Source organism: Pseudomonas sp. REP124 (genome assembly GCF_020164475.1).
Lineage (GTDB): Bacteria > Pseudomonadota > Gammaproteobacteria > Pseudomonadales > Pseudomonadaceae > Aquipseudomonas.
Map to the genome: position 1 here is coordinate 1 of NZ_JAIQWX010000035.1, position 48,066 is coordinate 48,066.

Here is a 48,066-nt window from a genome sequence, read left to right on the forward strand (position 1 = left end):
GAAGCGATTGAACAGACGCCGAAAAAATCAGGCCTTATTCAGAGCCTGAGCCGCAGCCAATACCGCATCGACATGCCCCGGCACCTTCACGCCGCGCCATTCCTGACGCAATACACCGTTCTTGTCGATCAGGAAGGTGCTGCGATCCACACCCATGTATTCCTTGCCGTAGAGCTTCTTCAGCTTGATCACGTCGAACTGCTGGCAGAGCGCTTCTTCCTTGTCGCTGATCAGCTCGAAGTTGAACGCCTGCTTGGCCTTGAAGTTCTCATGGGATTTCAAACCGTCACGCGATACCCCGAAGACTTCGGTGTTGGCCGCCTTGAAGGCATCCAGCTGGTCGCGAAAGCCCTGGCCCTGGGTGGTGCAGCCCGGCGTGCTGTCCTTCGGATAGAAGTAGATCACTACCTGCTTGCCCTTGAGTGCCGCCAGGCTGACGGTTTGCCCGTTGGTGGCGGGTGCTTCGAAGTCGGCGACCGGTTGGTCGATGGCAACGGCCATGAAAGCTTCCTTACATTGGGTTTTGTGGGCGCCACGGTTCGATCAGGGCATCCAGGTTCAGCGCATCGGCGAAATCCAGGAACTGATCGCGCAACCAGCTGATTTGCACGCCGGCAGGCAGGGTCACGGTAAAGGTGGCGTTGAGCATGGTGCCGCCGGTCTGCGGAGCCTGATAGGTGTCGCAGGTCAGGTTTTCCAGCTCGACGTTGTGGTCCATGAAGAACTGGCACAGCTCGTTGACGATGTCCGAGCGATAGGCCGAGCTGACATAGGCAACGTACGGCAGTGCCTGCGGGCGGTTTTCCAGCGCGGCACTGCGCACCACGTTGACGGTGAAGGCGTGACGCTTGGCCAGGATCGGCAGGCTGCCTTCCAGGCGGGCCAGGGCATCCCAGCTGCCGGAGACTTCAAGGACCAGCGCACTGCACTCGCCATGACGGGTCAGGCGCGAGGTAACCACGGCGCAGCGGTTTTCATGGCTGGCGCGGCACAGGACGTTAGTCAGCTCCATGGGGTTGGCGCCGAGGGCACTGATGACAAGGAATTGTTCGCGAACTGTGGGGGTGGACATGCAGCATTCCTAAAGCGATGAGCGGTCGGTACTTCCATCGGTCTGTTTTAGCGGAGCGAGCCTGCGAATGCGAATCGCAACGCCCCTGGCGCAGGTTGCAATGTGCTCCAGTATGGCAGGAGCAGCGCAATGGCAACGCTGGAACGGGGCTTGTGATACCGAAATTGGAGGCTCAGAGCCGACGTACGAGCCTGTCGGTACCGATCAAAGTCTGAAGGGTAGCGAAAAGCGGCGCCAAGGGGAATGGCGGCAGCGCAGTACTTCGCTTGTACAAGCATCTTGGCGCCAGTACCATTACGGCTCTCTTTTTCCGGCAGGAGCGGTTGCATGATTGCGGGCAGTATGGTGGCACTGGTCACACCCATGGATGCACAAGGTAATCTCGACTGGGACGGCCTGAGCAAACTGGTGGACTTTCACCTGCAAAACGGCACCCACGCCATCGTGGCGGTCGGCACCACAGGTGAATCCGCCACGCTCGATGTGAACGAACACATCGAAGTCATCCGTCGCGTCGTGAAGCAGGTCAATGGCCGCATTCCGGTGATCGCCGGCACGGGCGCCAACTCGACCCGCGAAGCCATCGAGCTGACCATCAACGCAAAGACCGCCGGCGCCGACGCTTGCCTGCTGGTCACGCCGTACTACAACAAGCCGACCCAGGAAGGCCTGTACCAGCACTTCAAGGCCATTGCCGAGGCCGTCGACATCCCGCAGATCCTCTATAACGTCCCGGGCCGCACCGCATGCGACATGCAGGCCGAGACCGTGATCCGCCTGTCGACCGTCAAGAACATCATCGGTATCAAGGAAGCCACCGGCGACCTCAAGCGCGCCAAGGCGATCATCGACGGTGTCAGCAGCAACTTCCTGGTGATTTCCGGTGACGACGCTACCGCGGTCGAACTGATTCTGCTGGGCGGCAAGGGCAACATCTCGGTGACTGCCAACGTCGCTCCGCGTGACATGTCCGACCTGTGCATCGCAGCCCTGAACGGCGACGCCGAAAAAGCGCGTGCCATCCATGAAAAGCTGATGCCGCTCAATAAAACCCTGTTTATCGAATCCAACCCTATCCCTGTGAAATGGGCGCTGCATGAGATGGGCCTGATGCCGGGCGGTATCCGTCTGCCGCTCACCTGGCTCAGCGCCGAATGTCACGAACCGCTGCGTCAGGCCATGCGCCAGTCCGGCGTCCTGGCTTAATTGAGGAAGTACAACGCATGAAGCGAATGGCCGGACTTTCCGCACTTGCCTTGATCATCTCCAGCACCAGTGGCTGTGGATGGATCTGGGGCCCGGAAGGTTATTTCCGTGACCGTGGTAGCGATTACCTGGAAGCGCAACAGACTGCACCAATGCAATTGCCACCGGATATCAAGGACGCCAAGCGCCTGGACCCGTTGCTGCCGATCCCGCGTAACGTGGCCGATGACACTGCCAAGGGTGAGTACGTCGTTCCTCGTCCGCTGCCGTTGTCTTCCGTGGCCGATGCCAGCGCCTACTCCCTGCAGAAGAGCGGCGACGCGCGCTGGATCCTGGCGCAGAACCCGCCTGCAGAAGCCTGGCCCGTGGCCGTGCAATTCTTCCAGGACAACGGTTTCCGCCTGGACGAACAGCGCCCGCAGACCGGCGAATTCACCACTACCTGGCAGCACTCCGACGAGTTGTCGGCGGCAATGGCCAAGCGTTTGAGCGCCGCCGGTGTCGCCTCCGACAGCGAAATCCGTGCCCGTGTACGTATCGAGCCGGGTGTGCAGCGCAATACCAGCGAAGTCTATGTGGTCACCGCCGAGCGTCCTGCCGGCAGCACCGCCGACGTCGAATTCACCAACCGTTCGGTCAACACCGGCCTGGACGCTGCGCTGGTCGACGACATGCTCGCGAGCATGAGCCGTATCTCCGAGAAGGGCGGTTCGGTTTCCATGCTGGCGTCCCGTGACTTCGACACCCCAAATCGTGTCAGCCTGAGCGAAGACGGCAGCGGCAACCCTGTGCTGAACGTCGGCTCCGACCTTGACCGTGCCTGGTCGAGCGTCGGCCGTGCGCTGGAGCAGGGCGAATGGCGCGTGGAAGACATCAACCGCAGCCTGGGCCTGTACTACATCAACCTGGCCGAAAAGGCCGAGAAGAAAGACGACAAGCCTGGCTTCTTCAGCAGCCTGTTCGGCAGCACGCCGGACAAGGAAGAGCGTGAAGCGCGCGCCGAGCGTTATCAGGTTCGCCTGAGCAAGGTGGGTGACAGCGTCCAGGTCACCGTCGAGAAAAACATCAACACCGTGGCGCCGGCTGACGTAGCGCGCAAAGTGTTGAGCGTGATTCAGGACAATCTGGGCTGATCACATGCGTTTTGCCGTTCTCGGCAGCGGTAGCCAAGGGAACGGCACGCTGGTAGCCAGTGCAGATACCTATGTGCTGGTCGATTGTGGTTTCTCCCTGCGGGAAACCGAAAAACGCCTGTTGCGCCTGGGTGTGAACCCGGCGCAACTGAGCGCGATACTCGTGACCCACGAACATGCCGACCACGTGCATGGCGTGGGTTTGCTGTCTCGGCGCTACAATTTGCCTGTCTACCTCAGCCGCGGGACTCTGCGCGGGATGCGCAAGCCCATCGAGCCCACGGGCTTTCTGGCTGATGGTGAACGACTGCAGATCGGCGACCTGAGCATTGGCGTCATTGCCGTGGCCCACGATGCGCAGGAACCGACGCAATATGTCTTCAGTGACGGTGAGCGGCGCTTCGGCCTGTTGACCGACCTGGGTTCGTACTGCAACAGGGTGCTGGAGGGCTATCGTGATCTCGATGCGCTGATGATCGAGGCCAACCATTGCCGGGACATGCTGGCTCGCGGTCACTACCCGTACTTTCTCAAGCAGCGGGTGGGCGGTGAACTGGGACATTTGAACAACCATCAGGCGGCATTCCTGGTGGCCGAGTTGGGCTGGCAAGGCCTGCAACATCTGGTCCTGGCCCATCTGAGCAGCAAGAACAACCTGCCGCAGCTGGCCCGGCAATGTTTTGTCGACACCCTCGGGTGCGACCCGGACTGGCTGCAACTGGCCGATCAAGATTCAGGGCTCGACTGGCGACACATCGCCTAGCCCATCTACTTAGCAAGCGGAGCCCATCATGGAAAAACGTGAAGAACTCTACCGCGGCAAAGCCAAGTCGGTTTACAAGACCGACGACGCTGACCGTCTGATCCTGCTGTTTCGCAACGACACTTCGGCGTTCGACGGCAAGCGCATCGAACAGCTCGATCGCAAAGGCATGGTGAACAACAAGTTCAACGCCTTCATCATGCAGAAACTCGAAGCCGCCGGCGTGCCGACCCAGTTCGACAAGCTGCTGGGCGACAACGAATGCCTGGTGAAGAAGCTGGACATGATCCCGGTCGAGTGCGTAGTGCGTAACTACGCCGCCGGCAGCCTGGTCAAGCGCCTGGGCGTCGAAGAGGGCATGAAACTCAACCCTTACACCTTCGAACTGTTCCTGAAGGACGACGCCAAGGGCGACCCGTTCATCAACGAATCCCACGTTGTGGCATTCGGCTGGGGCACCGCCGAGCAACTGGTTCGCATGAAAGAGTTGTCCCTCAAGGTCAACGAAATCCTGAGCAAGCTGTTCGACGACGCCGGCCTGCTGCTGGTGGACTTCAAGCTCGAATTCGGCGTGTTCAGCGATGGCTCCATCGTCCTGGGTGACGAGTTCAGCCCGGACGGCTGCCGTCTCTGGGACAAGGACACCAAGAAGAAGATGGACAAGGACCGCTTCCGTCAGGGTCTCGGTGACGTCATCGAAGCCTATGAAGAAGTCGCCAACCGTCTGGGCGTACCGCTTTAACCGACGCAAGCATCTGATAGCACAGAAATATTTCGCGAAAGGGGTTCGCTTCCTGCGAATGTGCTGTTATGATGCGCGCCGTTGGAGAGATGCCAGAGTGGCCGAATGGGACGGATTCGAAATCCGTTGTACCTTCACCGGTACCTAGGGTTCGAATCCCTATCTCTCCGCCATTATTGAATAAGACTAAGCCCCTGAAATGGTTGAACATTTCAGGGGCTTTTTCGTTTGCGAAAGATTTTCCTTCGCCGGATAAGTCAGATGGGCCCACCGTGCTTGAACGTATGGCAGATCGTATCCAGCTGATCCCAGGGAAGCCCGTTCCTGGCAGCCTCTCCGCAGCCAGGGTGATGCGAAAACGGAGTCGCCCGATCCGTTTCCCGCTGCTGCGCCTGGCACGCCTTGCAGGACACAATGCCTTCGGCGAGTCGCCAGTGGGTATTCCATTCAATCAGGTCATCGTTGGCTGTCATACGTCCTCCCTGAAGACGTTTCCTATCCGCATTTACAACATTATGGTTTAAATCCTATCGGACCAAAGTAGTGCCGGACATGCGGCCTTGATGGCCGGTGATCGAACGCTGTGACTTGAATTGCATTAAATGAAAAAAATGCCTGACGCATTTGTGTTGTTGCATAGACGCAGATTATTACACCTCCCTAAACTGTCGACAGTTAAAAAGGCGGGGGCAATGGATGAATCGCAACGAACTACGCAAGGCCGACATCAATCTGATGGTGGTGTTTGAAACGCTGATGCTTGAGCGCAACGTCACCAAGGTGGCAAACAAGCTGTTTCTCGGCCAGCCGACCATCAGTTCGGCGCTCAATCGCTTGCGTACGATGTTCAACGATCCGTTGTTCATTCGCGTGGGGCATCGCATGGAGCCCACGGCACGGGCCGAGGAGATTTTCCGGCATTTGTCGCCGGCGCTCGATTCGTTGTCGGTGGCGTTGAGCCTGACCCACGACTTCGACCCCGGCAACAGCACCATGACCTTCCGTATCGGCATGTCCGACGACGTCGAATACGGGCTGCTGCCGCCGCTGTTGCACGCGCTGCGCCAGGAAGCCCCGAAGGTGGTGTTCGTGGTACAGACCGTCGATCACTGGCGGATTTCCGATCTGCTGGCATCCGGCGATATCACTGTCGGTGTCACCCAGACTCGCGCCTTGCCGGCCAACGCCAAGCGCAAATTATTGCGACGCATCCAGGCCAGCGTGTTGCGCGCCGATGTCTCTGAAGCCCCGCTGACCCTCGATGAGTACTGCTCGCGTCCACACGTGCTGGTTTCGCACATCGCCAACGTCAGCGGCTATGCCGATGAGTGGCTGGCGCAAATTGGCCGCTCGCGTCAGGTGGTGCTCTCGGTGCCCCAGTACAGTTCGTTGCCGGCGTTGCTGGCCGGTACGAACCTGATTGCCAGCCTGCCGGACTACACCGCCGAGGCAATGGCGGCGTCCGGCCAATTGTTCAAGGAAGGCTTTCCGTTTCCGACGCCGGCGCTTGAGCTGTGCATGGTCTGGCTCAGCCACGTCGACAGCGATCCCGCCGAGCGCTGGCTGCGTTCACGGATTGAAACCTACATGGGTGAGCGCAATCTGATGTCGCTTTCCCAATGACCTGAACCGCAGCATGTTATATGTAGCCACTTTTCACCGAGCTTTTAAGCGAACAACAGGAGTAACGTCATGCCTCACCTGCACCTGGAATACACCGCCAACCTGCCCGAGCTGAATGCCGATGTCGCCTTGATGCGACTCAACAACACGCTGGTGGGCTCCGGGCAGTTCGGTGCCGAATTCGACATCAAGAGTCGTGCGGTGAAGGTCGAGACATTCAAGGTCGGCACGGCAATGGTGGAGCGGGCGTTCGTGCATGTGAAGCTGGCGCTGTTGAGTGGGCGTTCGCCGCAGATCAAGCAGCAGCTGTCCGAAAGCCTGCTGACGGTGGTGAAGGATCTGTGTGAGTGGCCGGCGGGCGTGGAAGTCCAGTTGTGCGTGGAAATTCTCGATATTGACCGCGAGTCGTATACCAAGACCGCCATTGGCGTCTGAGTGAACTCTTTCGCCGAATGTGTTTTTGAGAGCTGAACCAACGCTGAACAGTTCTCAAATAATTCGAAAGTTTCACTGTAATTCCCTAAGCCAACTAATCGTTGGCTTCTTTTTCACAAAAAATTGATGGTTGGCTGCCCAGAATTAGTGCTGTCGCGGTAAATGAAATTTTCACATTTACCGGCGGCACCTATTTTCAGGAACAGCCGATTGCCATGTTGAAGATTAAAGCCGTGCGCCCGGAGTGGGTGACGCTGATTGCCAGCGCCTTTTTATTGACTGCCTTCAATTTCGTGTTGTGGCAGCACCTGTTTGAAATCACTGCCGCCGACGGAAAGGGCGTGGTGATGCGCGTGGCGTTCGGCGCGATGATCCTCGCCGCCTTCAACATCGTGCTCACGTTGCTGGCATTCCGGCCTGTGATGAAGCCGGTCCTGACGCTGCTGTTCATGATCAGCGCCGGTGTGGCTTACTTCATGAGCCAGTACGGTGTATTGATCGATGCTGGCATGTTTCGCAACTTTGCCGAAACCAATGCCACGGAAGTGCGCGATTTACTGTCGTTGAAGTTGCTTGGCTATGTTTTGTTATTGGGTGTTCTGCCTTCCTGGCTGTTGTGGAAAACACCGATAAACTTTCGTCGCTGGCACCGCGAGCTGCTAAGTAAAGTTCTGGTAACCGTCGCATCGGCTGCGGTTATTGGCGGGGTCGCGTTGGTTAACTACCAGGGACTTTCTTCATTGTTTCGCAATCACCATGAATTGCGCCTGATGGTAGTGCCGAGCAATTACATTGGCGCCTCATTTGGTTACTTGAGTGAACAGGTCGCATCCGCGCAGCAGCCGTTCGTCAAAATTGGCGAAGATGCCCGGCTCAACCCTTCCGTGCAAGCGCACAGCCGCAAATCCCTGACAGTGCTTGTGGTCGGGGAGAGCGCCCGGGCCGAGAACTTTGGCATCCTCGGTTACGACCGTGACACCACGCCGAAACTGGATAAGGAGGCCGGCCTGATCGCATTCACAGATGTGCATTCCTGCGGCACGGAAACCGCCGTATCGGTGCCATGCATGTTCTCCAACATGGGGCGCAAGGACTACAACGCCAGCAAGGCAAAGAATGAAGAAGGTCTGCTGGACGTGCTCAAGCGCGCGGGTATCGATGTCATCTGGCGCGACAACCAGTCCGGTTGCAAGGGCACTTGCGATCGGGTCACTCTGCAAGATGTCAGCAACCTGAAAGACCCGACGCTGTGTGCCAACAGTGAGTGTCGCGACGAGATCCTGCTGCAAGGCCTGCAGCACTTCATCGATAACCTGGATAAGGACACCGTGCTGGTATTGCACCAGATGGGCAGCCACGGTCCTGAATACTTCAAGCGTTACCCGAAGGAATACGAACACTTCACCCCGGTCTGTGAAAGTAATGCACTGAACAATTGCAGTCGCGAAAGCATCGTCAACGGTTACGACAACACGCTCGTCTACACCGACCACGTGCTGTCGAGCCTGATCGATATCTTGCGCAGCAATCAGGACAAGGTCGACACCGCGATGCTGTATCTGTCGGACCACGGCGAATCCCTGGGCGAATACAACCTGTTCCTGCACGGCACGCCTTACATGCTGGCGCCGGAACAACAGAAACACGTGGCGATGCTGGCCTGGTTCTCCGATAGCTATCAGAAGTCGTATTCAGTGGACACCCATTGCCTGCAACTGAGCCGTGAAAAGCCGCTGAGCCAGGACAACCTGTTCCATTCGATGCTGGGTCTGCTGGAGGTCAACAGCAAGGTTTACAACCAGGATCTGGACATGTTCGCCGGATGTCGCGGGGCGGTGATCGACGGCGTGCTGGCCAAGCAATGAAATTGCAGCAGACAATCGAGGGCGGCTATGCAGCGATCGATACTGCTTTCCCGTCCACCCGGCGATGCGCGTTCCTGCGTTCTGTAAGATCACCCAACCTGGCTTTGTCAGACTATTCTTTTTGTTAAGCAGGTATTTTCGCTAATGCTCTTGTTCAGTGGATGCGCGGAAATCGCCGGGGGCGATATATACTGCGCGCCATTCTTCAAGGGAGAGCCGTGTGGCCATCGAAATTCACTGGATTCGCGACAACGATAGCCTTGGCCGGTTTTGCGCCGAATGGCAGCAACTGCCCTACGTTGCCCTCGACACCGAATTCATGCGGGTCGACACCTTCTATCCGATCGCCGGCCTGTTGCAGGTGGGCGATGGCTCGCGCGCTTACCTGATCGATCCACTGACCATCGACAACTGGCAGCCCCTGGCCGCGCTGCTGGAAAACCGCGCGGTGGTCAAAGTCCTGCACGCCTGCAGCGAAGACCTTGAAGTCCTGCTGCGCCTGACCGGCAGTCTGCCGGCGCCGCTGTTCGACACGCAACTGGCCGCCGCTTACCTGAACCTGGGTTTTTCCATGGGCTATTCGCGCCTGGTGCAGGAAGTGCTCGGCATCGAGCTGCCCAAAGGCGAAACCCGTTCCGACTGGCTGCAACGCCCGTTGTCCGAAACTCAGATCAGCTACGCCGCCGAAGATGCCCTGCACCTGGCCGAAGTTTTCGTACAGCTGCGTCCGAAGCTGTCTGACGACAAATATGCCTGGGTCCTGGAGGATGGCGCGGAGCTGGTGGCCAATCTGCGTCGCGAGACCGATCCCTACGAGGTCTATCGCGACGCCAAACTGGCCTGGAAACTGTCCCGCGCACAACTTGCCGTGTTGCGTGAGCTCTGCGCCTGGCGTGAAACCCAGGCGCGTGCCCGCGACTTGCCGCGTAACCGCATCATTCGCGAGCATTCGCTGTGGCCACTGGCTCGAACCCAGCCGGACAACTTGGGCGCCTTGGCGAAAATCGAAGACATGCACCCGCGCACCGTGCGTCAGGACGGCGAGTTTCTGCTCGATCTGATCAAGCGCTCCGGCAGTCTGCCGCCCGATCAGTGGCCGCCCGCCGTGCCGGAGCCGCTGCCAGTAGACGCCGCCGCGCTGCTCAAACAGATGAAAGCCATCGGCCAGGCCGAGGCCGAGCGCCTGGACATCGCGCCAGAGGTGATGCTGCGCAAGAAAACCCTGGAAGCCCTGCTCAAGAGCGGTTTCCCCAATGGTCCCTATCAATTGCCTGATTCGCTGCGTGGCTGGCGCCGCGAATTGATGGGCCAGGCGCTGCTCGACAGCCTGGCCACCGCCGGAGAACAGCCTTGAAACGTATTTGCTCCATCTACCGCAGTTCGAAGAAAAACGAGATGTATCTCTATGTGCTCAAGAGCGATGCACTGGAGCGCGTACCTGAACCTCTGCTCGCCGCCTTCGGCAAGGCCATTCACGCTTTCGACCTGGTGCTGACTCCGGAGCGCAAACTGTCGCGCGAGGACATTGCCGTCGTGCTGGCGAACCTTGAAAAGCAGGGCTACCACCTGCAAATGCCGCCTGCCGAAGAGGAATACATCGAGCACCTGCCAGAAGAGTTGCTGCGACGCAACGACCCTGTTTAAAGGGCCGACAGGCTCTGTTCAGAGTCTCTGTGACATTCTGGAATGATTTTGGCGATGGCCGGGACGCATGTCGGTGGCCATCTGCAGCGCTTTTTTGAAAGGTTGAAGCATGCGCGTTCTGATTGCCGAACACGACCACCCTGTCTACACCCAGCTGTTGCGTGAAGCCGCCCCCGACCTCGAAGTGCTGACCAGCGGAGATTCCGCTGAATTGTCCCGCCAGGCTGCCGAGTGTCCGGTCTGGCTCGGCCAGCCCGATCTGCTGGCCACGTTGTTGCGCCAGGGCCATCAACCGCAGTGGATGCAATCCACCTGGGCCGGCATCACGCCGCTGCTCGCCGAGGGCCTGCCGCGTGACTATCGACTGACCCGCGCGGTGGGGATCTTCGGTCAGGTCATGGCCGAATACGTGCTCACCTACATGCTCGGTCACGAACGTGAAGTGTTGGCGCGGCTGGTCAGCCAGGTCGAGCGCAAGTGGGATAGCCGTCATGGCCAGAGCTTGGCGGGGCGCAAGGTGTTGATCGTTGGCACCGGCGATATCGGGCAGACCGTGGCGCAGTTCCTGATGCCCTTCGGTGTTGAGTTGTACGGTGTCGCCAGCGAGGCCAGAGGTCAGGCTCCGTTCATCGAAGTCGGGTCTCTTGAGGATTTGCCGCGATTGGTGGGGCAAGTGGATTACGTAGTTAACCTGCTGCCAAATACGCCGAACACCCACGATATCTACGATGCAGCACTGTTCAAGCAGTTCAAGCCAACGGGGTTGTTCATCAATGCGGGGCGCGGTGTGGCGGTGGTTGACGCGGATCTGGTGGAAGCCTTGAAGGAAGGACATCTGGCGGGCGCGGTAATCGATGTCTGCCGTCAGGAGCCGCTGCCGCAGCGTCACCCGTTCTGGACGGCCTGGGGCCTGCTGCTGACCGGCCACAGCTCGGCGCCGACTTCGCCATCGTTGATGACGAAACTGTTCGTCGAGAACCTGCGGGCTTATCAGGCGGGTGAGGGGTTGCGCGGGGAAGTGGATTTCAATCGCGGTTATTGAAACGCCTCGATCAAAAAGTGGGAGCGAGCAAGCCCGCTCCCACATTGGTTTTTGCAGCGTGGCTTAGAGGGTGAAATCACCCTCGGCAGCCAGCTCGCTCAACGGACGACGCGGGCTCGGCTCTTCACGGGCTTGCAGGTACTCGGCCAGCGATGCCTTGTCCCCCAGCTTGCCGATCGCCACGGCAGCGTGCAGCGCATAACCTTCTGGAATGTTCAACGTCTTGCGGGTCAGCTCCTGGTCGAAACCAGCCATGCCGTGGGTGTGCCAGCCGCTGATGCTCGCCTGCAGCGCCAGGTGACCCCAGGCGGAACCGGTGTCGAAGGTGTGCCACAGGGCCGGGGTTTCTTCGCTGGCGCCGGGGGCGGTGAAGGTGGTTTTCGAGATCACGATCACCAGGGCCGAGGCGTGTTGCGCCCAGCTGCGGTTGAACTCGTTCAGCAGGCCCAGGTAACGCTCCCAGTTCGGCGTGTCGCGGCGAGCGTAGAGAAAGCGCCATGGCTGGGAGTTGTACGCCGACGGCGCCCAGCGCGCGGCTTCGAGAAAGCTCAGCAGGGTTTCGACCGGAATGGCTTCGCCGGTGAAGGCGCGAGGCGACCAGCGATCGGTGAACTGAGGATGGATGACGTAATCGGCAATGCGCGGGTTTGCACTCATCAAGAGATTCCTTGCTACGTTTGAAAGTGAGGGTGTCGCAAACCTGCGGGCGCAGTTGAGCTGGGCAGTGAGGTTTGTCGGGCGCCGTGGCGATTCACCGTAATGCAACGCGGTCGAGCGTTAATGGCACGCGGGCAGGGCGCCTTGCGACTGGCAAAGCTACTGGTCGGCGCAAAAACTGACAAGTCCCGATCTACCGGCAGTCGCCAGTGCTTGGCCCCGGGGACCTTGCGCACTAGACTGGCGGCCTTTTCACCACCTGATGTTGATGCTTGAGACATGGCCGCCAAAGTCGAACCGTTCTGGATACGCAAAACCCTCGATCAACTCGATCAGGAGGAATGGGAATCGCTGTGCGACGGCTGTGGTCTGTGCTGCCTGCAAAAGCTCGAAGACGAAGAAGACAACAGCGTCTATTACACGCGCATCGCCTGCAAACTGCTGGACCTGAAAACCTGCCAGTGCAGCGATTACCCGAACCGTCGCGCCTCGGTGCCTGATTGCATCCAGCTCACCCCGGGCAAGGCCGATGAGTTCAAATGGCTGCCGCCGACCTGCGGTTATCGCCTGGTCAGCGAGGGCAAGGACCTGCCGTTGTGGCATCACCTGGTGTGCGGCGACCGCGACGCCGTGCATCACGAACGTATTTCTCAGTCCGGGCGTATGCTGGCCGAAGGCAGCGTGCCGGAAGATGACTGGGAAGATCATCTGATTTTCCGCGCGGGTTGATCGCCACGGCGAGTTCGGATTTCACCAAGGAGTGTGTATGGCTGTGGGATGGCGGCGGGCGCTGGTCGTTGGGCTTCTGGCCCTGAGCTCGCCCGTGTGGGCGGCGAAGAAGGTCGATCTGGATTACCACGTGCGTCTGTTGCCGCAAAGTGACCAGGCAGAAGTGCGCCTGACCCTGGCCCAGGGCTCGGCGGTGCGCAGCCTGGATTTCGATCTGGGCGACGGCAGCCGCTACAGCGATTTCAAAGCCGACGGCCAGTGGCAGCTGACCCCGGGCGCGCAGGCCCGCGGCGTCTGGCGCCCGGCCACGGACAAGGCCAGCCTGACCTACCGCGTTCACGTCAGCCACGCCCGCAAGAACGGCAGCTTCGACACCCGAATGACGCCGAACTGGGCGCTGCTGCGCGGTGAGGATCTGGTGCCGCCGGCCCGGCTCGATCAGCAGGACGGCATCGAGTTGGTCTCACGCCTGGAATTCGAATTGCCCAACGGCTGGAAAAGCGTCGAAACCGCCTGGCCACGCATCGGCAAGAACAAATTCCGCATCGACAACGTTTCCCGATTGTTCGACCGGCCGACCGGCTGGATGCTCGCCGGTAACCTGGGCAGCCGCCGCACCCGCCTGGGGGAAACCGAAGTGACCGTGGCCTCGCCCCAGCGGCAGGGCATGCGGCGCATGGATGTGTTGACCCTTTTGACGTTCGTCTGGCCGCAGGTGCAAGCCGTATATGACCGTCATCCCTCCAAGCTGCTGATTGTCGGCGCCAACGATCCCATGTGGCGCGGCAGCCTCGCGGCCCATGAATCGATCTACTTGAACACTCATTTGCCCTTGGTCAGCGAAAGCGGCAGCAGCGCGCTGGTGCGGGAGTTGGCGCAGCTGTTCGGGCGAATCAACGACAAGCAGCGCAGCGACTGGATCAGCGAAGGTTTCGCCGAGTACTACGCCATCGAACTGGTGCGCCGCGCCGGTGGCATGAGCGACGAGCGCTATCAGAGTTTGCAGGAACGCTTGACCAAGGCTGGCCAGAAAGTCACCACTCTGCGCAGCGAACAGGTCAGCCCGGCGCAGATCGCCAAGGCCGTGGTGCTGATGCAGGAGCTGGACCGCGAGATTCGCCTGAAGACCCGCAACAAGCGTTCGCTGGATGATGTGCTGCGCGGGGCGATGCGCTTGGGGACACTGGATACCAAGGAGTTCGTTCAGCTCAGTGAGAGCGTGATCGGGGATTCTTCCAAGGTGTTGGACACCGATTTGCTGCAATAAAAAAGATCGCAGCCCGCGCAAGCTCCTGCAGGAGCTGTTGAAGGCTGCGATCTTTAGCTTTTATGCCTTGGGCGATTTCAATGAATCATTGCCGGTTACCGTCGCGGTCTTGGTCGCCGCCTCTGCATTGGCTTTCAGTTGGCTCAATTCCTCACCCGCCCGCTGAATCTTCGCCCGCACGTTGTTCATGTCCTGACGGCTTTTCTCCAGCAGGCTTTTCGCCGAGCTATGGCCAGTGATGCCGCGAGCCAGGGCGACTCCGCCGATAGCCACCTGAATCAAGCCGAAGATCCCGCCACGGCGCAGGCCCTTGCCGACCATCACCACGCCACCGGCCAGGGAGCCCAGGCGTTCCCAGCCTTGGACGTTTTGCTCGGTCGGGCTCTGGAACGGGGTGGAATCGATGCGTTCTACGCGTTTGAGTTCGCTCATGGTCTGTCTCCAGGCAGTGGGGCTTTGATAGGTCGATATTCAAGCTGACTGCCGATCTTGCCCGCTCGTTCCATCCAATGTCGCGAAAATCAGCGGAATTTCGGCCCCGAGCGGGTGTTCAGGCCCTTGGCCATGCGGTCGTAAAGCACGACGTTGACCGTGGCGGCCAGGTTCATGCAGCCGGTGGTGGGGATGTAGACCACGTCTTCGCACCAGTCGCGGATTTCCTTGTCCAGCGAGCCGTCTTCCGGGCCGAAGATGTACAGCGCGCGGTCCGGGTGGGTGTATTCGGGAAGCGGGCGGGCGCCCTCGACCAGCTCCACGGCAACCGGCACGCAATTGAGCGGGAGGATCTTTTTCAGGTCGTCGATGCCGATCAGCGGGATGTCGTAGTGGACGCGCTTGGTGTCGGTGACGAAGTCGGCGGCGCGCTCATAGCGTTTGCCGGTGTAGAACACCGACGCCACGCCATAACAGCCAGCGGCGCGCATCACGGAACCGACGTTCTCTGGTGATTTGGGGTTGTACAAACCGATGCAGCTGTAGCGTTTGTCTGCCACTTGCGGGGTGCCTTTGGGGAAAAAAGCGCGATTATACGGGGATTGGGGGAGGGGTGGTCAGTTTGAGATTGGTGGTGTTTTGAATGGCCTCTTCGCGGGCAAGCCCGCTCCCACAGTGATTGATGGTGATTTCAAAATTTGTGATCACCGCAAAACCCTGTGGGAGCGGGCTTGCCCGCGAAGAGGCCCGTCAGGCCACTGAAGATCAGTCTTCTTTCTTCATTAACCCAGCCAACGCCGCAAACGGATTGTGCGTCGCCTTGGCGATCTTCGGGGTGCTCAGCGAGCCTTCGCCAAAGTACTGCTGGTCGGTATAGCGCGAGTGTTCGTTGTCATGGCAATACAGGCACAACAGCTCCCAGTTCGAACCATCCTGCGGATTGTTGTCGTGGTTGTGATCGCGGTGGTGCACGGTCAGCTCGCTCAGGCGCTTGCCGGAGAATTCCCGGGCGCAGCGGCCGCATACGTGCGGGTACATCTTCAGGGCCTTGTCGCGATAGCCCATTTCCTTGTCGCGCTGGTTGTCGGCGAGGATGCGATCCAGCTTCGACGTGTTGGTTGGGGTTGACGAACTCATGGGTTCACCTTTGTAAAAGACTAATGACGGTTATACAGCAGAGTTTAGCTCAGCCCTTGAGCTTCTCGGCAATCCAGATGGTGTGGCGGGTGCCCCGGTTGCCGTGGGCGAAGACCTGCACTTCCTCGGCCTTGAACCCGGCTTTTTTCAGTTTGTCGGAAAAATGCCGGTCGGCGCTGGCCGACCAGACTGCCAGCACACCTTTGGGGCGCATGGCCTTGGCGCAGGCTGCCAGGCCTTCTGATGAATAGAGCCAGCTGTTGGTTTTGCGGGTCAGTCCTTCGGGGCCGTTGTCGACGTCGAGCATGATCGCGTCGAAGCCTTGCGGCTCGGCCTGCAGGACCTTGGCCACGTCTTCCATGCGGATGACGGTGCGCGGATCCAGCAAGGGTTTGCCGGCTTTCTCGCCCAGTGGGCCGCGGTTCCACTCGACCACGCCAGGTACCAGTTCGGCGACCACCACTTCGGCGCTCTTGCCCAGGTGCTTGAGCGCCGAGGCGAGGGTGAATCCCATGCCGAGACCACCTATCAACACCCGAGAATCGGGGCGTCCGGCGACCTTGCGGCAAGGAATCTCGGCCAGGGCATCCTCTGAGCCGTGCATGCGCGTATTCATCAGTTGCCCGCCGTCACCGCCCTGAATCTTGATGACGAAATCCTCGCCATATTCGAATAGGCAAAGGGCACCGCCGTTCTCGGGAATTGGGGCGGTATCGAGCAGTACGAAACGTTTCATGGGGCTCACTTGAGGAGAAAATGACGGCAGAGGGGAAGGCAAACGAACACAGTTGGGAGTAGCCTGCACATGACAACAAGGCCAACGGAGCCATTGATGAAGCGCACCATTCTAACGGTCATTGCCCTGGCCGCGCTCTCGATTACTGCAGTGCAAGCCGCACAGCCGCTGCAAGTCACGCCCGTCAGTCCAGCGCCGATGCCCGGTTCCCCTGGCACCGCTACACCCACGCCTTACCCGCAGATCACCCCGGCGGTGGTGCCAAAAGTCGGTGCCGGCAGTGGCGGCCCGCCGCTGGTGCCGATCGATATGCCCAGCCCGCCCACCAAGGATCAACCGGTGCCGGGGATCGAGCAGAATCCGCCGAAGGTCAAATCGCCCGGCGGTTAAACCTGCTGCGAGAGCAGTTGCCCGTCGACCATGCGCAAGCGCTTGGAGAGGGACACGGCGAGGGCGCGGATGATCTTGGCGGCGATCTTCGGGGCGTCGTTGAGCATCTTTTCCAGCGAATCCTTGCCCAGATTGAGCAACTGACAGTTGCTCGCCGCCACGCAGCTTGCCGAGCGGCGTTCGCCGTCGAGCACTGCCATTTCGCCGAATGAGCGGCCACTGCGCAGGGTGGCAATGGTCACCAGTTGGCCGTCGCTGGTGGTTTTTTGCACAGCCACCTGGCCGGTGTGGATGATGCACATGAAGCTGCCGGCATCCCCCTCATGGAAAATCTCTTCGCCCTGGGCAATGGTGCTGATGCTGAAATAGCCCGAAGCCGCGGCAAAGTCCGCCGGCAACAGCTGGTTGAACAGGCCGCAGTCCATCAGCCAATCGCGGATTTCGTTGTTCAGCAAGGTCGTTTCTGACATGTCGTGCGGTCTTTTTTGTTGTGTCTGTTGCGGATTCGAGCCAAACCCCATCCCCTGTAGGAGCGAGCATGCTCGCGATGGTCGTCAACGATAACGCTGGGAGCCTGACACCCCACGGCGTTTTTGAATCCATCGCGGGCAAGCCCGCTCCCACAGGTGCCGGGAAATGAGACCGACACCGTAAGCCAAGTTCCTCAGGCTATGTCCAATACCTTGAACAAAAATGCATATTCGAGCGCTACGTCACGCAATCCCTGGTACCGACCACTCATCCCACCATGCCCGGCGCCCAGTTCGGTCTTGAGCAGCAGAAGATTGTCGTCGGTCTTGGTCGCGCGCAACCTGGCCACCCACTTGGCCGCTTCCCAGTACTGGACGCGGCTGTCGTTGTAGCCGGCTATCACCAGCGTCGCAGGATACGCCTGCGCGGTGACGTTTTCGTATGGGGCGTAGGCCTTGATCCGATCGTACACGTCCGGCTCCTGCGGATTGCCCCACTCGTCGTATTCGGTGACGGTCAGCGGCAGATCCGGATCGAGCATGGTGTTGAGCGCGTCGACGAACGGCACTTCGGCAATCGCCGCACCAAACAGCTCCGGTCGTTGATTGAGCACGGCACCGATCAACAGGCCGCCGGCGCTGCCGCCGCTGATCGCCAGTTGTGGCGCAGTGGTCAATCCGGAGGCGATCAGATGCTCGGCGCAGGCAATGAAGTCGCTGAAGGTGTTGTGCTTGTGTTTCTGCTTGCCGGCGCGATACCAGGCTTCACCCAGCTCGCCGCCGCCACGCACATGAGCGATGGCAAACGCCACGCCGCGATCGAGCAGACTCAGGCGTGCGTGAGAGAACCACGGGTCGAGGCTCTGGCCATAGGCGCCGTAGCCGTAAAGATAAAGCGGCGTCGGTTTGCCGAGGGCTTCGCGCTTGACCACGAAACTGATCGGCACCTGGGTGCCATCGGGCGCCGTGGCCCACAGGCGCTGGCTGACGTAGGCATCGGCGTCAAATGGGCCTAGCACCGGGGTTTCCTTGAGGACTTTCTGCTCGCCGTTGACCAGTTCGAGCTGGCGGATCTGCGCCGGACGGTTCAACGCCTCGTAGCGCAGTCGAATCCGCGGGCTTTCAAATTCCAGGCTGTTCTGCACATGCAGGCTGTAGGCCGCGTCCGGCAGCTGTACCCGATAGCTCGGCAAGTCCTGCGGGTGGACTTCGATGATTGGCAAGCCGCCTTCGCGCAGGCTCAGGGTCAGGGCGCCGGCGTTCAGGCTCAGGCCGTCGATCATCACCCTGTCGCTATGGGGAATCAGGTTTTGCCAGGTGGATTCGACGGGGGCGACGCCGGTATCGGCGGCGGTGTACAGGGCGAAGTTGATGCCGTCGCGATTGGTGCGGATGAACCAGGTCCATTGACCGTCCAGCATACCGTGGTCGACGTCGTAATCATGGTCCTCGACCCGTGGCGCGATGCAGGTGAAGGCCTGCTGCGGCTGGTTGGCGTCCAGCACCCAGATTTCACTGGTGGTCTTGCTGCCCACCGACAGCAGCAATTGCTGCTCGGAGCTTGAGCGGTAGCAATGCATGAAGAAGCGACCGTCGGGCTCGTGGAACACCTCTTCGGCGGCCGTGCCGTCCAGTCGGTAGCGCAACAGTTTGTGCGGGCGATGGGTGTCGTCCAGTTCGCCGAAAAACAGGGTCAGGCTGTCGTTGGCCCAGGTCATGCTGCCGTCGCAGTCCTGGAACTCCAGCTCACTGACACGGCCGTCGGACAATTCCTTCACGAACAGCGTGTAGATCTCGTCGCCCGTGGAATCGATGCTGTAGGCCAGGCGCTGGTGGTCCGGGCTGATGCTGAACGCGCCCAGGGAGAAGAAACCGCCATTGGCCAGCACGTTCGGGTCCAGCAGCAACTGTTCCTGGCTTTCGTCGAGGGTCAGGCTGTCATCGGCCGGGCGCGGGCAGCGGTAGTGCCGGGCGTATTCGTCGCCGGCAGTGGTGCGGGTGTAATACAGGTACGGGCCCCAGGGGGAGGGCAGGGACAGATCGGTTTCGAGAATCCGGCCCTTGATCTCCTGGAACAAAGTCTCGCGCCGCTCGGCCTGATCGGCGGTTTGCGCTTCCTGGTAGGTGTTTTCGGCCTTGAGGTAGTCGAGCACCGCTGCGGTGTCGCGTTCCTGCAGCCAGGCATAGGGGTCAGAGCCTTCGGCCTTGTGGGCGATCGGGGGGAGTGGGGCGTTCGCTGATAAGGACATGAATGGCTCTCGGACAAGATACGGAATAGGGGTTTCGCAACCTGTGGGAGCGGGCTTGCTCGCGGAGGGGGAGTGTCAGCCGGAATCAATGTTTCTGACCCGACGCCTTCGCGAGCAAGCCCGCTCCCACAGGTTCTGTGACTGGCTCGGCAGGCATAGGTGCAGCCTGACGTGCGAAAAGCCGTTATCATAAGCGCCAATTTGCCTGCCATGCCACGGACACCATGACCGAGAACGACTATCTGATCGCCTGGGGCCTTTACGCCTTTGCCGCTTTGGGCTGCCTGTTGGTGTGGATGCGCCTGACCCGCTGGATGTGGCGATGGTTGCGCGAGCCGCTGCGGGTGCTGATGGCGGTGTTGCTGTTCAGCCCGACCATCATCGACCCGGTCAAGGAAAAGCTGGCCCCGGCGGTCGCCATTACCGCCCTGGACCTGTTGTTCAAGGTCGGCAACAACGCCTGGCGGGCGATTTCCGACCTGTTCATGTACGGCATGATCGCTTTCGCCATCTATCTGGTGTTCGTGGCGATCCGCTTCCCCATCGAGCGCGCTTCCAACGCTCGCAAGGCACAGACGGCCGCCGCCAAAGCCGCGGTCCAGGCGGATGACCGGGAAGACGATCAACCCTTCGGCGGCGCCGGTGATGATCGCTACGGTCGTCCACCGGTCCCGAGCAATCCCCAGCGTATGCGGGTCGAACCCCGCCTGTAATCCTGCCCCTGGCTTTAAGCGAGAGTCCGAGCATGTGTGAGTTATTGGGCATGAGCGCCAATGTCCCGACCGATATCGTGTTCAGCTTCACCGGGCTGATGCAGCGCGGCGGGCGCACCGGTCCGCACCGGGACGGCTGGGGCATCGCCTTCTATGAAGGCCGCGGCTTGCGCCTGTTTCAGGACCCGGCGGCGAGCAGCGAGTCGGAAGTGGCGAACCTGGTGCAGCGCTACCCGATCAAGAGCGAAGTGGTGATCGGCCACATTCGCCAGGCCAACGTCGGCAAAGTCTGCCTGTCCAACACCCATCCGTTTGTCCGCGAGTTGTGGGGCCGCAACTGGTGTTTCGCCCACAACGGCCAGCTGGCGGACTTCCAGCCAATCACCAGTTTTTACCGCCCTGTCGGGGATACCGACAGCGAGGCGGCGTTCTGCGATCTGCTCAACCGCGTGCGCGCCGCGTTCCCGGAGCCGGTGGAAGTCGAAGAGCTGCTGCCGGATCTGGTGGCCGCCTGCGCCGAATACCGCAGCAAAGGCGTGTTCAACTGCCTGCTCAGCGATGGCGACTGGCTGTTCTGCTATTGCTCGACCAAGCTGGCGCAGATCACCCGTCGTGCCCCGTTCGGCCCGGCGCGCTTGAAGGATGTCGATGTGATCGTCGATTTCCAGGCCGAAACCACGCCCAACGACGTGGTTACGGTCATCGCCACCGAGCCTCTGACCGAAAACGAAACCTGGACCCGCTACGAGCCGGGCCAATGGAGCCTGTGGCGACGCGGTGAATGCGTCAGCCAGGGTATGACCGAATAAGGACCTGTTCCCATGTTGCTCAGTTATCTACGGCTGGTGTTGTTTGCGGCGGGCCTGTTGATCGGTGTTCAGGTGCCGGGATTCATCAGCGATTACGCCAAGCGGGTCGAAGCGCATCTGATCGAAGCGCAGGCCGGGTTGAGCGGCTTCCAGAACACCGCCAACCAGTTTTTCAAGGGCGATATGCAGGCCTTGGTGGCTCATTACCGGGCGAGCGAAGATCCGATCTTTCGCAGCGATGCCGACAGCCTGAGCAATCTGCTGACCCGCCAGGTCGCGCTGGACAAGCAATTCCAGGCGATGCAGGGCCCGTGGTACATCCGCTTCCTGCAAGTGGTGCTGGCCGCCGATCCGGACATTCGCAAGGAAACCTGGAACGGCTACAGCTACCAGATCCTGCTGACGCCTGAAGCGATGATCTGGGGCATGAGCGGCGCGTTGCTGTTGTCGTTCGGCATCGAGTGCCTGTTCCGGTTGATCGACTGGGTGGTGCTGGGCGGCAAGCGCCAGCGTCAGAGCCGACCGATCGAAGAGCGGGATGCTCGCGGTCTGGAATGACCATAGGGACTAAACCTGTGGGAGCGGCGGTGCGACGATTCGACTTGCTCGCGAAGAGGGAGTGTCAGTCGAAATCAATGTATCTGACACGACGCCTTCGCGAGCAAGCCCGCTCCCACAGGATCAAGAAAGTCAGCGCGCCAGGGTGATGTAACGCTCACCCACCCTGCGCGCATACCCCTCCAGCACCTGCTGACACAACGCCACAATCTCCTCGACCCATTCCGCGCCCACCCGCCACGACACCACCACCTGCAGATCCGGCGGACGCTGGTCGATGTCCAGCAGGGTCAGTTCCCCACGCGCCAGTTCCTCGGCCACCAGCACCGGCGGCAGGGCGCCGATCCCGAAACCGTCACGCAGCAAGCGGGTGATCGCCGACACCGAATTCACACAGTTCAGCCTCGGCGCCATGACGCCGTTGGCCTGCATCAGAGCGAGCACTTCCTGGTGAGGATGGGAGTTTTTCGAGTAGGTGATGATCCGCTCACTGCCCAGATCGGCAACGCCTGCGTATTCGCGGTTGTACAGCGAATTGCTGGCGGCGATCCAGCCGATCGGATGGCTGGCCAGTTCCAGGCTGCGCACGCTTTCCTGACGCAGCAGATCGGTTTGCAGGGCCACATCGAGAAAACCTTTTTGCAGCTGATCGCAGAGATTGAGCGACGTATCCGCCACCAGCTCGATTTCGAGCAGCGGATAGTGATCGGTGATCTGCGCCACCAGCGGGCTGAGCCAGGTATGGATCACCGTGTCCATCACCCCGATCCGCACGCGCCCGGCCTTGCTCGAGCGGGTCTCGATCGACTGCTTGAGCGCCTGCATGGTGTCCATCATCTGCTCGGCGTAATCGAGCACTTTCAGGCCTTCCGGCGTCAGGCTCACGCCCCGGGAGTCGCGCACGAACAGCTTCACGCCCAGTTCGCTTTCGAGCACGGCGATGCGGCTGGAGATCGACGCCTGGGTGGTGAAGAGCTTGTCGGCGGTCAGGCGAAAACTCTTGAGACGGGCGACCCAGACGAAGGTCTCGAGAAACTTCAGGTTCATGGGATAAAAATTTCTTATGTCTAAGGCGGGTTTTTATTAGTTGGACGCGACGGGGCCGCGCGCCCAAAAATCAGGCCATCCGGTTCCCACGATAGGCGTCGTCGGGGCTCAGAACAATACCAATAAAATCAGCGCGGAGATTTGCCATGAGTGCGCCCGACACCACCGCCATCCCGAAAGCCACGGCTCGCCCCGGACCTTTCGACTGGTATCGCAACATCAATCAGCAGGAACGCCGTACCTTCTGGAGCTGCAAGATCGGCTATGGCCTGGACGGCATGGACACCCAGATGCTCAGCTTCGTGGTGCCGACCCTGATTGCCATGTGGGGCATCACCACCGGCCAGGCCGGGCTGATTCACACCAGCACCCTGATCGCCTCGGCCATCGGCGGCTGGGTGGCGGGGATTCTCTCCGACCGCATCGGCCGGGTGCGCACGCTGCAACTGACCGTGCTGTGGTTCGCCTTCTTCACCTTCCTCTGCGGTTTCGCCCAAAGCTATGAACAACTGCTGATCGCCCGGACCCTGATGGGCTTCGGTTTCGGCGGCGAGTGGACCGCTGGTGCGGTGCTGATCGGTGAAGTCATCCGCGCCAAGGATCGCGGCAAGGCCGTAGGCATGGTGCAATCCGGCTGGGCGCTGGGTTGGGGGCTGACAGCAATTCTGTATGCGCTGCTGTTCTCGGTCTTGCCACCGGAAGATGCCTGGCGAGCACTGTTCATCCTCGGCATCGTCCCAGCGGTGTTCGTGATTTTCGTTCGCCGTCTGGTGAAAGACCCGGAAATCTACCGTGAAGCCAAGGCCAAGGAAGCTCCGGCCAACCCTTCGAAGTTCTACGAGATCTTCGCCCCCGGCATGCTCTTCACCACCATTCGCGCATCCTTGCTGACCACCGGTGCGCTGGGCGGCTACTACGCGATCACTTCCTGGCTTCCGACTTTTCTGAAGAACGAGCGGGGTCTGAGCGTACTGGGTACGGGCGGTTATCTGGCGATGGTGATCATCGGTTCCTACGTCGGTTACGTCATCAGCGCCTATCTGACCGACATCCTTGGGCGGAAAAAGAACTTCATCCTGTTCGCGGTCGGCTCGTTCACCATCGTCCTGCTGTACACGCAGATGCCGGTCAGCAATGGCGTGATGCTGTGGCTGGGCTTCCCGCTGGGCTTTTTCGCCTCGGGCATTTTCAGCGGCATGGGCGCGTTCCTCACCGAGTTGTTCCCAACGCGGATTCGCGGTTCGGGCCAGGGTTTCTGCTACAACATCGGCCGGGCGCTGGCGGCCTTGTTCCCGCTGCTGATCGGCCTGCTCAGCCAGACTGTGCCGCTGAGTGTTGGTATCGGGGCCTTTGCGGCGGTGTCCTACGGTGTGGTCATCCTGGCCGCCCTTAGCCTGCCGGAAACCCGGGGCAAGCAACTCGACACGCAATGACTCGAAGTCGGTAACTGTTAATCTGCGGGCCTGTCTGACGGATATGTCCCGCAGCAAAAAAGAATAAAACCTACAGGAGTGTTCATCGTGAGCCGCCTGCTATTGAATTGCGACATTGGCGAGAGTTTCGGCAACTGGACCATGGGTCTGGACGCGGAAGTCATGCCATTCATCGATTGCGCCAACATCGCCTGCGGCTTTCACGCCGGCGATCCGAGCATCATGCGCAAGACCGTCAGCCTGGCCCTCAGCCACGGCGTGCAGATCGGCGCTCACCCGGCCTATCAGGACCTGGTGGGGTTCGGTCGCCGCTCCATGGCCTACGCCGCCCAGGAACTTCAGGACATCCTGCATTACCAGATCGGCGCCCTCGACGGCATCTGCCGCGCCCAGGGCGGGCGGGTCAGCTACGTCAAACCCCACGGAGCGATGTACAACGACATGATGGCCAACCCGGCGCAACTGCGCGCGGTGCTGCAGGCCGTGGCTTCTTACGATCGCAGCCTGCCTTTGATGCTGATGGCGACCAAAGACAACAGCGCGGCGCAGCGACTGGGTGACGAATATGGCGTGACCCTCTGGTTCGAAGCCTTCGCCGACCGCGCCTACGACAGTGCCGGCATGCTGGTTTCCCGAAGCCTGCCAGGAGCGGTGCATCACGAGTCGGAGAAAATCATCGGTCAGGCCCTGACGATTGCCCGTGGCGAGCACCTCGCCGCCAGCGACGGCAGCGCCTTGCATTTGCAGGCCAACACCCTTTGCGTGCACGGCGACAACGCCAGTTCGGTGGCGGCCGTGCAACGTATCCGTCAGGCCCTGAACGAGCAGAGCGCGTCATGAAACTGCGGGTGGAAGTGGTCGCGCTCGATTGTCTGATGGTGCGCCTGTTCGACGAAATCGCCGAAGCCAACATGCCCTGGATGCTGGCGGCCAGCGAAAGCCTGCGGACCGCGTTTGGCGCGCAGTTGATCGATCTGGTGCCGTCCTACACGACCTTGATGGTGCATTACGACCTGACCGCGTTGAGTCCGTCCCAGGCCCGAGAGCTGATCGCCGAGGCCTTGATCGATCTGTCGCCCAACGCCCGCACACGTGGCACCTGCCATGTATTGCCGGTGTGGTACGACCTGAGCGTGGGGCCGGAGCTGACGCTGCTGTCACAGCGCAGCGGGCTGGCGGTGGAAGAGGTGATCCGCCGTCACAGCGAACGTGAATACCAGGTGTTCGCCCTGGGTTTCGCGCCGGGGTTCGCTTTCATGGGGATGGTGGAAGAAGTGCTCGCCGCCCCGCGCCTGAACACGCCGCGCAAGAAAGTCGCCGCTGGCAGCGTCGGCATCGCCGAGCGACAGACGGCGGCGTATCCGGTGGTGTCGCCGGGTGGCTGGAACCTGATCGGCCGCACGCCGGCCAAACTGTTCGACCGCAACCGTGACGGCTACAGCCTGATGCAACCGGGCGACACCGTGCGCTTCGAAGCGGTCGGACATGCCGAGTTCATCAACCTGGGCGGTGACGACACGCCACTGGAGGCCTTGGCATGAGCCGTCTGACGATTGAGGCGAGTACGCCATTGTGTCTGTTGCAGGACGCCGGCCGTTTCGGCGTGCGCCATCTGGGGGTGACACAGGGTGGTGGGCTGGATTGGCGCTCGATGTCCTGGGCCAACTGGCTGCTGGGCAACGGGCTCGACGCATCGGTGATCGAGATCACCCTCGGCGGTTTTACTGTGGTTGCGCAGGACGATTGCGTGCTGGCGCTGGCCGGCGCTGATCTTGGCGCGCAACTGGACGGCGAGCCGCTGGCACCGTGGCGCAGTTTCAGGTTGGGCAAAGGCCAGCGCCTGCAATTTACCCAGCCCTTGCTCGGCGCTCGCGCCTATCTGGCGGCCCCTGGCGGTTTCGAGGCGCCCAAGGTGTTGGGCAGCAGCGCAACCGTGGTGCGTGAAGAACTGGGTGGACTGGATGGCATGGGTCGGGCGCTGGGCAAGGGCGCGCAGCTGAGCTATTCGGGCAGTTCAGTGATGTTGCTGCGGGCGTTGACCCCGGAGCAGCAGCCCGACCTGAGCCTGGATGCGCCGCTGGACTTGATACTCGGGGCGCAAATCGGTGAGTTCAGCGGGCAGAGCCTGTTCGATGCGTTCAACAGCGTGTGGAACCTCGACAGCCGTGGCGACCGGATGGGGATTCGGTTGTTGGGCACGGCGTTGCAGTATCAGGGCAAGCCGATGATTTCCGAGGGTATTCCGCTGGGGGCGGTGCAGGTGCCGCCGGACGGGCAGCCGATCGTGTTGCTCAATGATCGGCAGACCATCGGCGGGTATCCAAGGCTGGGGGCGTTGACGCCGTTGGCGCTGGCGCGGTTGGCGCAGTGTTTGCCCGGGGCGTCGGTGCGGTTGCGGCCGGTGGTGCAGGAGGTTGCGCATCGGGAGCAAGTTGAGTATTTGCAGCGCTTTTTGAATAGCTAAAAGCATCGCGGGCAAGCCCGCTCCCACAGGTTTTGCCGTGAACACAAAGTCTGTGCACGACGCTAAACACTGTGGGAGCGGGCTTGCCCGCGATGGCGTCCGCCCAGTAAACCGAGTTACTTGGACAGAAACCGCATCCCTTCCTCCAACCCCCGCAAGGTCAGCGGATACATCTGGTCCTCGATCAAATCCCGCACGATGTTGGTCGACGAGGTGTAGCCCCAGGTGTCCTTGGGATACGGGTTGATCCAGATGAGCTTCTTGTACTTCTCCTTGAAGCGCTGCATCCACACGTAGCCTGCTTCTTCGTTCCAGTGCTCGACGCTGCCGCCCGGCTGGGTGATTTCATAGGGCGCCATGGCGGCGTCGCCGATGAAGATCACTTTGTAGTCGGCACCGTACTTGTGCAGCAGGTCCATGGTCGAGGTGCGTTCGGAGGTGCGGCGCATGTTGTTCTTCCACACCGATTCATAAATGAAGTTGTGGAAGTAGAAGTACTCCAGATGCTTGAACTCGGTCTTGCAGGCCGAGAACAGTTCCTCGCAGATCTTCACATGGGCGTCCATCGAGCCGCCGATGTCGAACAGCAACAGCAGTTTGACCGTGTTGCGCCGTTCCGGACGCATCTGGATATTCAAAAGGCCGGCGTCCTTGGCGGTGTGGTCGATGGTGCCGTCGATATCCAGCTCCTCCGCCGCACCCTGACGGGCAAACTTGCGCAGACGACGCAGGGCGACCTTGATGTTGCGCGTGCCAAGCTCCACCGAATCATCGAGGTTCTTGTACTCGCGCTGGTCCCAGACCTTGACCGCCTTGCCCTGGCGCTTGCCGGCATCGCCGACCCGAATGCCTTCCGGGTTGAAGCCGCCGGAGCCGAACGGGCTGGTGCCACCGGTGCCGATCCACTTGTTGCCGCCGGCATGGCGTTCCTTCTGCTCTTCCAGGCGTTTCTTGAACTCCTCGATCAGCTTGTCCAGGCCACCGAGGGACTGAATCGCCGCGCGCTCTTCATCGGTCAGCGAGCGTTCGAACTCCTTACGCAACCAGTCTTCCGGAATCAGGGCCTGCAAGTGGTCGTCGAGCTTGTCCAGGCCATTGAAATAGGCACCGAAGGCCCGGTCGAACTTGTCGAAATGCCGTTCGTCCTTCACCAGGATCGCTCGGGACAGGTAGTAGAACTCGTCCATGTCCGCGAAGGTGACGCGCTGCTTGAGCGCGTTGATCAGGTCCAGCAGCTCGCGCACCGAAACCGGTACCTTGGCTGCACGCATCTCATTGAACAGGTTGAGCAACATGGTGTTGACCCTTATCGAGCGCCGCGACGACTCATGAACGCCAGACGCTCGAGCAGTTGCACGTCCTGTTCGTTTTTCACCAGGGCACCGGCCAGCGGCGGGATGGCCTTGGTCGGATCGCGCTCGCGCAGCACCGCTTCACCGATGTTGTCGGCCATCAGCAGCTTGAGCCAGTCCACCAATTCGGAAGTCGAAGGCTTCTTCTTCAGGCCCGGCACCTTGCGTACATCGAAGAACACGTCCAGCGCTTCGCTGACCAGGTCTTTCTTGATGTCCGGGTAGTGCACGTCGACGATTTTCTGCAGGGTGCTACGGTCTGGGAAGGCGATGTAGTGGAAGAAGCAGCGGCGCAGGAAGGCGTCCGGCAGCTCTTTCTCGTTGTTGGAGGTAATGATGATGATCGGACGCTTCTTGGCCTTGATGGTCTCGTCGATCTCGTAAACGTAGAACTCCATCTTGTCGAGTTCTTGCAGCAGGTCGTTGGGAAACTCGATGTCGGCCTTGTCGATCTCGTCGATCAGCAGGATCACCCGCTCCTCGGATTCGAAGGCTTCCCAGAGCTTGCCCTTCTTCAAGTAGTTGCGAACGTCGTGAACCTTGTCCACGCCCAGCTGCGAATCGCGTAGACGGCTGACCGCGTCGTACTCGTACAGGCCCTGGTGAGCCTTGGTGGTGGATTTGATGTGCCAGGTAATCAGCTTGGCGCCAAAGGATTCGGCCAACTGCTCGGCGAGCATGGTCTTGCCGGTGCCCGGTTCGCCCTTGACCAGCAGCGGCCGCTCCAGGGTGATGGCGGCGTTGACCGCCAGCTTCAGGTCATCGGTGGCGACGTAGGCCTGGGTGCCTTCGAACTTCATCTGCTAATCCTCGAACGGTTTATGCCGACCTGAGCGAGGCAGGGCGGGGCGCAATAACAACAAATAGTCAGCCCCGACTATAACGCGGTGTCCGGTCGACTGTGAACGCAGACGGCTTATTCAGTCTCTGAATGGAGCGTCACATCTTGACTCAGTCTCGGCGGCTCGCCAGTATTGAGCTATCGCCATTTTGGCGATAGCGTTCGGCGCATGTCTACCAAATACCGATTCCGCGATACATACCGCATTCAGTTGCGTGAAAAGGACCGTCCGCCACCCCACGTCCACCTCACCGGTGGCGGGCTGGATGTCATGCTGAGCCTGGAAACCATCGAAGTGATGAGAGGCAAGGCGCCGCCGCTGATCATCAAGGAAGCGCTGGATTGGGTAAGGGCCCATCAGACGCAATTACTGGAGGATTGGAAACGATGTTACCCATGAAACGACCAAGGCTGACCAGGGTTCAGGCGCTGCCGGATTATCGTCTGGCTCTGACCTTTATTGACGGTCAGCAACTGACCCTTGACCTGACCCATGACTTGCAAGCCTATCCGGGGCTGCAACCTTTGCACGGTGACGCCTTCAATGGCGTCGAATTGGGCGACGATGGCTGGAGTGTCGAATGGCCCGAGTTGGACATCCAGATCGGTGCCGACACTCTGTACCTGGATGCGCTGGCGCAAAACGCATCGGACGAAAATACCCGGATCTTCATCGACTGGCGCGCTCGCACCGGTTTGCCGCTCAACCAGGCTGCCGAGGCATTGGGCGTCAGTACCCGCAGTATCAGTCGTTACAGCAGCGGTCGCGAAGCGGTACCACGCTCATTGGCCCTTGCTTGCCTGGGCTGGGATTTCCTACAACAGCAGACGAATCAGCAGCGTGCGGCCGAAGAAAACGGCCGCTACGTCGTTACTCGCAAACCTTAACCGGCATCCGGCTTCGGCCGTTCATAGCGGGCATTGAAGGCCTGGATGAATCCGTTGCGCAAAATCTGCAAAAACGCTTCGAACGCGCTGATATTTTGCTGATGGACATTGCCGCTAAGTTCGACTCTTGTGGCGAACTGGTTTTTACCCTGGTTTTTCAGGACGGTTTCGGTTCCTCCCACCAAGGCTTCCCACACTGAGCGGAACAGGCCTTTCTTCTCGTTCTCGACATCTTGCTGCCAATTGAATACGTCGACATCTTTCAACAACGGCTTGATGTACCCGGTCAGTTTCGCCTTTTTAGCCTGTGCCTCAATGACCACATCCCCGTGGCCGGCATTGAAGTCGAACTTGCCGTAGGCAGAGGCAAAGTCATTCATGCGTTTGAGTTCGATGTCTCTGGCCCGCAGGCGGAACTCGAATTCCTCGAAATTGCTCAGCGGGTCGAAGGTGGCATTGGTTTCCAGAGGCGCATGACCTAGCAACAGGGCCTTGCCTTCGAAACGAGCATCGCGTTTGCCTTCGGTGTCGGCCACGTTGGTCAGGTTGTAGATGCTGGCATTGACGTTAGTGGCATTCATGTTCACCGGGGGCTTGGAGTTGAAGTTGCGGAAACTGATCTTGCCGTCATCGATTTTTACCTCGTTCAAGGTAATCGGCAGCAATTTGCCCAGTTGGGCGCGCCAGTCGGTGCCTTCACCGGTTTGCGAGTTCTTTTTGTTGGCGCCGCCATCGACGAAATTTACCTCGGGATTGACGAACCTCACTTCGGCCACGACCGCACGGTCATACCAGAGGGAATGCCAACTGACTGAAAGGTCGATCAAAGGCGCATCGACAAACGGCACCGGCACTTTGCCTTCGACCTTGACGATTTTCAGGCCATTGATCTTGTAGGCACCGCGCCACAAGGCCAGGTCCACGTCAGTGATCTGGCCGCGGTAATCGCCCATGTCAGCCAAGCGCTCATTGAGGTAATCGCGCACCAGATAGGGCAGGGCGAAGTGCAGGGCAATCAGCAGCGCAACGAGGCCGGCGAGGGTCCACAAGGGCCAGCGGTATCGACGTTTCATGCTCGCAAATCTCTGGCAATCTAAAGCCATTGACTGCGCTGACACCCGGACGTTCGACCCGACTGGACGACCACGGGCAACAGGCTTACCTTTGTGCGCTATCGAATGCTGTATCAAGGACCCGTCATGAGCCGTATCTTCGCTGACAACGCCCATTCCATCGGCAACACGCCGCTGGTACAGATCAACCGTATCGCCCCGCGCGGCGTGACCATTCTGGCCAAGATCGAAGGGCGCAACCCCGGTTACTCGGTCAAGTGCCGGATTGGCGCGAACATGATCTGGGACGCCGAAAGCACCGGCAGACTCAAGCCTGGCATGACCATCGTCGAGCCAACCTCCGGCAACACCGGCATCGGCCTGGCCTTCGTCGCTGCGGCGCGGGGCTACAAGTTGATGCTGACCATGCCGTCGTCGATGAGTATCGAGCGGCGTAAGGTGCTCAAGGCTCTGGGGGCGGAATTGGTGCTGACCGAGCCGGCCAAGGGCATGAAAGGCGCGATCGAGAAAGCCGGTGAGATCGTTGCCAGCGATCCGTCCAAGTACTTCATGCCGGCGCAGTTCGACAATCCGGCCAACCCGGCCATCCATGAAAAGACCACCGGTCCCGAAATCTGGAACGACACTGACGGCGCGGTCGACGTTCTGGTGTCAGGCGTCGGAACAGGCGGAACCATCACCGGTGTATCGCGGTATATCAAGAATACCCAGGGCAAACCGATCATTTCGGTCGCTGTGGAGCCCGTTGTATCGCCAGTGATCAGCCAGGCGCTGGCGGGTGAGGAAATCAAGCCGAGCCCGCACAAGATCCAGGGTATCGGTGCCGGTTTCGTGCCGAAGAATTTGGACCTGTCGATCGTCGACCGCGTGGAATTGGTCAGCGACGACGAATCCAAGGCCATGGCCCTGCGTCTGATGCAGGAAGAAGGGATTTTGTGTGGCATCTCCTGCGGCGCGGCAATGGCGGTGGCGGTTCGTTTGGCCGAAACGCCGGAAATGCAGGGCAAGACGATCGTGGTGATCCTGCCCGACTCCGGTGAGCGCTACCTGTCGAGCATGCTGTTCAGCGATCTGTTCACCGATCAGGAGAATCAGCAGTAAGGGTTTGACGATCGAACGCTGTGGCGAAGGGTTCGCCACAGCGTTGGACTTTTTGGGTGGATCAGGTCAGCCGGCGTTCAGGCATCGCATGTTAATAAAGGCTTTATTGCGTATTTATTGATACAGAATGTTGGGGCAGACGGTTTTTCCCTGAAGTCGGTCGTGTTTATATGCCGACAGCAATGTCGGGCAAATGGCGTTGTGCAAAGTGTCTGTTACCAAGGAGTTGTTGATGACCTTATCCCTTGCCGCAAAGGCCTCGTTGTTGTTGCTGTTTCTGGGCAGCACCCTCTATGTGCATTTGCGGGGCAAGGCGCGATTGCCGGTTCTGCGCCAGTTCGTCAACCATTCGGCCCTTTTCGCTCCCTACAACGCCCTGATGTACCTGTTCTCCGGCGTTCCTTCCAAACCCTACCTGGACCGCAGCAAATTCCCCGAACTGGATGTGCTCAAGGACAATTGGGAAGTCATTCGCGACGAAGCGATGCACTTGTTCGATGAGGGCTACATTCGCGCCGCCGAAAAGAACAACGACGCCGGTTTCGGCTCGTTCTTCAAGAAAGGCTGGAAGCGTTTCTACCTCAAGTGGTACGACAGCCCCTTGCCTTCGGCCGAGCTGCTGTGCCCGAAAACCGTGGAACTGGTGAGCAGCATTCCCAACGTCAAGGGCGCCATGTTCGCGCTGTTGCCGGGCAACAGCCACCTCAACCCCCACCGCGATCCATTCGCCGGCTCTCTGCGTTATCACCTGGGCCTCTCGACACCCAACTCCGACGACTGCCGCATCTTCGTCGACGGCCAGGTCTATGCCTGGCGCGACGGTGAGGACGTGATGTTCGACGAGACCTACGTGCACTGGGTCAAGAACGAAACCGACAAGACCCGTGTCATCCTGTTCTGCGACATCGAGCGCCCCTTGAGCAACCGCCTGATGACCCGCATCAACCGCGCGATCAGCGCTTTCCTCGGTCGTGCCACCGCACCGCAGAATCTGGACGATGAGCGCGTCGGGGGGATCAACAAGGCCTACGCCTGGAGCAAGAATTCGAGCGACAAGGTCAGTGGCGTGGTCAAGCAGTGGAAACGGCGTAATCCCAAGGCTTATCGGGTGTTGCGGCCGGTGCTGGCGGTGGTGGTGTTGACGTTGTTGGGGTATTGGCTGTTCGGGTAGTGTCTCCTGCCGAATGAAAAACACTGCCCTGTAGGAGCTGCCGAAGGCTGCGATCTTTTGATTTTGCTTTTTTTAAGAACAAGATCAAAAGATCGCAGCCTTCGGCAGCTCCTACAGGGAGCGTGTCGTTATGAGGAGAGTTTGAAAGACGCTCCTGCCAGAACGCCGACAGGCTCATCGGTAGCGGCTCCTTCAAACGCTGCATTGAGTAAACGCAGTTGGCTTGCAGTCAGCCCTATAGCCTTGTTTCTAGCAGCGCCACAGCCTTTCCTCTGCCTAGATTTTTTTAGAGCTTTACGCATACCCGCTCCATTGCTGGTCATAAATTGCATAGTTTTCAAGATACGAGGATCTCTCCTCCTTTGACTGTTCAAGTCATTGCAATTCATGTCACCCGCTGGTTATAGTCAGCGCTCGGTGTCTCTCAGCACACCCTCCACCTCATCAAAAAGATCAGCCCATGCCTGCATCCCTCATCAACGCGGTAGTCGATTCAGCGGTCAACGCTGGCGTCGTGCCGTGCGGGAATCAGCAGCCTGTGCAGATCAGTCATTACCCCCCTCCTGTCAGTCGCACTCCAGTGTGCGCGGTGGTTTCACCGCCGGGTGTTGGCATTCGGGGCTGATCGGCGTTTTCTGCTGATCCCTGCCGCCCGCCTGAAACAACGACTGAATTTCAGCTTCGGCTGAGTTGGCTTTTTGCCTGACTACAGGTGGTATTCATGTTTGCTTTTTCCAGACAGTCCGCGCTCGCGGCGACTTCCACGAGCCTGTTCGTCCTGCTGTGGAGCAGCGGGGCGATTTTCTCCAAATGGGGCCTGGCTCACGCCTCTCCCTTTGCCTTTCTGCTGTTTCGCTTTGTCATCGCCCTGTGCGGGCTGGTGTTGCTGGTGCCGTTGCTCAAGCTGAAGTTACCCAAGGGCGGGAAACCGATGCAGTACGCGATGGCCACCGGGGTGGTGTTGCTGGGGGCTTATCAGATTTTCTATCTGCTGGCCCTGGACTTGAAAGTCACGCCGGGAGTGATGGCGACCATCATGGGCGTTCAGCCGATTCTCACTGTGGTGATCATGGAGCGTCAGCGCTCGGCCAGCCGGATTTTCGGCCTGTGCCTGGGGCTCGCCGGGTTGATCATGGTGGTGTATCAGGGCATCGGTCTGGCCGGTATGTCGCTGGCCGGGATGCTCTTTGGTTTGCTGGCGCTGGCGAGCATGACGTTCGGCTCGATCATGCAAAAGCGCATTACTGAAAACCCTCTCGGCACGATGCCCGTGCAGTACCTCGCGGGATTGCTGCTGTGCGGAATCTTCGTGCCATTTCAGCCGTTTCATTTCGAGCACAACACGGGGTTTGTCGTGCCGGTGCTGTGGATGGGGCTGGTGGTGTCGGTGCTGGCGACCCTGCTGCTGTATCGCCTGATCGCCCGGGGCAATCTGGTGAATGTCACCAGCCTGTTTTATCTGGTACCGGCGGTGACGGCGGTGATGGACTACCTGATTTTCGGCAACAAGCTGGCGGCGTTTAGCCTGCTGGGGATGCTGCTGATCATCATCGGTCTGTTCTTCGTATTCCGTAAAACCGCGTAAACCGAAAAAGGCCCGGTGCATTGATTGCGCTGGGTCTTTTCATTTGGCCAGCGTATGTTCGGCGCGCACCGAATGCATGAACGCCTGCATCGCCGACGATTGAATGCGATGACGCCGGGTGATCAAGCCATAAGGCGGCAACCGTGCCTCGAACTTGATCGGCAGCACCGCGAGCAAGTCGCGCCCCGGGTAATCCTCGACTACCGAAACCGGTGTCACGCCGAGCATGTCGGTCTGCTGGATCAGCGACAGCAAGGTCATGATCGAGGTGGTCTCGACGATGCTGCTGGGGATGTCGACCCGCGCGTTGTGAAACACCTGATTGATGATCGCGCGCATCGGGCTTGGATGCTGTTGCAGCACCCAGGTCTGGTTCTGCAATTCGGCCCAGCTCAGTTGCGTTTCCTTCGCCAGCGGATTTTCCGCGCCGCAAATCACGCACAAGGCTTCTTCGCCAAGGCTGTCGAAGAGCAATTCTTCGGCCCGCGCCCCGACCGGGATTCGCCCCAGCACCACATCCAGTTGATCCTGCAACAGCGCCTGCACCAACACATCGCTGGTATCGACCTGAATACTCATCGACAACCTCGGATGGCTTTGTTTCAGCGTCGCGATGGTTCGGGTCAACAACCCCGACGCCAACGCCGGAATGGCCCCGACCGCAACCCGACCGAGGTTGCCGGATTCGAGCGCCACCAGTTCCTCGCGCATGCCGCTGAGTTCGGCAAACACCATGCGCGCGTAGTAGATGACGGTTTCCCCGAACGGGGTCGCACGCATGCCCCGGGGCAGACGTTCGAAGAGTTCGACACCGAGCAGATCCTCGGCTTCGTGGAGCATCTTGGTCGCCGCCGGCTGGGTCATGCCGATATGGTCGGCGGCGCGGCGCAACGAGCCCAATTCCTGCAGCGCCAGCATCAAGCGCAGTTGGCGCAGACGCAGACGGCTGTGGATCACATTGGCAACAGGAATTCGGGTCATGGGCCGCGCTCGCAGAAAAGACTGCGGCAAGCCTGACAACAAATGTCAGGCGTTGCCAGCATTGCTGTGTCACAGCACCGATTTTGCCTTGGCGGCAGGGGATTTGCGCAGGCCGATCAGGGTTTGCAGCGCTTTGGAAATCATCGGCCAGAACAGCATCAGCAGGGCGGCCGTGGTCAGGCTGCCCACCAACGGGTTGGACCAGAAGATCCCCAGTTGCCCGTCCGAGAACAGCATCGACTGACGGAACGCATCTTCCGCCTTATCGCCCAACACCGCCGCCAGCACAAGCGGGGCGATCGGGTAGCCGAGTTTCTTGAACAGGTAACCCAGCGCGCCGAAGCCGAGCATCAGCACCACGTCGAAGAACGAGTTGTGCACCGAGTAGGCGCCGATGGCGCAGACCATGATGATGATCGGCGCAATGATCGAGAACGGAATGCGCAGGATCGAGGCGAACAACGGCACGGTCGCCAATACCACGATCAGACTCACCACGTTGCCCAGGTACATGCTAGCGATCAGGCCCCAGACGAAGTCGTGCTGTTCGACGAACAACGTCGGGCCAGGGTGCAGGCCCCAGATCATCAGGCCACCGAGCATCACCGCGGCAGTAGCGGAACCTGGAATGCCCAGGGTCAGCATCGGCAGCAGGGCGCTGGTACCGGCGGCGTGGTCGGCGGTTTCCGGAGCGATCACCCCTTCGACTTCACCTTTACCGAAGTTGTCGCGGTTCCTGGAGAAACGTCGCGCCAGGCTGTAGCTCATGAACGATGCCGCCGTCGGACCGCCGGGAGTGATGCCCATCCAGCAACCCACCAGCGTGCTGCGCACGATCGTCCACCAGTAGCGCGGCAGCTTGGCCCAGGTGCGCAGAATCACCATCGGCGTAATCCGCGCATGCTCGCCACGGAACACCAGGCCTTCCTCCACGGTGCAGAGGATTTCGCCGATGCCGAACAGGCCGATCACCGCCACTTCGAAGCTGATGCCGGTCATCAGCATCGGCTGGTCGAAGGTCAGGCGCAGGTTGCCGGACACGGTGTCCATGCCGACCGCCGCCATGGCGAAGCCGATCATCATCGCCACCACGGTTTTCAGCGGCGGGTTCTTGCTCATGCCGATGAAGGTGCAGAACGCCAACAGATACACCGCGAAGAACTCCGGCGAGCTGAAGGACATGGCGAACTCGGCAATGCGGGTCGACAGGAAGGTCAGCAGCATGACCCCGCACAGGGCGCCGATCAGTGCCGAGCTGAACGCGGCTGTCAGGGCTTCGGCGGCGCGGCCTTCGCGGGCCATCGGGTAGCCGTCGAAGGTCGTCGCCACCGATGAGGGCTCACCGGGTATGTTGAACAGAATCGAAGTGATCGATCCGCCGAACAACGCCCCCCAATACATGCACGACAGCAAGATGATCGCCGACACCGGCGACATGGTGAACGTCAGCGGCAGCAGCAACGCCACGCCGTTGGGGGCGCCGAGGCCGGGCAACACGCCGACCAGAATGCCCAGCAGCACGCCGACCACCATCAGGCCGATGTGACCCGGGGTGAGGATCAGGTTCATGCCTTGCAGCAGGGAATCGAATTCGCTCATTTGAAATGTCTCCAGGCCAGGGCAATACCGTCGCCCAGGGGACCTGCATCCAGCGGGACCTTGAACCACAATGCGAAAACCAGATAGCTGAACAGTGCCGCGCCAATGGACACGCAGGCGATCATCCACTTGCCATAAGGTTTGGCGCGATCGGTGTCACGCCACATGAACCAGGCGATGAACACGACCGATGCGAGGTAAATGCCGGTGAACGGCATGGCGCCGACAAACAGGGCAATAGGCAGGAACACCGACATCACCTGGCGGAACGCACTGCGGCTGACGAACGCCACACTCAAGACCTGCCAGCGCACCAGCGCCAATACGCCGTTGGCGATGCTGGCTGCGCTCAACAGCAGACCGATATAGAAGGGGAAGTAACCCGGCTCGGGGCCGGCGTCGCCCCAGCCGATGCCTTGTTCGTAGCTGCCGAACATCACCACCACGCCAAGCACAGTGGTGAACAGCGCCAGGCCGAGTTCGACCCAGCGGGTGCCGACCAGCGCCGGTGAATCCGAAGAATGGGACATGAAAACGTCTCCAGCAGAGGACGGCCGCCCGCAGGCGAGCGGCCGGACAACTTTAGTTTTTCAGCCAGCCGGCTTCCTTGAACACCGGGGTGACGCGGGCGGTGTCATGTTCGATGTAGGCGGTCAGCGGCTCGCCTTCGAGGAAAGTCGGCACCAGCGCGTTCTGCTTGACGTAGGCCTTGAACTCCGGGGTCTCGGTGACCTTGCGCATCAGTTCGACGTAGAACGCGCGCTGCTCGGCGCTGACTTCGCCGGGCATGAACACGGTGCGCGGGAAGCGGTACTGATCGATGCCCAGGCCCTGTTCGTGGCAGGTGGGTACGTCGGCCCAGGCTTTGTCGCCGGCGACTTTTTCGGTGTAGGTCATGCGCTCTTTACTGAAAACGCAAAGCGGTTCGACCTGATCACCGCGCCATTGGCTGATGCTTTCGCTGGGGTTGTTGACGTTGGCGGCGATGTGTTTGCCGGCCAGTTGCGTGGCGGCCTCGCTGCCGCTCTTGAACGGGATGTACACCAGTTTGCTGTTGTTGGTCTGGTTGAGCAGCAGGGTCAGGGTCTGGTCGACGTCCTTGGACTGGCTGCCGCCCATGCGCAGTTTCGACGGGTCGGCCTTGACCGCGTCATAGAAGCCTTTCGCGTCTTTCCACGGCGCGCCCTTGTAGCTCCAGAGAATGAAGTCATCCTCGGCCACTGCGGCGATCGGCGTCAGTTCCTGCCATTGGTAACCGAGCTTGGAGACCAGCGGCAGCAGGTAGATGTTGTTGGTGCCGATCACCAGTTTCTCGGCATCGCCCTTGTTCATCTTCATGTCGAGAAAGGCTTCGGCGCCATTGCCACCGCCCTTGTTCAGGACGATGGTGTTCACGTCGAGCAGCTTGTGGGTGGTGATGATCGACTGGATCAGGCGACCGAGCTGGTCGGTACCGCCACCAGGACCGCCGGCAACGATGATTTCGACGTTCTTGTCCGGTTGCCAGGCCGCGTTGGCGAGAGCAGGAAGGGTGCCGGCGGCGATCAGTGAGCAGCCAAGCATCAGACGGGATGTGCGACGGACGAATGCATTTCGCATGGTGGAAGAGCCTCGTTTTTGTATTTGTTATGAGTGACTTGTCTGCGCGGTAAAGCCGCAAGCCTGGACCGAGTGTGGGAACGTCGGGTCGTCGCGTCTAGTCAAAACAATACATACACCGATAGCCTGGGGTTATAGCTCTTTAGTGTGCAGGTCAAATGTTGCAGACCTGTAGCAGCTGGCGAAGCCTGCGTCCGGCTGCGCAACAGTCGCAAACCCTGTGTGCGAGGTCTATCTGAAACACCGCATTAGCTGATTTTACGAATGCTTCGCAGCCGGACGCAGGCTTCGCCAGCTGCTACAGGGTGCGGTGTTCTGGAAACAAGTGGAAACAGTCGCTGGAGGGGTGAAAGCTCATTGAAAGGGCCGTGTGCCATAACTCAAGGCTATCGCCTTATTTCCAGGTTTGATTAGACGGTTATCGCTGAGCCTTCGATAGTGCTCGCCAAGGCCGCGAAATTGCGGCGTCTTCACAAAAATAATAAAAGAGGTACGCACCATGGCTCGTCCCAGTGCTTCCCTGCAATTGCCCGGCGCCGAGGCTCCGTCCGCTGCCGCTGCCGCTGCAATCCCGCAGACCACCGCCGCCAAGGCCAGCAATGTGCGCTGGCGGATCTTCGCGATCATCTTTGCACTGACCATGGTCAACCTGATTGATCGTGTGTCGCTGTCCATCGCAATGCCCACCATCGCCAACGAATTTTCCCTGTCACCGAGCATGCAAGGGCTGATTCTCAGCAGCTTTTTTTGGGCCTATGCGCTGTTGCAGATTCCCGGCGGCTGGCTGATCGATCGCTTCGGCCCGCATCGGGTGATCGGCTGGTCCACCGGCTTGTGGGGCACCTTCCAGGTACTCGCGGCGTTTGCCACCGGCGGCCTGTCGTTGTTGTTTGCCCGCGTGGCGTTGGGGGCTTCGGAAGCACCGTTGTTCCCGTCCGGTGGCAAGTTGATTTCCCTGTGGCTCGCGCCGAGCGAGCGCAGTCGCGGCGCGGTGTTGATGGACAGCGGCAGCCCGTTGGGCGTGGCGCTTGGTGGCCTGATCATCGCCTATCTGATTGTCGCGCTGGATTCCTGGCGTCTGGCGTTCGTGATCGCCGGTGTCGCGACCCTGGCGCTGGCCTGGCTGGCGTGGCGTTATCTGCGCGATGACCCCAATACCCATCCGCAGGTCAATGCGCTGGAGCTGGAAAAGATCAACGCCGGGCGCGCCACGCCTGCCGCGGAGGCAGCCCGTGCGCCAGTCAAAGGATTGGGCATCGCCGCCCGTTCCTTGAGCGGCCTGCTGATCGGGCGAGCCAGTTGGGCGATGGTGTATTTCGGTCTGCTGACCTGGGGCCCGAGTTATCTGTCTCAGGCTCGCGGCTTTGACATCAAGGGCATTGGCGCGGCGACCTTCGTGATTTTCATCTGCGGCGCCTTGGGTTCGCTGACCGGTGGTTTCCTCTGCGACGGCCTGATCCGCAAGGGCGTTAAACGCGGCGTGGCGGTCAAGAGTCTGTTGGCATTTTCCGGCCTGGTGGCCCTCGGCGCCTTCCTGTTGTTGCCGACCTTGAGCAATCCCTACGCCGCCGTGGCTCTCTTGGCCCTGACCGCGTTCTTCCTGATGTGGGGCAGTCTCTACTGGAGCTTCCCGGCGTTGCTGGCGGCGCCTGCGCGGGTCGGTCTGATCGGAGGCGTGATGAATATGGCCGGCAGCACCGGCGGTATCGCGGTGCCGATTCTGGTCGGTGTGATTCTGCAAATGAGCGGTGGCTTCGCGCCGGTGCTCGGGTTCTTCGCGGTGTGTTCGGCAGTGTTCGTGCTCGCCACCCTGTTCATCAGCCTGGATGAGGTGCGTCATGGCTGAGTCGTCTTCAAGAAGCCTATGGAAAGGCCCGATCATCGACGCCCATCACCACTTCTGGGACCCGACGATCAACCATCATCCGTGGCTCGCGCCCGAGGCCAACATCCCGTTTCGCTACGGCGATTACAGTGCGATCAAAAGTCGTTATTTTCCTGACGATTACTTCGCCGATGCCGGTCCCCATAACGTCGTGCAAACGGTGTACATCGAGACCGAGTGGGACCCGCAGGACCCGATTGGTGAGACCCGCTTCATCGAACAACTGGCCGCCCGCTACGGCGTGCCGAACGCGATCGTCGCGCAAGCCTGGCTCGATCATCCGGACGCCATCGCGGTGCTCACCGAGCAAGCGAGTTACAAATGTGTGCGCAGCGTGCGGCACAAACCCGGTGGCCCTGTGTCGCCGGCCGAGGTCGGCCATGTGCGCAGCCTGATGAGCAATGAACACTGGCGCCGCAGTTATGCCGCGCTGCAAGGGCTGGGGCTGCATTTCGACCTGCAGACGCCCTGGTGGAACCTGCACGAAGCCGAGCGCCTGGCCCGGGATTTTCCGGGCACCACGCTGATCCTCAACCACGCCGGCCTGCCCAGCGATCGCAGCGCCGAAGGCCTGGCCGGCTGGCGCCTGGCGATGTCGCGTCTGGCCCAGTGGCCCAACGTGCAGGTGAAGATTTCCGGGCTGGGCCAGGCGGGCAGGGCCTGGCGCGCCATCGACAACGCCTGGATCGTGCGCGAGGTGATCGCCATGTTCGGCACCGCCCGGGTGATGTTCGCCAGCAACTTTCCGGTGGACAGCCTGTGCGGCTCGTTCGATGACATCTACAGCGGTTTCAAATCCATCGTCGCCGATCTGCCCGTGGCCGATCAGGAGCGACTGTTCTACAGCAACGCGCAGCACATCTATCGCTGCGAGCCTTGCGCCATTGACCGGGCGCAGCCTGAACCCTTGAGGAGTGAAGCATGAAAAAAACTACCATCGCGATGGTCCTGGGCGACCCGGCGGGCATCGGCCCGGAACTGATCGCCCGGCTGCTCGCTGAGGCTGAAGTACGCAGCAAGGCACAGGTGATTCTGATTGCCGATGAAACGGAAATGCGTCGCGGCATGGACATCGCCGGTGTGCAGTTTCCTTATCGCCAGGTGGATTCGCTTGAGCAGTTGTCGTTCGTCGACGACACGCCGCTGTTCTACGATTTTCGCGGCGCTGCGGTTGGAGAATTCCCGCGTAGCGAAGCCAGTGTGATTGGCGGACGTTACAGCCTCGATACCCTGGAACAGGCGCTGCGCCTGACCGAGGCCGGTACTACAGACGCGATCCTTTTCGGCCCGCTGAACAAGACTTCGCTGCACATGGCCGGCATGGCCCACAACGACGAGCTGCACTGGTTCGCTGAACTGCTGGATTTCCATGGGCCGTTCTGTGAATTCAACGTGCTCGACAATCTGTGGACTTCGCGGGTGACGTCCCACGTCGCTCTGTCCGAAGTCCCGGGCATGTTGAGTGAGCAGCGGGTGGTGGAAGCGATTGAACTGATCGACACCGCCCTCAAGCGCAGCGGCCTGGAGAAACCGCGGATCGGCGTCTGCGGTTTGAACCCGCATAACGGCGACAACGGCTCCTTCGGCCGGGAAGAAATCGACATCATCGGCCCGGCCGTTCGCACGGCTCAGGCAAAGGGCATCGCCGCCGAAGGACCGTACCCGGGTGATACGATTTTCCTCAAGGTCCAGGGTGATGCGAGCGCCTTCGACGCGGTGGTGACCATGTATCACGACCAGGGACAGATCGCGATCAAACTGATGGGCTTCTCCCGTGGCGTCACGGTGCAGGGCGGCCTGCCAATCCCGATCACCACCCCGGCCCACGGCACCGCCTTCGACATCGCAGGCCAAGGCAAGGCCAACGTCGGCGCCACCCGCCAGGCCTTCGAAATCGCCTGCCGAATGGGTGCCAGCCGCCACTGACCCAAATCTCCCAAACACCCTAAATCCCTGTGGGAGCGGGCTTGCTCGCGAATGCGGTCTGTCAGTCGACATCTTCGTTGCCTGACAGGACTCCTTCGCGAGCAAGCCCGCTCCCACACTGCTTTTTTGCCTGATAACCCATTTCAGGCAATAACCGCTTTTCGATATCACCCCAGGTTATCGCCGGATACGCATAAGTGATTATCCGCAGTCCCCGGGCGCTGGCTAAAGTCGCTCCATCGAATGCCGGAAGCCGCCAACCAGGCGGTTCCGCGCACACGACCCGACAATTACAAGAAGCGCCAGCAAGGAACTGTATTCATGAAAATCAAAGCGATCCGTACCCGCGTATTCGAGTGGAAAGGCAAAGTCGTTCCCCCTCAGGCGCACTTCTGCACCAACGCCAGCGACATCCTGTTCGAACGCGGCGACGCCATGGGCTCGTTCCGTTTCCACGGCTGGCTGGTGGTGGAAGTCGAAACCGACACAGGCCTGGTCGGCATCGGTAACTGCGCCCTGGCGCCGCGCGTGGCCAAGGAAATCATCGACACTTACCTGGCACCGATCGCCATCGGCGAAGACCCGTTCGACAACGAATACATCTGGCAGAAAATGTACCGCCAGAGCCACGCCTGGGGCCGCAAGGGCATCGGCATGGCGGCGATCTCGGCGATCGACATCGCGATCTGGGACATCATGGGCAAGGCGGTCAACAAGCCGGTGTTCAAGCTGCTGGGCGGACGCACCAAGGAAAAGATCTGGACCTACGCCTCCAAGCTCTACGCCAACGACAACCTCGACCTGTTCCTCGAAGAAGCCCAGGGCTATCTGAACCAGGGTTTCACCGCGCTGAAAATGCGCTTCGGCTACGGCCCGAAAGACGGCCCGGCGGGCATGCGTCGCAACATCGAGCAGGTGCGCGCTTTGCGTGAACTGGCAGGTCCGGATGTGGACATCATGCTCGAGTGCTACATGGGCTGGACCCTGGAATACGCCCGTCGCATGTTGCCGAAACTGGCCGAGTTCGAACCGCGCTGGCTGGAAGAACCGGTGATAGCCGATGACATCGAGGGTTACATCGAACTGAAAAAAATGGGGATCATGCCGATCTCCGGCGGCGAGCACGAATTCACTTCCTACGGCTTCAAGGACCTGCTGGAGCGCCGCGCCGTCGACGTGATCCAGTACGACACCAACCGTGTCGGCGGCATCACCGCCGCGCGCAAGATCAACGCCATGGCCGAAGCCTGGTCGGTGCCGGTCATTCCTCACGCCGGGCAGATGCACAACTACCACCTGACCATGTCCACCACCGCTTCGCCGATGGCCGAGTTCTTCCCGGTGTTCGACGTCGAAGTCGGAAACGAACTCTTCTACTACGTGTTCAAGGGCGAGCCGCAACCGGTCAACGGCTACATCCAGCTCGACGATCACAAGCCGGGTCTGGGCCTGGAAATCTCCGATGAGTTCCTGAGCGAATTCAACATCATCGAGTGACCTTGAAGCGCCGCTTCCGGGCGGCGCCATCCATGACTTTGCGGAGGCCGACATGCGCCTGATTCAATTTGAAAACAGTAACGGCGATCGCCAGGTGGGCGTGGTCGATGGCTCACAGGTCCAGGTGTTGAAAGACACCCGCAGCACCCGAGAACTGGCACTCGCGGCGATCCGTGCCGGGCGCAGCCTGGCGGAAGAAACCATTCTGCGTGGCAGCGAAACGAGCCTCGATTATGCGCAGTTGCTGCATGAGCACCGCATACTGCCGCCGCTGGACCACGAAGACCCGGCGCACTGCCTGATCAGCGGCACCGGCCTGACTCACCTGGGCAGCGCTTCGACGCGGGACAAGATGCACCAGCAGGAAGGCGCGGTCGAAGCCGGTATGACCGACACCATGCGCATGTTCAAGTGGGGCCTGGAAGGCGGCAAGCCGGCGGACGGGCAGGTCGGTGCGCAACCGGAGTGGTTCTACAAGGGCGACGGCAGCATCGTCGTGCGTCCCGGCGCGGACTTCCCGGTGCCGCCATTTGCAGAGGACGCCGGTGAAGAACCGGAGCTGACCGGGCTCTATGTCATCGGCCATGACGGCCTGCCGTATCGCCTCGGTTATGCCCTGGGCAACGAGTTCTCCGACCACGTCATGGAGCGCCGCAACTACCTGTACCTGGCCCATTCGAAACTGCGTAGTTGCTCTTACGGTCCGGAGTTGCGCGTCGGCGAATTGCCCCGGCACCTGGTCGGCACCAGCCGCATCAAGCGCGACGGCCAGACCCTCTGGGAGAAAGAGTTTCTCAGCGGCGAGGACAACATGTGCCACAGCCTCGCGAACCTGGAATTTCATCACTTCAAGTACGCGCAGTTCCTGCGTCCCGGTGATGTCCACGTGCATTACTTCGGCACCGCCACGCTGTCGTTTGCCGACGGGGTGAAGACCCAGCCGGGGGACCGTTTCCAGATCAGCCTGGAGGAATTCGGTGCGCCGTTGGTCAATGGCATTGGTGAAAGTGAACAGCCGTTGCCAATCGGTGAGGTGCGAGCGCTTTAAGGCTTTAGTCGGCGTAAAGCTCTTCGCGGGCAAGCCTCGCTCCTACAGGGTTGGTGGTTGTTCATACCCATCCTGTAGGAGCGAGGCTTACCCGCGAAGGCGTCATCAACATCACCGCAAATTACCGGGTCGCCGTGGGCTTCAACACCAACCACAACGCCACCGCAATCAACACCCCGCCATAAACATGCGCCATCGACAGCGGCTCATCCAGAAACATCGCCCCCCACAACACCCCGAAGGGCGGGATCGCAAAGGTCACGGTGGATGACTTCACCGGGCCGATCGCAGTGAGCAGGCGGAAGTAAATGATGTAGGCAAAGGCCGTGCACACCAGCCCCAACCCCAGCAGCGACAGCCAGACATTCCAGCCGCCCCAGCTCGCCGGAGGATGGCTGATCGCGCTGTAACCGAACAGCGGCAACAGGAACAACGTAGCCCCCAGCATGCTGCCCAGCGCCGACAGCCGACTGTCGAGCCCGCCGGCCTGATCCAGCCAGCGTCGTGCGAGGAACCCTGCAAAACCGTAGCAGGTGGTGGCCAGCAGGCAGGAGAGGGCGCCCATCAGCAGTTGAGTGTCAAAGGCAACGGGACCGGCACGGGTCAGGACGCCGACACCCAGCAACCCCAGAAACACTCCACCGAGCCTGGCGACAGTGAGCCGTTCATGGAAAAACAGGCCGCCGATCAACACACCCATCAAAGGCGTCGTGGCGTTGAAGATCGCCGAGTAACCGGCGGGCAGCACTTGGGCGGCCACCGAGTAAAGCGTCGCAGGCAGGCCCGAGTTGATCACCCCCAGCAGCATCACGGTTTTCAGCTTGCCCTTGAATTCCCAGCGCACCCGCATCAACCCCAGAATCACCAGCAAACCGGCGGCCGCAATGGACACCCGGAAAAACGCAGTGGGGATCGTGCCAATCTCCGGGGCAATGATGCGCATGAACAGGAAACTCGCACCCCAGATGGCCGCCAGCGACAGTAATCGGAAAAGATCGACGGGGTTCACGGTGCGCTCCTGGCTTGATCGGGACGAGAGTGTTGCCGAGCGCCTGATCGATGGCAACCGCAAATCGGGCATTTAATTCGGGCCAAAAATTACACTTCTCCTGCACCCGCTTCACTGGCTAAGCTCAAGGCTTTGGAATTCCCGCAGAGGTCTCACCATGCCGCAGAATTGGCCAGCCGCCGACATCGCCCGTCTGATCCTCGACGGCTTTGACGATTACCGCGAGCATTTTCGCCGCATCACCGACGGTGCGCGGGCCCGGTTCGAGCAGGCGCAATGGCAGGAGACGCAATCGGCTTCGGCAGCGCGGATCAACCTCTATGAAGAGAAAGTCGGCGAAACGGTCGGGCGACTGCGTATCGCGTTCGACGACGACACCCTGGACGTGAGCTGCTGGCCGCTGGTCAAAAGCGCCTACATCAAGCTGATCGACCTGCGCTTCGACGATGAGCTGTCGGAGACCTGGTACAACTCGATTTTCTGCGGCCTGTTCAGCCACGACCTGATCAGCGACGGCTGCATGTTCATCCACACCACCCGGCCGAGCCTGCGTCGGGCCCGCGCTGCACAAACCCGCACCTACAAGCCCCAGGGCCAGCTGTCGGGCATGCTCGCCAGCATCTTTGCCGATTACCGCTTCAGCGAGGAATACGCCGATCTGCCCGGCGACTTGCGTCGTCTTGAGGCGCAGCTGCGCGAGAACCTTCCGGATTGGGTGTGCAAAGACCCGGATCTGAGTGTCGAGCTGTTTTCCTCGGTGCTGTACCGCAACAAGGGCGCGTACCTGGTGGGGCGCATCTACACCGCCGACGAGCAGTGGCCGCTGGCGATTCCGCTGTTGCACCTGGAAGGTCGCGGCATCCAGATCGATGCGTTGATCACCGACGAAGCCGACGTGTCGATCATCTTCTCCTTCACTCGCTCGTATTTCATGGTGGATGTGCCGGTGCCGGCGGAGTTCATCGGTTTCCTCAAGCGTATCCTGCCGGGCAAGCACATCGCCGAGCTGTACACCTCGATCGGTTTCTACAAGCACGGCAAGTCGGAGTTCTACCGGGCACTGATCAATCACCTGGCCAACACTGACGACCAGTTCATCATGGCCCCCGGCGTGCGCGGCATGGTGATGAGCGTATTCACCCTGCCGGGGTTCAACACCGTATTCAAAATCATCAAGGACCGGTTCTCGCCGTCGAAAAACGTCGATCGCGCCACGGTGATCGAAAAGTACCGGCTGGTGAAAAGCGTCGACCGTGTCGGGCGCATGGCCGATACCCAGGAGTTCGCCGACTTCCGTTTCCCGCTGGAGAAGTTCGAGCCGGCGTGCCTGGAAGAGTTGCTGGAAGTCGCGCCGTCCACGGTGTCGGTGGAAGGCGACACGGTGCTGATCCGCCACTGCTGGACCGAGCGGCGGATGACGCCGTTGAACCTGTACCTGGAAAACGCCAACGAGGCGCAGGTTCGCGAGGCGCTGGATGATTACGGTCTGGCGATCAAGCAACTGGCGGCGGCGAACATTTTTCCTGGCGACATGCTGCTGAAAAACTTCGGCGTCACCCGTCACGGCCGGGTGGTGTTCTACGACTACGACGAAATCTGCTTTCTCACCGAAGCCAACTTCCGCCACATCCCGCCGCCGCGTACCCCCGAAGATGAAATGGCGTCCGAGCCCTGGTATTCGATCGGGCCGCTGGACGTATTCCCCGAAGAGTTTCCGCCATTCCTGTTTGCCGATTCGGGGCAGCGCAAGCTGTTCGACAGCTTGCATGGCGAGTTGTACAACGCCGATTACTGGAAGGGTTTGCAGGGGGCGATTCGGGCGGGGAAGGTGATTGATGTGTTTCCGTATCGGCGCAAGAGCCCCGACAGCGAGTAAGCCTCCAACCGAACTCCTG

Annotated in this window: 50 protein-coding genes and 1 tRNA gene; 32 read left to right on the forward strand and 19 right to left on the reverse strand. The window is 60.4% G+C overall.

Going from position 1 to position 48,066, the window contains the following annotated elements; translation table 11 throughout:
- Window positions 1–27: 27 nt before the first annotated feature.
- The gene (locus tag K9857_RS11305; protein WP_224535797.1) at window positions 28–501 is read right to left on the reverse strand and encodes a peroxiredoxin; all 474 of its coding nucleotides are present in this window, start codon (window positions 499–501) and stop codon (window positions 28–30) included.
- 10 nt (window positions 502–511) lie between these two features.
- Entirely contained in the window at window positions 512–1,072 is a 561-nt protein-coding gene (locus tag K9857_RS11310; RefSeq protein ID WP_175376178.1) for a glycine cleavage system protein R, read from the reverse strand.
- A 327-nt stretch (window positions 1,073–1,399) separates the two neighbouring features.
- Between K9857_RS11310 and dapA the strand changes: the two genes are divergently transcribed.
- The 5 genes from dapA to K9857_RS11335 all read left to right on the forward strand — a co-directional run bounded on the left by dapA (window position 1,400) and on the right by K9857_RS11335 (window position 5,089).
- Window positions 1,400–2,278 carry a 4-hydroxy-tetrahydrodipicolinate synthase gene (gene dapA / locus K9857_RS11315; RefSeq protein WP_224535799.1) on the forward strand — a complete coding sequence of 293 codons (879 nt, stop codon included), beginning with the start codon at window positions 1,400–1,402 and terminating at the stop codon, window positions 2,276–2,278.
- A gap of 17 nt (window positions 2,279–2,295) precedes the next feature.
- Window positions 2,296–3,411: an outer membrane protein assembly factor BamC gene (gene bamC, locus K9857_RS11320; protein WP_224535801.1), complete on the forward strand. Its 1,116-nt coding sequence runs from the start codon at window positions 2,296–2,298 to the stop codon at window positions 3,409–3,411.
- A gap of 4 nt (window positions 3,412–3,415) precedes the next feature.
- Entirely contained in the window at window positions 3,416–4,174 is a 759-nt protein-coding gene (locus tag K9857_RS11325) for an MBL fold metallo-hydrolase (protein ID WP_224535803.1), read from the forward strand.
- Window positions 4,175–4,202: 28 nt separating this feature from the next.
- Window positions 4,203–4,916, forward strand: coding sequence for a phosphoribosylaminoimidazolesuccinocarboxamide synthase (gene purC / locus K9857_RS11330; RefSeq protein ID WP_060541247.1), 714 nt, complete (start codon window positions 4,203–4,205; stop codon window positions 4,914–4,916).
- 83 nt (window positions 4,917–4,999) lie between these two features.
- A tRNA-Ser gene (locus K9857_RS11335) sits at window positions 5,000–5,089 on the forward strand.
- Between the two features lie 84 nt (window positions 5,090–5,173).
- On the opposite strand, the gene K9857_RS11340 is transcribed toward K9857_RS11335, so the two are convergent.
- The gene (locus K9857_RS11340) at window positions 5,174–5,389 is read right to left on the reverse strand and encodes a hypothetical protein (protein WP_224535805.1); all 216 of its coding nucleotides are present in this window, start codon (window positions 5,387–5,389) and stop codon (window positions 5,174–5,176) included.
- A 223-nt stretch (window positions 5,390–5,612) separates the two neighbouring features.
- Here K9857_RS11340 and K9857_RS11345 point away from each other — a divergent pair, with 223 nt between their 5' ends.
- The 6 genes from K9857_RS11345 to K9857_RS11370 all read left to right on the forward strand — a co-directional run bounded on the left by K9857_RS11345 (window position 5,613) and on the right by K9857_RS11370 (window position 11,525).
- A complete protein-coding gene (locus K9857_RS11345; RefSeq protein WP_224535807.1) occupies window positions 5,613–6,539 on the forward strand; it encodes a LysR substrate-binding domain-containing protein in 927 nt (308 codons plus the stop codon).
- A gap of 69 nt (window positions 6,540–6,608) precedes the next feature.
- Window positions 6,609–6,974 (forward strand): 5-carboxymethyl-2-hydroxymuconate Delta-isomerase, encoded by a 366-nt coding sequence (locus tag K9857_RS11350; RefSeq protein ID WP_224535810.1) that lies wholly within the window; start codon window positions 6,609–6,611, stop codon window positions 6,972–6,974.
- A gap of 215 nt (window positions 6,975–7,189) precedes the next feature.
- On the forward strand, window positions 7,190–8,839 hold the full coding sequence (locus K9857_RS11355) for a phosphoethanolamine transferase (protein ID WP_224535811.1): 1,650 nt from the start codon (window positions 7,190–7,192) through the stop codon (window positions 8,837–8,839).
- Between the two features lie 220 nt (window positions 8,840–9,059).
- Window positions 9,060–10,193, forward strand: coding sequence for a ribonuclease D (gene rnd / locus K9857_RS11360; protein WP_224535813.1), 1,134 nt, complete (start codon window positions 9,060–9,062; stop codon window positions 10,191–10,193).
- A complete protein-coding gene (locus K9857_RS11365) occupies window positions 10,190–10,483 on the forward strand; it encodes a YcgL domain-containing protein (protein ID WP_224535815.1) in 294 nt (97 codons plus the stop codon). Before rnd ends, K9857_RS11365 begins: the two co-directional genes overlap by 4 nt.
- A 109-nt stretch (window positions 10,484–10,592) precedes the next feature.
- Window positions 10,593–11,525: a D-2-hydroxyacid dehydrogenase gene (locus K9857_RS11370; protein ID WP_224535817.1), complete on the forward strand. Its 933-nt coding sequence runs from the start codon at window positions 10,593–10,595 to the stop codon at window positions 11,523–11,525.
- Between the two features lie 63 nt (window positions 11,526–11,588).
- On the opposite strand, the gene K9857_RS11375 is transcribed toward K9857_RS11370, so the two are convergent.
- Complete coding sequence (locus K9857_RS11375) at window positions 11,589–12,182, reverse strand: nitroreductase family protein (protein ID WP_175376167.1); 594 nt, start codon at window positions 12,180–12,182, stop codon at window positions 11,589–11,591.
- A gap of 279 nt (window positions 12,183–12,461) precedes the next feature.
- Here K9857_RS11375 and K9857_RS11380 point away from each other — a divergent pair, with 279 nt between their 5' ends.
- Window positions 12,462–12,911 (forward strand): YcgN family cysteine cluster protein, encoded by a 450-nt coding sequence (locus tag K9857_RS11380; protein ID WP_224535819.1) that lies wholly within the window; start codon window positions 12,462–12,464, stop codon window positions 12,909–12,911.
- A gap of 37 nt (window positions 12,912–12,948) precedes the next feature.
- Entirely contained in the window at window positions 12,949–14,178 is a 1,230-nt protein-coding gene (locus K9857_RS11385; protein ID WP_224535821.1) for a hypothetical protein, read from the forward strand.
- Between the two features lie 60 nt (window positions 14,179–14,238).
- On the opposite strand, the gene K9857_RS11390 is transcribed toward K9857_RS11385, so the two are convergent.
- The 4 genes from K9857_RS11390 to K9857_RS11405 form a co-directional block, all read right to left on the reverse strand.
- Window positions 14,239–14,610, reverse strand: a complete 372-nt coding sequence (locus K9857_RS11390) for a DUF2892 domain-containing protein (protein ID WP_224535823.1) — start codon at window positions 14,608–14,610, stop codon at window positions 14,239–14,241.
- Between the two features lie 89 nt (window positions 14,611–14,699).
- Entirely contained in the window at window positions 14,700–15,170 is a 471-nt protein-coding gene (locus K9857_RS11395) for an RNA methyltransferase (RefSeq protein WP_007911337.1), read from the reverse strand.
- A gap of 205 nt (window positions 15,171–15,375) precedes the next feature.
- Complete coding sequence (locus K9857_RS11400; RefSeq protein WP_007944009.1) at window positions 15,376–15,747, reverse strand: YajD family HNH nuclease; 372 nt, start codon at window positions 15,745–15,747, stop codon at window positions 15,376–15,378.
- Between the two features lie 49 nt (window positions 15,748–15,796).
- Window positions 15,797–16,483 (reverse strand): spermidine synthase, encoded by a 687-nt coding sequence (locus K9857_RS11405; RefSeq protein WP_224535825.1) that lies wholly within the window; start codon window positions 16,481–16,483, stop codon window positions 15,797–15,799.
- A 96-nt stretch (window positions 16,484–16,579) separates the two neighbouring features.
- Between K9857_RS11405 and K9857_RS11410 the strand changes: the two genes are divergently transcribed.
- Window positions 16,580–16,873, forward strand: coding sequence for a hypothetical protein (locus K9857_RS11410; protein WP_224535826.1), 294 nt, complete (start codon window positions 16,580–16,582; stop codon window positions 16,871–16,873).
- Here the strand turns inward: K9857_RS11410 and K9857_RS11415 are convergent.
- Window positions 16,870–17,343 carry a cyclic nucleotide-binding domain-containing protein gene (locus K9857_RS11415; protein WP_077046467.1) on the reverse strand — a complete coding sequence of 158 codons (474 nt, stop codon included), beginning with the start codon at window positions 17,341–17,343 and terminating at the stop codon, window positions 16,870–16,872. The two genes, K9857_RS11410 and K9857_RS11415, sit on opposite strands and share 4 nt — an antisense overlap.
- Window positions 17,344–17,537: 194 nt before the next feature.
- Window positions 17,538–19,592, reverse strand: a complete 2,055-nt coding sequence (locus K9857_RS11420; protein WP_224535828.1) for a S9 family peptidase — start codon at window positions 19,590–19,592, stop codon at window positions 17,538–17,540.
- A gap of 224 nt (window positions 19,593–19,816) precedes the next feature.
- Here K9857_RS11420 and K9857_RS11425 point away from each other — a divergent pair, with 224 nt between their 5' ends.
- From K9857_RS11425 to K9857_RS11435, 3 genes are read left to right on the forward strand one after another with little or no spacing between them, the layout of a single operon-like run.
- Window positions 19,817–20,305 (forward strand): MFS transporter, encoded by a 489-nt coding sequence (locus K9857_RS11425; RefSeq protein WP_224535830.1) that lies wholly within the window; start codon window positions 19,817–19,819, stop codon window positions 20,303–20,305.
- Between the two features lie 32 nt (window positions 20,306–20,337).
- Window positions 20,338–21,114 carry a class II glutamine amidotransferase gene (locus K9857_RS11430; protein WP_224535832.1) on the forward strand — a complete coding sequence of 259 codons (777 nt, stop codon included), beginning with the start codon at window positions 20,338–20,340 and terminating at the stop codon, window positions 21,112–21,114.
- A 12-nt stretch (window positions 21,115–21,126) separates the two neighbouring features.
- Window positions 21,127–21,672 carry a DUF2937 family protein gene (locus K9857_RS11435; RefSeq protein ID WP_224535834.1) on the forward strand — a complete coding sequence of 182 codons (546 nt, stop codon included), beginning with the start codon at window positions 21,127–21,129 and terminating at the stop codon, window positions 21,670–21,672.
- Between the two features lie 132 nt (window positions 21,673–21,804).
- On the opposite strand, the gene K9857_RS11440 is transcribed toward K9857_RS11435, so the two are convergent.
- Window positions 21,805–22,719, reverse strand: a complete 915-nt coding sequence (locus K9857_RS11440) for a LysR family transcriptional regulator (RefSeq protein WP_224535836.1) — start codon at window positions 22,717–22,719, stop codon at window positions 21,805–21,807.
- 146 nt (window positions 22,720–22,865) lie between these two features.
- On the opposite strand from K9857_RS11440, the gene K9857_RS11445 reads away from it, so the two are divergent.
- From K9857_RS11445 to K9857_RS11460, 4 genes are all read left to right on the forward strand, one after another.
- On the forward strand, window positions 22,866–24,152 hold the full coding sequence (locus tag K9857_RS11445; RefSeq protein WP_224535837.1) for an MFS transporter: 1,287 nt from the start codon (window positions 22,866–22,868) through the stop codon (window positions 24,150–24,152).
- 87 nt (window positions 24,153–24,239) lie between these two features.
- Window positions 24,240–24,992 carry a 5-oxoprolinase subunit PxpA gene (locus tag K9857_RS11450; protein WP_224535839.1) on the forward strand — a complete coding sequence of 251 codons (753 nt, stop codon included), beginning with the start codon at window positions 24,240–24,242 and terminating at the stop codon, window positions 24,990–24,992.
- Window positions 24,989–25,693, forward strand: coding sequence for a 5-oxoprolinase subunit PxpB (gene pxpB, locus K9857_RS11455; protein WP_224535842.1), 705 nt, complete (start codon window positions 24,989–24,991; stop codon window positions 25,691–25,693). Before K9857_RS11450 ends, pxpB begins: the two co-directional genes overlap by 4 nt.
- The gene (locus K9857_RS11460) at window positions 25,690–26,616 is read left to right on the forward strand and encodes a biotin-dependent carboxyltransferase family protein (protein ID WP_224535844.1); all 927 of its coding nucleotides are present in this window, start codon (window positions 25,690–25,692) and stop codon (window positions 26,614–26,616) included. The genes pxpB and K9857_RS11460 overlap by 4 nt, the downstream gene beginning before the upstream one ends.
- A 116-nt stretch (window positions 26,617–26,732) precedes the next feature.
- Here K9857_RS11460 and K9857_RS11465 read toward each other — a convergent pair whose 3' ends face one another.
- Window positions 26,733–27,911, reverse strand: a complete 1,179-nt coding sequence (locus K9857_RS11465) for a vWA domain-containing protein (RefSeq protein ID WP_110966881.1) — start codon at window positions 27,909–27,911, stop codon at window positions 26,733–26,735.
- 11 nt (window positions 27,912–27,922) lie between these two features.
- Window positions 27,923–28,768, reverse strand: coding sequence for an AAA family ATPase (locus K9857_RS11470; protein WP_224535846.1), 846 nt, complete (start codon window positions 28,766–28,768; stop codon window positions 27,923–27,925).
- A gap of 210 nt (window positions 28,769–28,978) precedes the next feature.
- Here K9857_RS11470 and K9857_RS11475 point away from each other — a divergent pair, with 210 nt between their 5' ends.
- Both K9857_RS11475 and K9857_RS11480 read left to right on the forward strand, forming a co-directional pair.
- Window positions 28,979–29,209 carry a DUF4160 domain-containing protein gene (locus K9857_RS11475; RefSeq protein ID WP_224535848.1) on the forward strand — a complete coding sequence of 77 codons (231 nt, stop codon included), beginning with the start codon at window positions 28,979–28,981 and terminating at the stop codon, window positions 29,207–29,209.
- Window positions 29,197–29,697: a DUF2442 domain-containing protein gene (locus tag K9857_RS11480; RefSeq protein ID WP_224535851.1), complete on the forward strand. Its 501-nt coding sequence runs from the start codon at window positions 29,197–29,199 to the stop codon at window positions 29,695–29,697. The genes K9857_RS11475 and K9857_RS11480 overlap by 13 nt, the downstream gene beginning before the upstream one ends.
- Here K9857_RS11480 and K9857_RS11485 read toward each other — a convergent pair.
- The gene (locus K9857_RS11485; RefSeq protein WP_224535853.1) at window positions 29,694–30,770 is read right to left on the reverse strand and encodes a DUF748 domain-containing protein; all 1,077 of its coding nucleotides are present in this window, start codon (window positions 30,768–30,770) and stop codon (window positions 29,694–29,696) included. The two genes, K9857_RS11480 and K9857_RS11485, sit on opposite strands and share 4 nt — an antisense overlap.
- Window positions 30,771–30,896: 126 nt before the next feature.
- Between K9857_RS11485 and cysK the strand changes: the two genes are divergently transcribed.
- The 3 genes from cysK (at window position 30,897) to K9857_RS11500 (ending at window position 34,627) form a co-directional block, all read left to right on the forward strand.
- The gene (cysK, locus tag K9857_RS11490) at window positions 30,897–31,871 is read left to right on the forward strand and encodes a cysteine synthase A (protein ID WP_224535855.1); all 975 of its coding nucleotides are present in this window, start codon (window positions 30,897–30,899) and stop codon (window positions 31,869–31,871) included.
- A 232-nt stretch (window positions 31,872–32,103) separates the two neighbouring features.
- Window positions 32,104–33,042, forward strand: coding sequence for an aspartyl/asparaginyl beta-hydroxylase domain-containing protein (locus tag K9857_RS11495; RefSeq protein WP_224535857.1), 939 nt, complete (start codon window positions 32,104–32,106; stop codon window positions 33,040–33,042).
- Between the two features lie 721 nt (window positions 33,043–33,763).
- Window positions 33,764–34,627: a DMT family transporter gene (locus K9857_RS11500; protein WP_224535860.1), complete on the forward strand. Its 864-nt coding sequence runs from the start codon at window positions 33,764–33,766 to the stop codon at window positions 34,625–34,627.
- Between the two features lie 39 nt (window positions 34,628–34,666).
- On the opposite strand, the gene K9857_RS11505 is transcribed toward K9857_RS11500, so the two are convergent.
- The 4 genes from K9857_RS11505 to K9857_RS11520 all read right to left on the reverse strand — a co-directional run bounded on the left by K9857_RS11505 (window position 34,667) and on the right by K9857_RS11520 (window position 38,806).
- Entirely contained in the window at window positions 34,667–35,608 is a 942-nt protein-coding gene (locus K9857_RS11505; protein WP_224535862.1) for a LysR family transcriptional regulator, read from the reverse strand.
- A gap of 69 nt (window positions 35,609–35,677) precedes the next feature.
- On the reverse strand, window positions 35,678–37,207 hold the full coding sequence (locus K9857_RS11510; RefSeq protein ID WP_224535864.1) for a tripartite tricarboxylate transporter permease: 1,530 nt from the start codon (window positions 37,205–37,207) through the stop codon (window positions 35,678–35,680).
- A complete protein-coding gene (locus tag K9857_RS11515) occupies window positions 37,204–37,737 on the reverse strand; it encodes a tripartite tricarboxylate transporter TctB family protein (protein WP_224535866.1) in 534 nt (177 codons plus the stop codon). Before K9857_RS11515 ends, K9857_RS11510 begins: the two co-directional genes overlap by 4 nt.
- 52 nt (window positions 37,738–37,789) lie before the next feature.
- Window positions 37,790–38,806 carry a Bug family tripartite tricarboxylate transporter substrate binding protein gene (locus K9857_RS11520; protein WP_224535868.1) on the reverse strand — a complete coding sequence of 339 codons (1,017 nt, stop codon included), beginning with the start codon at window positions 38,804–38,806 and terminating at the stop codon, window positions 37,790–37,792.
- Window positions 38,807–39,305: 499 nt separating this feature from the next.
- Here K9857_RS11520 and K9857_RS11525 point away from each other — a divergent pair, with 499 nt between their 5' ends.
- The 5 genes from K9857_RS11525 (at window position 39,306) to araD1 (ending at window position 45,162) form a co-directional block, all read left to right on the forward strand.
- Entirely contained in the window at window positions 39,306–40,652 is a 1,347-nt protein-coding gene (locus K9857_RS11525) for an MFS transporter (protein WP_224535870.1), read from the forward strand.
- Window positions 40,645–41,616, forward strand: coding sequence for an amidohydrolase family protein (locus K9857_RS11530; protein ID WP_224535872.1), 972 nt, complete (start codon window positions 40,645–40,647; stop codon window positions 41,614–41,616). The genes K9857_RS11525 and K9857_RS11530 overlap by 8 nt, the downstream gene beginning before the upstream one ends.
- Complete coding sequence (locus K9857_RS11535) at window positions 41,613–42,617, forward strand: 4-hydroxythreonine-4-phosphate dehydrogenase PdxA (protein WP_224535874.1); 1,005 nt, start codon at window positions 41,613–41,615, stop codon at window positions 42,615–42,617. The genes K9857_RS11530 and K9857_RS11535 overlap by 4 nt, the downstream gene beginning before the upstream one ends.
- Before the next feature lie 321 nt (window positions 42,618–42,938).
- Window positions 42,939–44,114, forward strand: coding sequence for an L-rhamnonate dehydratase (locus tag K9857_RS11540; RefSeq protein WP_175376138.1), 1,176 nt, complete (start codon window positions 42,939–42,941; stop codon window positions 44,112–44,114).
- A 52-nt stretch (window positions 44,115–44,166) separates the two neighbouring features.
- Window positions 44,167–45,162, forward strand: coding sequence for an AraD1 family protein (gene araD1 / locus K9857_RS11545; RefSeq protein ID WP_224535877.1), 996 nt, complete (start codon window positions 44,167–44,169; stop codon window positions 45,160–45,162).
- Window positions 45,163–45,283: 121 nt separating this feature from the next.
- On the opposite strand, the gene K9857_RS11550 is transcribed toward araD1, so the two are convergent.
- Window positions 45,284–46,171, reverse strand: coding sequence for a DMT family transporter (locus K9857_RS11550; protein WP_224535879.1), 888 nt, complete (start codon window positions 46,169–46,171; stop codon window positions 45,284–45,286).
- A gap of 157 nt (window positions 46,172–46,328) precedes the next feature.
- Between K9857_RS11550 and aceK the strand changes: the two genes are divergently transcribed.
- Window positions 46,329–48,047, forward strand: a complete 1,719-nt coding sequence (aceK, locus tag K9857_RS11555) for a bifunctional isocitrate dehydrogenase kinase/phosphatase (protein WP_224535881.1) — start codon at window positions 46,329–46,331, stop codon at window positions 48,045–48,047.
- Window positions 48,048–48,066 lie beyond the last annotated feature (19 nt).

Excerpts from the sequence above, each read along its gene's own strand:
- K9857_RS11420 (WP_224535828.1), bottom strand. The coding sequence starts at position 19,592 with ATGTCCTTATCAGCGAACGCCCCACTCCCCCCGATCGCCCACAAGGCC.
- K9857_RS11400 (WP_007944009.1), bottom strand. The coding sequence starts at position 15,747 with ATGAGTTCGTCAACCCCAACCAACACGTCGAAGCTGGATCGCATCCTC.
- K9857_RS11385 (WP_224535821.1), top strand. The coding sequence starts at position 12,949 with ATGGCTGTGGGATGGCGGCGGGCGCTGGTCGTTGGGCTTCTGGCCCTG.
- K9857_RS11430 (WP_224535832.1), top strand. The coding sequence starts at position 20,338 with ATGTGTGAGTTATTGGGCATGAGCGCCAATGTCCCGACCGATATCGTG.
- K9857_RS11480 (WP_224535851.1), top strand. The coding sequence starts at position 29,197 with ATGTTACCCATGAAACGACCAAGGCTGACCAGGGTTCAGGCGCTGCCG.
- K9857_RS11520 (WP_224535868.1), bottom strand. The coding sequence starts at position 38,806 with ATGCGAAATGCATTCGTCCGTCGCACATCCCGTCTGATGCTTGGCTGC.
- K9857_RS11375 (WP_175376167.1), bottom strand. The coding sequence starts at position 12,182 with ATGAGTGCAAACCCGCGCATTGCCGATTACGTCATCCATCCTCAGTTC.
- aceK (WP_224535881.1), top strand. The coding sequence starts at position 46,329 with ATGCCGCAGAATTGGCCAGCCGCCGACATCGCCCGTCTGATCCTCGAC.
- K9857_RS11435 (WP_224535834.1), top strand. The coding sequence starts at position 21,127 with ATGTTGCTCAGTTATCTACGGCTGGTGTTGTTTGCGGCGGGCCTGTTG.
- K9857_RS11470 (WP_224535846.1), bottom strand. The coding sequence starts at position 28,768 with ATGAAGTTCGAAGGCACCCAGGCCTACGTCGCCACCGATGACCTGAAG.
- bamC (WP_224535801.1), top strand. The coding sequence starts at position 2,296 with ATGAAGCGAATGGCCGGACTTTCCGCACTTGCCTTGATCATCTCCAGC.
- K9857_RS11505 (WP_224535862.1), bottom strand. The coding sequence starts at position 35,608 with ATGACCCGAATTCCTGTTGCCAATGTGATCCACAGCCGTCTGCGTCTG.
- purC (WP_060541247.1), top strand. The coding sequence starts at position 4,203 with ATGGAAAAACGTGAAGAACTCTACCGCGGCAAAGCCAAGTCGGTTTAC.
- K9857_RS11535 (WP_224535874.1), top strand. The coding sequence starts at position 41,613 with ATGAAAAAAACTACCATCGCGATGGTCCTGGGCGACCCGGCGGGCATC.
- K9857_RS11405 (WP_224535825.1), bottom strand. The coding sequence starts at position 16,483 with ATGAAACGTTTCGTACTGCTCGATACCGCCCCAATTCCCGAGAACGGC.
- K9857_RS11525 (WP_224535870.1), top strand. The coding sequence starts at position 39,306 with ATGGCTCGTCCCAGTGCTTCCCTGCAATTGCCCGGCGCCGAGGCTCCG.
- K9857_RS11440 (WP_224535836.1), bottom strand. The coding sequence starts at position 22,719 with ATGAACCTGAAGTTTCTCGAGACCTTCGTCTGGGTCGCCCGTCTCAAG.
- cysK (WP_224535855.1), top strand. The coding sequence starts at position 30,897 with ATGAGCCGTATCTTCGCTGACAACGCCCATTCCATCGGCAACACGCCG.
- K9857_RS11485 (WP_224535853.1), bottom strand. The coding sequence starts at position 30,770 with ATGAAACGTCGATACCGCTGGCCCTTGTGGACCCTCGCCGGCCTCGTT.
- K9857_RS11345 (WP_224535807.1), top strand. The coding sequence starts at position 5,613 with ATGAATCGCAACGAACTACGCAAGGCCGACATCAATCTGATGGTGGTG.
- K9857_RS11465 (WP_110966881.1), bottom strand. The coding sequence starts at position 27,911 with ATGTTGCTCAACCTGTTCAATGAGATGCGTGCAGCCAAGGTACCGGTT.
- K9857_RS11515 (WP_224535866.1), bottom strand. The coding sequence starts at position 37,737 with ATGTCCCATTCTTCGGATTCACCGGCGCTGGTCGGCACCCGCTGGGTC.
- K9857_RS11390 (WP_224535823.1), bottom strand. The coding sequence starts at position 14,610 with ATGAGCGAACTCAAACGCGTAGAACGCATCGATTCCACCCCGTTCCAG.
- K9857_RS11305 (WP_224535797.1), bottom strand. The coding sequence starts at position 501 with ATGGCCGTTGCCATCGACCAACCGGTCGCCGACTTCGAAGCACCCGCC.
- K9857_RS11380 (WP_224535819.1), top strand. The coding sequence starts at position 12,462 with ATGGCCGCCAAAGTCGAACCGTTCTGGATACGCAAAACCCTCGATCAA.
- K9857_RS11500 (WP_224535860.1), top strand. The coding sequence starts at position 33,764 with ATGTTTGCTTTTTCCAGACAGTCCGCGCTCGCGGCGACTTCCACGAGC.
- K9857_RS11410 (WP_224535826.1), top strand. The coding sequence starts at position 16,580 with ATGAAGCGCACCATTCTAACGGTCATTGCCCTGGCCGCGCTCTCGATT.
- araD1 (WP_224535877.1), top strand. The coding sequence starts at position 44,167 with ATGCGCCTGATTCAATTTGAAAACAGTAACGGCGATCGCCAGGTGGGC.
- dapA (WP_224535799.1), top strand. The coding sequence starts at position 1,400 with ATGATTGCGGGCAGTATGGTGGCACTGGTCACACCCATGGATGCACAA.
- K9857_RS11370 (WP_224535817.1), top strand. The coding sequence starts at position 10,593 with ATGCGCGTTCTGATTGCCGAACACGACCACCCTGTCTACACCCAGCTG.
- K9857_RS11425 (WP_224535830.1), top strand. The coding sequence starts at position 19,817 with ATGACCGAGAACGACTATCTGATCGCCTGGGGCCTTTACGCCTTTGCC.
- K9857_RS11475 (WP_224535848.1), top strand. The coding sequence starts at position 28,979 with ATGTCTACCAAATACCGATTCCGCGATACATACCGCATTCAGTTGCGT.
- K9857_RS11495 (WP_224535857.1), top strand. The coding sequence starts at position 32,104 with ATGACCTTATCCCTTGCCGCAAAGGCCTCGTTGTTGTTGCTGTTTCTG.
- K9857_RS11530 (WP_224535872.1), top strand. The coding sequence starts at position 40,645 with ATGGCTGAGTCGTCTTCAAGAAGCCTATGGAAAGGCCCGATCATCGAC.
- K9857_RS11355 (WP_224535811.1), top strand. The coding sequence starts at position 7,190 with ATGTTGAAGATTAAAGCCGTGCGCCCGGAGTGGGTGACGCTGATTGCC.
- K9857_RS11340 (WP_224535805.1), bottom strand. The coding sequence starts at position 5,389 with ATGACAGCCAACGATGACCTGATTGAATGGAATACCCACTGGCGACTC.
- K9857_RS11460 (WP_224535844.1), top strand. The coding sequence starts at position 25,690 with ATGAGCCGTCTGACGATTGAGGCGAGTACGCCATTGTGTCTGTTGCAG.
- pxpB (WP_224535842.1), top strand. The coding sequence starts at position 24,989 with ATGAAACTGCGGGTGGAAGTGGTCGCGCTCGATTGTCTGATGGTGCGC.
- K9857_RS11415 (WP_077046467.1), bottom strand. The coding sequence starts at position 17,343 with ATGTCAGAAACGACCTTGCTGAACAACGAAATCCGCGATTGGCTGATG.
- K9857_RS11540 (WP_175376138.1), top strand. The coding sequence starts at position 42,939 with ATGAAAATCAAAGCGATCCGTACCCGCGTATTCGAGTGGAAAGGCAAA.
- K9857_RS11510 (WP_224535864.1), bottom strand. The coding sequence starts at position 37,207 with ATGAGCGAATTCGATTCCCTGCTGCAAGGCATGAACCTGATCCTCACC.
- K9857_RS11445 (WP_224535837.1), top strand. The coding sequence starts at position 22,866 with ATGAGTGCGCCCGACACCACCGCCATCCCGAAAGCCACGGCTCGCCCC.
- K9857_RS11350 (WP_224535810.1), top strand. The coding sequence starts at position 6,609 with ATGCCTCACCTGCACCTGGAATACACCGCCAACCTGCCCGAGCTGAAT.
- K9857_RS11325 (WP_224535803.1), top strand. The coding sequence starts at position 3,416 with ATGCGTTTTGCCGTTCTCGGCAGCGGTAGCCAAGGGAACGGCACGCTG.
- K9857_RS11310 (WP_175376178.1), bottom strand. The coding sequence starts at position 1,072 with ATGTCCACCCCCACAGTTCGCGAACAATTCCTTGTCATCAGTGCCCTC.